Source organism: Aquabacterium sp. TM01 (assembly GCF_057808345.1).
Window position 1 is genome coordinate 1871803 of sequence record NZ_AP046529.1, and the last position, 56817, is coordinate 1928619.

General features: G+C 64.5%; 50 protein-coding genes (1 of these 50 only partly in view). 30 read left to right on the forward strand and 20 right to left on the reverse strand.

The features are described 5' to 3' along the window. The first annotated feature begins 198 nt into the window (after positions 1-198). The 7 genes from AC3WW4_RS08585 (at position 199) to AC3WW4_RS08615 (ending at position 8286) form a co-directional block, all read left to right on the forward strand. On the forward strand, positions 199-417 hold the full coding sequence (locus AC3WW4_RS08585; RefSeq protein WP_488827985.1) for a hypothetical protein: 219 nt from the start codon (positions 199-201) through the stop codon (positions 415-417). Beyond that, positions 414-737 (forward strand): hypothetical protein, encoded by a 324-nt coding sequence (locus AC3WW4_RS08590; protein WP_488827986.1) that lies wholly within the window; start codon positions 414-416, stop codon positions 735-737. The genes AC3WW4_RS08585 and AC3WW4_RS08590 overlap by 4 nt, the downstream gene beginning before the upstream one ends. Further along, positions 734-1087, forward strand: coding sequence for a hypothetical protein (locus AC3WW4_RS08595; protein WP_488827987.1), 354 nt, complete (start codon positions 734-736; stop codon positions 1085-1087). Before AC3WW4_RS08590 ends, AC3WW4_RS08595 begins: the two co-directional genes overlap by 4 nt. A gap of 646 nt (positions 1088-1733) precedes the next feature. After that, entirely contained in the window at positions 1734-4238 is a 2505-nt protein-coding gene (locus tag AC3WW4_RS08600) for a tape measure protein (RefSeq protein WP_488827988.1), read from the forward strand. A gap of 26 nt (positions 4239-4264) precedes the next feature. Further along, complete coding sequence (locus AC3WW4_RS08605; RefSeq protein WP_488827989.1) at positions 4265-4648, forward strand: RNA methyltransferase; 384 nt, start codon at positions 4265-4267, stop codon at positions 4646-4648. A gap of 23 nt (positions 4649-4671) precedes the next feature. Further along, positions 4672-7500 carry a DUF927 domain-containing protein gene (locus AC3WW4_RS08610; protein WP_488829714.1) on the forward strand — a complete coding sequence of 943 codons (2829 nt, stop codon included), beginning with the start codon at positions 4672-4674 and terminating at the stop codon, positions 7498-7500. A 222-nt stretch (positions 7501-7722) separates the two neighbouring features. After that, the gene (locus AC3WW4_RS08615) at positions 7723-8286 is read left to right on the forward strand and encodes a hypothetical protein (protein ID WP_488827990.1); all 564 of its coding nucleotides are present in this window, start codon (positions 7723-7725) and stop codon (positions 8284-8286) included. A gap of 1044 nt (positions 8287-9330) precedes the next feature. Here AC3WW4_RS08615 and ureG read toward each other — a convergent pair. The 8 genes from ureG to ureA all read right to left on the reverse strand — a co-directional run bounded on the left by ureG (position 9331) and on the right by ureA (position 15986). Further along, entirely contained in the window at positions 9331-9975 is a 645-nt protein-coding gene (gene ureG / locus AC3WW4_RS08620; protein WP_488827991.1) for an urease accessory protein UreG, read from the reverse strand. After that, complete coding sequence (locus AC3WW4_RS08625; protein WP_488827992.1) at positions 9972-10730, reverse strand: urease accessory protein UreF; 759 nt, start codon at positions 10728-10730, stop codon at positions 9972-9974. Before AC3WW4_RS08625 ends, ureG begins: the two co-directional genes overlap by 4 nt. A 109-nt stretch (positions 10731-10839) precedes the next feature. Next, the gene (gene ureE, locus AC3WW4_RS08630; RefSeq protein WP_488827993.1) at positions 10840-11535 is read right to left on the reverse strand and encodes an urease accessory protein UreE; all 696 of its coding nucleotides are present in this window, start codon (positions 11533-11535) and stop codon (positions 10840-10842) included. A gap of 57 nt (positions 11536-11592) precedes the next feature. Further along, complete coding sequence (locus tag AC3WW4_RS08635; protein ID WP_488827994.1) at positions 11593-13161, reverse strand: methyl-accepting chemotaxis protein; 1569 nt, start codon at positions 13159-13161, stop codon at positions 11593-11595. A 229-nt stretch (positions 13162-13390) separates the two neighbouring features. After that, positions 13391-15118, reverse strand: a complete 1728-nt coding sequence (ureC, locus tag AC3WW4_RS08640) for an urease subunit alpha (RefSeq protein ID WP_488827995.1) — start codon at positions 15116-15118, stop codon at positions 13391-13393. A gap of 52 nt (positions 15119-15170) precedes the next feature. Then, entirely contained in the window at positions 15171-15491 is a 321-nt protein-coding gene (locus AC3WW4_RS08645) for an urease subunit beta (RefSeq protein ID WP_488827996.1), read from the reverse strand. Further along, complete coding sequence (locus AC3WW4_RS08650; protein WP_339582868.1) at positions 15488-15664, reverse strand: hypothetical protein; 177 nt, start codon at positions 15662-15664, stop codon at positions 15488-15490. The genes AC3WW4_RS08645 and AC3WW4_RS08650 overlap by 4 nt, the downstream gene beginning before the upstream one ends. A gap of 19 nt (positions 15665-15683) precedes the next feature. Beyond that, the gene (ureA, locus tag AC3WW4_RS08655; RefSeq protein WP_320362474.1) at positions 15684-15986 is read right to left on the reverse strand and encodes an urease subunit gamma; all 303 of its coding nucleotides are present in this window, start codon (positions 15984-15986) and stop codon (positions 15684-15686) included. Positions 15987-16082: 96 nt separating this feature from the next. Here ureA and AC3WW4_RS08660 point away from each other — a divergent pair, with 96 nt between their 5' ends. Next, positions 16083-19703 (forward strand): hybrid sensor histidine kinase/response regulator, encoded by a 3621-nt coding sequence (locus tag AC3WW4_RS08660; protein WP_488827998.1) that lies wholly within the window; start codon positions 16083-16085, stop codon positions 19701-19703. A 20-nt stretch (positions 19704-19723) separates the two neighbouring features. Further along, positions 19724-20683 (forward strand): response regulator, encoded by a 960-nt coding sequence (locus tag AC3WW4_RS08665; protein ID WP_488827999.1) that lies wholly within the window; start codon positions 19724-19726, stop codon positions 20681-20683. On the opposite strand, the gene AC3WW4_RS08670 is transcribed toward AC3WW4_RS08665, so the two are convergent. Continuing rightward, entirely contained in the window at positions 20670-21416 is a 747-nt protein-coding gene (locus AC3WW4_RS08670) for a fused MFS/spermidine synthase (RefSeq protein ID WP_488828000.1), read from the reverse strand. The genes AC3WW4_RS08665 and AC3WW4_RS08670 overlap by 14 nt on opposite strands. A 97-nt stretch (positions 21417-21513) precedes the next feature. Here AC3WW4_RS08670 and AC3WW4_RS08675 point away from each other — a divergent pair, with 97 nt between their 5' ends. From AC3WW4_RS08675 to AC3WW4_RS08720, 10 genes are all read left to right on the forward strand, one after another. Next, on the forward strand, positions 21514-22248 hold the full coding sequence (locus AC3WW4_RS08675; RefSeq protein ID WP_488828001.1) for a FadR/GntR family transcriptional regulator: 735 nt from the start codon (positions 21514-21516) through the stop codon (positions 22246-22248). Further along, a complete protein-coding gene (locus tag AC3WW4_RS08680; protein WP_488828002.1) occupies positions 22245-22961 on the forward strand; it encodes a sterol desaturase family protein in 717 nt (238 codons plus the stop codon). Before AC3WW4_RS08675 ends, AC3WW4_RS08680 begins: the two co-directional genes overlap by 4 nt. Positions 22962-23106: 145 nt before the next feature. After that, a complete protein-coding gene (urtA, locus tag AC3WW4_RS08685) occupies positions 23107-24384 on the forward strand; it encodes an urea ABC transporter substrate-binding protein (protein ID WP_488828003.1) in 1278 nt (425 codons plus the stop codon). Between the two features lie 128 nt (positions 24385-24512). Continuing rightward, positions 24513-26117 carry an urea ABC transporter permease subunit UrtB gene (gene urtB, locus AC3WW4_RS08690; protein WP_488828004.1) on the forward strand — a complete coding sequence of 535 codons (1605 nt, stop codon included), beginning with the start codon at positions 24513-24515 and terminating at the stop codon, positions 26115-26117. A gap of 43 nt (positions 26118-26160) precedes the next feature. Then, the gene (gene urtC / locus AC3WW4_RS08695) at positions 26161-27282 is read left to right on the forward strand and encodes an urea ABC transporter permease subunit UrtC (protein WP_488828005.1); all 1122 of its coding nucleotides are present in this window, start codon (positions 26161-26163) and stop codon (positions 27280-27282) included. Continuing rightward, positions 27279-28175, forward strand: coding sequence for an urea ABC transporter ATP-binding protein UrtD (gene urtD, locus AC3WW4_RS08700; RefSeq protein ID WP_488828007.1), 897 nt, complete (start codon positions 27279-27281; stop codon positions 28173-28175). Before urtC ends, urtD begins: the two co-directional genes overlap by 4 nt. Positions 28176-28217: 42 nt before the next feature. Beyond that, entirely contained in the window at positions 28218-28922 is a 705-nt protein-coding gene (gene urtE, locus AC3WW4_RS08705; RefSeq protein ID WP_488828008.1) for an urea ABC transporter ATP-binding subunit UrtE, read from the forward strand. A gap of 91 nt (positions 28923-29013) precedes the next feature. Then, positions 29014-29367, forward strand: coding sequence for an FKBP-type peptidyl-prolyl cis-trans isomerase (locus AC3WW4_RS08710; RefSeq protein ID WP_488828009.1), 354 nt, complete (start codon positions 29014-29016; stop codon positions 29365-29367). Positions 29368-29373: 6 nt separating this feature from the next. Further along, the gene (locus tag AC3WW4_RS08715) at positions 29374-29805 is read left to right on the forward strand and encodes a DUF1841 family protein (RefSeq protein ID WP_488828010.1); all 432 of its coding nucleotides are present in this window, start codon (positions 29374-29376) and stop codon (positions 29803-29805) included. Between the two features lie 155 nt (positions 29806-29960). Further along, the gene (locus tag AC3WW4_RS08720; RefSeq protein WP_488828011.1) at positions 29961-32087 is read left to right on the forward strand and encodes a type I secretion C-terminal target domain-containing protein; all 2127 of its coding nucleotides are present in this window, start codon (positions 29961-29963) and stop codon (positions 32085-32087) included. Between the two features lie 102 nt (positions 32088-32189). Here AC3WW4_RS08720 and AC3WW4_RS08725 read toward each other — a convergent pair whose 3' ends face one another. Beyond that, a complete protein-coding gene (locus AC3WW4_RS08725; RefSeq protein ID WP_488828012.1) occupies positions 32190-32864 on the reverse strand; it encodes a c-type cytochrome in 675 nt (224 codons plus the stop codon). 104 nt (positions 32865-32968) lie between these two features. Here AC3WW4_RS08725 and AC3WW4_RS08730 point away from each other — a divergent pair, with 104 nt between their 5' ends. Beyond that, a complete protein-coding gene (locus AC3WW4_RS08730) occupies positions 32969-33811 on the forward strand; it encodes an AAA family ATPase (RefSeq protein WP_300158229.1) in 843 nt (280 codons plus the stop codon). A 3-nt stretch (positions 33812-33814) separates the two neighbouring features. Here the strand turns inward: AC3WW4_RS08730 and AC3WW4_RS08735 are convergent, their stop codons facing one another. After that, positions 33815-35017 (reverse strand): GGDEF domain-containing protein, encoded by a 1203-nt coding sequence (locus AC3WW4_RS08735; RefSeq protein ID WP_488828013.1) that lies wholly within the window; start codon positions 35015-35017, stop codon positions 33815-33817. A gap of 96 nt (positions 35018-35113) precedes the next feature. On the opposite strand from AC3WW4_RS08735, the gene AC3WW4_RS08740 reads away from it, so the two are divergent. Genes AC3WW4_RS08740 through AC3WW4_RS08750 form a run of 3 tightly spaced genes read left to right on the forward strand, consistent with a single transcriptional unit; the run spans position 35114 to position 42611 of the window. Then, positions 35114-36286, forward strand: coding sequence for a vWA domain-containing protein (locus tag AC3WW4_RS08740; protein ID WP_488828015.1), 1173 nt, complete (start codon positions 35114-35116; stop codon positions 36284-36286). Continuing rightward, complete coding sequence (locus AC3WW4_RS08745) at positions 36283-38253, forward strand: autotransporter assembly complex protein TamA (protein ID WP_488828016.1); 1971 nt, start codon at positions 36283-36285, stop codon at positions 38251-38253. Before AC3WW4_RS08740 ends, AC3WW4_RS08745 begins: the two co-directional genes overlap by 4 nt. After that, complete coding sequence (locus AC3WW4_RS08750; protein ID WP_488828017.1) at positions 38250-42611, forward strand: translocation/assembly module TamB domain-containing protein; 4362 nt, start codon at positions 38250-38252, stop codon at positions 42609-42611. The genes AC3WW4_RS08745 and AC3WW4_RS08750 overlap by 4 nt, the downstream gene beginning before the upstream one ends. A gap of 6 nt (positions 42612-42617) precedes the next feature. Here the strand turns inward: AC3WW4_RS08750 and AC3WW4_RS08755 are convergent, their stop codons facing one another. From AC3WW4_RS08755 to AC3WW4_RS08765, 3 genes are all read right to left on the reverse strand, one after another. After that, positions 42618-43982 (reverse strand): DUF3422 family protein, encoded by a 1365-nt coding sequence (locus AC3WW4_RS08755; RefSeq protein WP_488828018.1) that lies wholly within the window; start codon positions 43980-43982, stop codon positions 42618-42620. A gap of 143 nt (positions 43983-44125) precedes the next feature. Then, positions 44126-46219: a TonB-dependent copper receptor gene (locus tag AC3WW4_RS08760; RefSeq protein WP_488828019.1), complete on the reverse strand. Its 2094-nt coding sequence runs from the start codon at positions 46217-46219 to the stop codon at positions 44126-44128. An 82-nt stretch (positions 46220-46301) separates the two neighbouring features. Next, on the reverse strand, positions 46302-46697 hold the full coding sequence (locus AC3WW4_RS08765) for a DUF2946 family protein (protein WP_488828020.1): 396 nt from the start codon (positions 46695-46697) through the stop codon (positions 46302-46304). 78 nt (positions 46698-46775) lie between these two features. Between AC3WW4_RS08765 and AC3WW4_RS08770 the strand changes: the two genes are divergently transcribed. Next, positions 46776-47414: an SAM-dependent methyltransferase gene (locus AC3WW4_RS08770; RefSeq protein WP_488828021.1), complete on the forward strand. Its 639-nt coding sequence runs from the start codon at positions 46776-46778 to the stop codon at positions 47412-47414. A 7-nt stretch (positions 47415-47421) separates the two neighbouring features. Here the strand turns inward: AC3WW4_RS08770 and AC3WW4_RS08775 are convergent, their stop codons facing one another. Both AC3WW4_RS08775 and AC3WW4_RS08780 read right to left on the reverse strand, forming a co-directional pair. After that, complete coding sequence (locus AC3WW4_RS08775) at positions 47422-47868, reverse strand: OsmC family protein (RefSeq protein ID WP_488828022.1); 447 nt, start codon at positions 47866-47868, stop codon at positions 47422-47424. Between the two features lie 24 nt (positions 47869-47892). After that, complete coding sequence (locus tag AC3WW4_RS08780; protein ID WP_488829715.1) at positions 47893-48753, reverse strand: MBL fold metallo-hydrolase; 861 nt, start codon at positions 48751-48753, stop codon at positions 47893-47895. An 81-nt stretch (positions 48754-48834) separates the two neighbouring features. Between AC3WW4_RS08780 and AC3WW4_RS08785 the strand changes: the two genes are divergently transcribed. From AC3WW4_RS08785 to AC3WW4_RS08810, 6 genes are all read left to right on the forward strand, one after another. Then, complete coding sequence (locus tag AC3WW4_RS08785) at positions 48835-49206, forward strand: metalloregulator ArsR/SmtB family transcription factor (RefSeq protein WP_488828023.1); 372 nt, start codon at positions 48835-48837, stop codon at positions 49204-49206. A gap of 52 nt (positions 49207-49258) precedes the next feature. After that, positions 49259-49621 (forward strand): protein tyrosine phosphatase family protein, encoded by a 363-nt coding sequence (locus tag AC3WW4_RS08790; protein ID WP_488828024.1) that lies wholly within the window; start codon positions 49259-49261, stop codon positions 49619-49621. Continuing rightward, positions 49618-51417: a SulP family inorganic anion transporter gene (locus tag AC3WW4_RS08795; RefSeq protein WP_488828025.1), complete on the forward strand. Its 1800-nt coding sequence runs from the start codon at positions 49618-49620 to the stop codon at positions 51415-51417. Before AC3WW4_RS08790 ends, AC3WW4_RS08795 begins: the two co-directional genes overlap by 4 nt. Positions 51418-51440: 23 nt before the next feature. Next, entirely contained in the window at positions 51441-51632 is a 192-nt protein-coding gene (locus tag AC3WW4_RS08800) for a YgaP family membrane protein (RefSeq protein WP_488828026.1), read from the forward strand. Between the two features lie 317 nt (positions 51633-51949). Next, positions 51950-54127 (forward strand): catalase/peroxidase HPI, encoded by a 2178-nt coding sequence (gene katG, locus AC3WW4_RS08805; protein WP_488828027.1) that lies wholly within the window; start codon positions 51950-51952, stop codon positions 54125-54127. A gap of 113 nt (positions 54128-54240) precedes the next feature. Continuing rightward, complete coding sequence (locus AC3WW4_RS08810) at positions 54241-54732, forward strand: Dps family protein (protein ID WP_488828028.1); 492 nt, start codon at positions 54241-54243, stop codon at positions 54730-54732. 12 nt (positions 54733-54744) lie between these two features. Here the strand turns inward: AC3WW4_RS08810 and AC3WW4_RS08815 are convergent, their stop codons facing one another. The 4 genes from AC3WW4_RS08815 to AC3WW4_RS08830 all read right to left on the reverse strand — a co-directional run. Continuing rightward, positions 54745-56019 carry an NAD(P)/FAD-dependent oxidoreductase gene (locus AC3WW4_RS08815; protein WP_488828030.1) on the reverse strand — a complete coding sequence of 425 codons (1275 nt, stop codon included), beginning with the start codon at positions 56017-56019 and terminating at the stop codon, positions 54745-54747. A 102-nt stretch (positions 56020-56121) separates the two neighbouring features. Beyond that, the gene (locus AC3WW4_RS08820) at positions 56122-56412 is read right to left on the reverse strand and encodes a metal-sensing transcriptional repressor (protein WP_488828032.1); all 291 of its coding nucleotides are present in this window, start codon (positions 56410-56412) and stop codon (positions 56122-56124) included. 93 nt (positions 56413-56505) lie between these two features. After that, complete coding sequence (locus tag AC3WW4_RS08825) at positions 56506-56721, reverse strand: YgaP family membrane protein (RefSeq protein WP_488828033.1); 216 nt, start codon at positions 56719-56721, stop codon at positions 56506-56508. A gap of 34 nt (positions 56722-56755) precedes the next feature. After that, positions 56756-56817: the 3' end of an efflux RND transporter permease subunit gene (locus tag AC3WW4_RS08830; RefSeq protein ID WP_488828034.1), read on the reverse strand. The gene runs 3247 nt beyond the window's last position; the window shows 62 of its 3309 coding nt (coding positions 3248-3309); its start codon lies off the right edge, out of view — the gene reads right to left on this strand; its stop codon occupies positions 56756-56758.

The following is a 56817-nucleotide window of genomic DNA, read 5'->3' on the forward strand; positions in this document are numbered from 1 at the left end:
GCAGCCTCCCCGACAGTGAGGCTTTGTCACGTCCGAACAATTCCGGTGCGCTGCAATGGCGTGCTGTTGGTTGCGGGTGGGATGGGGCTACCCGTAAGGGCGTCCGCACGCCTTGTCGCGTGTTTTGAACATCCCGCCCACCCTCTGCGCTTCAAAACGCGGCGGGTGGCTTCAAGTCTCGACAAGGAGCCTGAAACCATGTCCATGGTCATGACCTTGGCCAGCTCACACGCTGCGCCTCTCACCCCTCTCTCTGAGCTGGAAATCTCCCAGCTTCACGCCCAAGCCGAAAACGCCCTGAGCGTCGCCCTGTACCACCTGCGCCAGCCTGCGGCTAATGTGCCCGGCGCTGCCCGCAAGGCCGTGCAAGCCCTGTCCGCCCTTAATGCGCTGCGTGCGCTGGAGGTGGCAGCGTGAGCAAACAACGTGTCAGCAACCAGCCGGGCAGCGATTCCCCCACCACTGACTTGACGCCTTGCGCGGTGGGCAACTGGCTGCAAGGCGGGGCTGTTGTCTTGTTGAGCCCTGCGGCGACACTTCACCAGAAGGTGGCCCTTGCCTGGGGCATGGCCAAGGAGGCGGAAACCATGGCGGCGGCTGCGGTCAGCGTTGGGGACTCTGACCAGGCCAAGGACTTGTCTGCCCTGGTGTTGGAGCGTTTGGGGGTGCTGACCCGGTTGCTTGGCGACCTGGGCAAGCAGACGGCAGGCTTGAAAGAGCAGGAGAACGAAGTATGAACGGGCAAGTTAACGCGGGCGCAGGGCAGATTCAAACCCTTTGCACGACCATCGAAGCCATGGACCGCCTGGCGCAAGTTGGGCTGAATGAGATTGAAGCCATTGCACGGCTGGCCCTGCTGAGCCTGGAGACACCTGACGGGCAGCGCAACATTGAGAACGTGGCCCTTGCGCTCCATGCCATCGTGCAGAAGGCGGACTTCACCTGTGATGCCATCACCTATGAGGCGGACGAGGTGGGGCGGGGCTATAGGGACGACTCACGCATGCGCCGAGTGGCTGCACGCAGTGCTGTGCTTGCTGAGCTGGACCAGGGCCGGGCTGGAGCGGGGCAAGGGGTGTCCGCATGAGCAAGCCCAAGCGTGCCCCTGGCAACGTGGCCCCGCCAAAGCGGCAGGCGATGCCCCCCGAGGTGCCCGAAGTGCTCCCGCCTGATGGGTGGGTGAAACGGTCCCCGTTTGGCTTCCTGGGCTATGCCGATGTTGACCTGGCACGGCTGGGTGATGTTCTGCTGTGGATGGATCACGTCAAAGGGTGGTCCCGTGCAAGGTCCGTCTCTGAGCTGGTGAAAGCCATGCCCGAGGACGTGATGGGGTGCCTGTACTGCATCCGCCGAAATGATGAGTTCCAAGGGGACGACGACGATGCAGACCTGATGCCGCCTGACTCTGAGTTCAGCACGGTCAGCCCCGGCTCATGGCCCTGTCCTACCTGGCGTACAGAGGACGAGCATCGACAGTGGCTGGCATTGCATAGACGGCCTCAGACTGATCCACCCCGAGCGACGGGCCGTGCTGCATTGGTTGAGCGCCTTCCGAAGTGGGCAAGGGCACGAGTCACAGGGCCTGATCAGCCCGACCCCGTGAACGACACAAGAAGCCGTTTCTCAATGCTGGCCGTGCCCATGGCCATGGCTTGCCATTGGTGGGGGTATGGGCAGAAGGCAGCGCCAGCTTGTGCAGATACCGATACGGGCGGCAAGCTGGATGTGAGCACATGGGCGGGGTTGGTTTCCTACAGAGTGCGGAACCCTGGTTCGCGCTGGGACCATGCCATGCGCATGACGCTGAAACCCGGACCAACACCAACGTGGAGCAGACGGCGGACCTGTTCACGCGCCTTGCCCGTGCTGGCCGTGAGATTGGCCTGGGCAATGAGGCGGCGCTGGCGCTGACTGAAACCATCAACCAGGCCGTGCAGGTGAGCGGCGGCAGTGCTGAGTCGTCCTCTGCGGCCATCACTCAGCTGATTCAGGGCCTGCAATCTGGTGTTCTCCGGGGCGAAGAGTTCAACTCGGTCATGGAACAGGCACCCCGCCTGGCTCAGGCCCTGGCGGACGGCTTGGGCATGACCACGGGCAAGCTGCGTGAGCAGGCACAGGCGGGAGCCCTGACAAGTCAGGTTGTCATCGAGGCGCTGCAAGGTCAGTCCCGCGTGGTGCAAGAAGAGTTCTCCCAGATGCCCGCCACGGTGGGCCGGGCCATTCAGAACCTGTCAACGGAGTGGACCCGCTACGTGGGCGAGGTGGACCAGGCCAACGGCATCAGCCAGAAGGCGGCGGAGGCCATCGGCTACCTGGCGGAGCACCTGGACGACCTGGCCGGGATGCTGTTCAGCGTGGGCAAGGCTGCGCTGGCTTACAAGGCAATTCAGCTGGCACAGGAGTTCCTGGCGGTGCGCAGTGCGGCGACTGCGGCGGCTGCGGGCGTGGTGGCATTGGATACGGCACAGCGTGCGGCGGCTGTATCTGGCGCAGGGGCGGCGGCTGGCGCTGGCCGTCTCGTTGCCATGCTGGGATCAATCAAGCTGATGGCGCTGGTTGCAGTCGTTGCCAACCTGAAGGAAATCGGCACCTGGATTGGCGAGAGCGCAGCCAAGATGATGGGCTGGGGCAAGGTCATGGAAGACGCCGAGCGCCAGTTGAAGGCTCAGGAGGACGCAGCACGGGCAGCAGCTCAGGCGCATGCTGAGGTGGCGCAAAAGGCGAAGCTGGCTCAAGAGGCGTCTGTCGGGCTCAATGATGTTTCGCGCAAGCTCGTTGCCGACTTCCAGGACCTGACCAAGAAGGGCGGGGAGACCTCCGCAGCCATCGACAAGCTCGCAAAGTCGCTGAACCTGGAAGACCTGAAGGGAATCGACAACGCGGGCGCGGCGCTCGACCAGTTGCGCATCAAGGGGGAGCTGACGGCAACCCAGGTGCGGGAGGTGTGGGCAAAGGCGCTGAGCGGTCAGAACCTGACCGACTTTGCAGACCGTGCCCGGCAGATTTTCGAGACGTTCGACGGCAGCGCCCAAGGGGCCAACCGGCTCAAGGTGGCGCTTGATGCGGTGGCTGATGAGTCGTTGCGGCGTGTTGGCACCAGCCTTGGCGAGGTCAAGACCGGCTTCAATGACACCATCAAGAACGCCCTGAGCGATGTGGACCAGCTGGGCAAGACGCTGGAGGGCATGGGGGTCAAGGGTGAGCAGGCAAGCAAGCTGCTTGGCGACAGCCTGAACAAGGCGCTGGACGCGGCCAAAACTGAGCAGGCAATCACGGCAGTCATCGAGCGCATGGAGCAGCTGGGCAAAAGCGGCATGCTGACCGGCGACCAGTTGGCCACGGGCTTGCAGAAGGCCCGCAGCAAGCTGGACGACCTCAAGCCCGGCATCAACTCCCTGGAAGAGGCGATGCGCAAGCTGGGCATCACGTCTGATGCGTCCCTGAAAAAGACCGCAGGCGAGGCCAAGGAGGCTTACGACACCATCAAGACGGCAGGCACTGCCAGTGCGCGGGAGGTGGGCGAAGCATTCAAGAAAGCAGCGGACGCAGCGATTGCGGCCAATGGTGGCGTGGCCCCTTCCTGGGTGCAGTCTGCTGCGGCGGTCAACGGCTACCGGGTGGAGGTGGACGCAGCAGGTAAGGCCACCCTGAGGCTGGCTGATGCGCTGAAGGAGACGAAGGACGGGCACAACAACGCAGCCAACGCAGCGAACACGCACAAGACCGCGCTTGAGGCCCTGAACGATGCCAAGGAGCGGGAGATTGCAGCCCTGGAGCGGGCCAACGCCCTCAAGGAGCGCGAGGCCGAGCTAGAGCGCAAGCGGCTGGGCATTGACAAGGACGGCTTCTCTGTCAACTCCAAGGGCGAGCGCATCACCCTGGAGTCTGAAACCCGTGAATCCCTGTTTCAGAAGGCGATGGATGCGGGCCTGACAGCCAAACAGGCAGACCGCGTGTCAAAGCAATTCATCGACGAGCGGGGGCAGGCGTCTGGATACGCCAGCTATGCGCAGCAGGCCGGTGAATCCTGGTCTGTGATCGTGCAGCGCGAAATCATGAAGCTCGCAAATGCCAACCAACTGCAAGCAGCTGATGCCGGTACTGCGACCAGCCGAGCCGTCAACGTCAACGTGAACTTGGGCGGCTTCAAGTCAACGATTGCCACGGCTTCCCAGTCCGATGCCGACGCCCTCACCAACATGCTGAAGCGGCTTGAGTCCGACATGGCCCGCAGCTGATCGCCAGAACACAGGAAAGACACACCATGCAAAACACCCCAGAAAACACCCTTCAGCATGCGGCGAAGCAGCAGCGAGACAACGCCTTTGATGCCTGGCAGAAGGCAGACCAGCACCTGTTTCAGTGCCTTGTCGCTGCGCTGTCCGTGACAGGCCGTCTCTGCACAGATGACTGGACAGCCGCCACCAAAGACCTGGACCTTGCGCCGGAGACGCTGGTTGAAGGACTGAACGCTATCCCCATGCCTGACAGCTTGAACGTCAGTATTGCCGCAGCTCATGTGATGCTGGTCAATGCCCTGAACGTGTACGTCGAGTCAATGGCGGCTTCTGCCGACTACCTGGCCGCTGAGGACGCTTTGGCGGAGCACCTCAATGGTGTGAACCAAGCCGGGGGGGTGTCGCATTGAGCACCAACATCACACCAGACCTGGTGCGGGCTGCGCTGGGTTTCATTTCGCCCATACTGCCCCGCGAGGAATGGATACACATGGGCATGGCCATCAATAGCGAGTATCCCGACAGCACCGGCTTTGCTCTATTCGACGACTGGAGCCGAGGGGCGGGGGATGGGTACAACGCAAGGGATGCGCGGGATGTGTGGAAGGGCTTTAGCCCCGGTGGTGGTATCCGCATATGGACGCTCATAAAGGAGGCGCAGCGCAACGGCTTCGAGCTGCCCAAGGGGGACCGGCAAGCCAATCGCCCGGACCCGGCAGCGGCGGCACGCCTGGAAGCTGAGAAGCGCCAAAGAGCGGCCCAAGAAAAGGCCCGCCTGGCTGAAGCCCATGAGCAGGCAGCGGAGCACGCGGCCAGCCTGTGGTCACAGGGCAGCGAGACGGGATCAAGCCCTTACCTGACCCGCAAGGGGGTGCAGCCCTACGGCGTGCGCTTCTGTTCGGATGGCTCTGTCCTGGTGCCACTGCGTGACGCTGAGGGGCAGCTGTGGAATGTGCAGCGCATTGCGCCAGAGCGGCCCACGGATGCACCTGAAAAGCGGTTCATCAAGGGCGGGCGCAAGTCGGGGCTGTGGCACATGCTGGGCAACCTGGCCAACGCCCCCACCATCTTGCTTGCGGAGGGCTACGCGACCGCAGCCAGTTTGCAAGAGGCCACCGGGCGACCCGTGGCGGCTGCGTTTGACGCTGGCAACTTGCCGAACGTGGCAAAGGCCCTGCGGGCTCAGTACCCTGAGGCGCTGCTGGTGATATGTGGTGATGATGACCACGACACAGAGGCTCGCACCGGACAGAATCCGGGCAAGGCCAAAGCCACGGCGGCGGCAAAGTCCGTGCATGGGGTGGCGGTGTTCCCGTCAGACCTCCAAGAGGGTGAAAGCGACTTCAACGACATGCACCAGGCGCAAGGCTTGGTGGCGGTGCGTGTGTGCGTGGAAGAGGGGTTGAAGGCGTGGCAGGCTGCTGCCAGCAAGCCCGGACGCACCAAGGCCACCCCGCCAGCAGAAGACGCGGGCGGGCCTTCGTGGGATCGCTTCCTTGTGACGGATGAAGGCGTGTTCTTCCTGGAGTCTGACCAGGACGGGCGGCAGAAGGCCCCGCAGTGGGTGTGCAGTCGCCTGGACGTGACGGCACGCACCAGGGACGAGGACGGGCAGGGCTGGGGCTTCCTGCTGGAGTTTGCTGACCCGGTGGGCAAGGTCCGCACATGGGCCATGCCTGCCCGCATGTTGGCCGGTGACGGTGCGGAGTACCGGGCGGCGCTGCTGAATATGGGGCTGCGGATTGCCAGCGGTGCCAATGCCCGAAACCGTCTTGGGCAGTACCTGCAAAGCCGCCAGCCTGATGAGGTGGCCCGGTGTGCTGATCGTGTGGGCTGGCATGGCAAGTCTTACGTGCTGCCCCGTGAGACGCTGGGCGACGATGGCGAGCGCATCGTTTACCAAGTGGACGGCATCACAGACAACCCATACAAGCAACGCGGCACGCTGGACGCTTGGCGGGCCGGTGTGGCGGCGCTGTGCGCTGGCAATGACCGGCTGTTGTTTACGGTGTCTTGTGCCTTTGCTGGTGCCCTGGTGAGGCCTTCCGGGGTGGACAGCGGCGGCTTCCACATCAGGGGGGATACAAGTAGCGGGAAATCTACGGCACTGCGGGTGTCTGCATCGGTGTGGGGTGGTGCCTCTTACGTGCAACGCTGGCGGACGACTGACAACGCTTTGGAAGCAATTGCGGCGCAGCACTGCGATGGCCTGTTGATCCTGGACGAGTTGGCACAGGTGGAGCCCAAAGCTGTGGGCGAATGCGCATACATGTTGGCCAACGAATCCGGTAAGGGCCGCAGTACCAGGACGGGCCAAGTGCGTGCCCGCCTGCAATGGCGGCTGTTGTTTCTGTCTGCTGGTGAAATCAGCCTGAGTCAGCACATGGCGGAGGGTGGCAAGCGTACCAAGGCCGGGCAGGATCTGCGGATGGCTGACATCCCTGCTGATGCTGGTGTCGGGTTCAACCTGTTCAATGAAGTGCACGGTCACGCCGGTGGGGCGGCCTTGTCTGCGTACTTGATGAATGCATGTGAGGAAAACCATGGCACAGCTGGGCGGGCCTGGCTGAATTGGCTGGTTGACCAAGTGGGGACATTGAGGGAGCGCACCCGTTCTGGCATTGAGCAGCTTGTCAGCGACTGGGTGCCTGAGGCAGCGAGTGGACAGGTTCACCGTGTAGGTAGGCGGTTCGCGCTGGTGGCTGTGGCGGGTGAGTTGGCCTCTGAGGCTGGGATAACGGGGTGGCCCAAGGGAGAGGCTACCCGTGGCGTGCGGGCTTGCTTTGAAGCCTGGGTGTCTTCCCGTGGAGGCATTGGCAATGCAGAAGAGGCGAACATGCTGCGACAGGTGCAGCGCCTGCTTGCTGAACGCGGGGCGGGCAACTTTGCTTGGTGGCATCGGGCAGCGGATGACCGGGCACCGAACCCCACCGAGCGGTGGGGCTTCCGTCGCCTGGTGGATGAGCAGGGCAAGCCAATCAAGAGCGACAGCGACCACATGAAGGAATACGGGGAGCGCATGACACCGGCTGATGGTGAGGGCACCTCGGTTGAATACTTCGTGTTCGATGAAGTGTTCCGGGGGCGACTGAGTGAAGGCTTCGACCCGAACGCCATGGCCCGGCTGTTGCTCAAGCGTGGCCACCTGGTGCCAGAGTCAGGGCGGCAAATGACCCGCAAGGAGCGCCTGCCCGGTGTTGGCCCGGCCCGTGTTTACAAGATCAAGGCCAGCATCCTTGCGGATGACCTGGCTGAGGCATGAGGACCGGGCGGCGCGGTGGGCCGCGTGGGGAGGTAACCCTTCGCGCTGCATTCCAAGGGGGTAGGACCCCCCCTATAGGTACTCCTGGCATATCAACCCATGCGGGTAATTCGAGCCCCGTCTAATGGGTAGGTAGTGCATGGGGAAGTAGGTTAATCGGGTGGTGAAGTGGCCCGGTATTGGTTGATTTTTGGCGATTGGTTAACCGGAAAGGACGACCTGATGAAACAGAATGAATTAGCGGGCCTGCTGGGCATCAGCACGGCGATGGTGTCCAAGTTGGTAGCGCGTGGGATGCCCACGGACACCCTGGAGCGGGCCACCCGGTGGCGCAAGCGGCATCTTGAGCCTGGACGAGTGAAGGGGAGCAAGTACGGCACCGAGGCGAAGCCAGAGGCACCCGCAGCGCGTCCGCGACCTGGTGCTGCGGTCCCGCTGCTGTTGGAGGCGGTGGCGGCGCTGGACGTGGCATTGACCGCAGACCATGCGGACCCGCTGCTTGGGGGGTTGGTGATGGATGTGCGGGAGCAGTTACGGGCGCTGCCTGATGCCATGGTCCCGGCCTTGCCCCTGCGTGTGTGGCTGTGCCTTGTGGATTGGGTGTTGGCCGATGATGCGCCTGCCCACATGGAAGCAGACCAGGGGCGAGCGTTGAAGCCCTTGGAGTTTGCGGCGCTTGTGAACCCTGCCCACCCCTGGTGTCTTCCCTGGCTGTGGTTGGACGAGGCGCGGGACGTGCGGGGCTGGTCAATCACTGGATTGCCTGCCCCAGACACCGACGACTGACAGCGGCAGCGTTCGACCAAGGCCCGCCCCACGGCGGGCTTTTTCACGCCCGGCCCGTGCGTTCGGCCTGCCTGGCGTGATTGAGCGACCCGACCAGGCCATGAGGTGAGCGGCGGCACCCTGCGCTTGCGGGGCTGGTGGTGCTGGGTGACGGCCCCGAGGGCAGCGACCCCAGCAGGTGGGAGCCAGCACGGGCTTGGGCAACCCGCACCCGGCCTGCGCCTGGCGCTGCTGCTGGTCCTGCCTGCCTGCCTGCCTGCCTGGCCGGTGGGCTCGGATGTGCTGACCAGGCCGTGAGGTGCGCGACGGCACCCTGCGCTTGCTGGGCTGCTGGTGCTGGGTGACGGCCCGAGGCCAGCGACCCCACCAGGGAAGCCAGCACGGCCTTGGGTAAACCGCACCCGGCCTGCGGGCCGGTGCGTGTCGTACTGTGCTGAGGTGGTCCGGTGGACTTGGACGGCCTGAGCGGGACGACAAAGACCAGGCTTGCACCCTGCACGCGTGGGGAGTTTTTCCCTACTGTCCCTACGAGATTTAGGTTGTCCCTACAGAGATGTAGGGGCAGCTAACTTATTGATTTGTAAAGGGTATTCTGTGTTTTTTAAGTTTGTCCCTACTGTCCCTACAAAAAAAAGTGTGAAACCCGAGCGCGTGCGGCGATTTTGTCCGGCTCACCCCCCCTTATAGGTACTCCTGGCAGATCAACCCATGCGGGTAATTCGAGCCCCGGCGTCGGACTGTTGCGAGGTGCCCCCTAAGGGGGTTAAGTGCAGATCATCCGGGGTGGGCCTGCTGTGGTGCTGGTCCTGCCTGCCTGTCCGGTGGGCTCGGATGTGCTGACCAGGCCGTGAGGTGAGCGACGGCACCCTGCGCTTGCTGGGCTTCTGGTGCTGCTGCTGGTCCGGCCTGCCCATGCGGGCAATTAGAGCCCCCGTTTCAGACTCAAATGGGGGCAGCATCAACCCGCTGGGGGCAACTTTGGGGGCAACTTTCGCAAAATGGCCTGATTTGCCTAGAGGGTTAGCTTCCAGGCTGGGGACCACCTTAAGCCTTGAGCATGCCCTTGGTTTCGATGAAGCCAATCACCTCGCTCAAACCCGCCTGGGTCTTCAGGTTGGTCATCACGAAGGGCCGCGTCGGACGCATGCGCTTCGTGTCCGCGGCCATGATGTCCAGATTGGCCCCCACATAGGGCGCCAGGTCCGTTTTGTTGATCACGAACAGGTCGCTCTTGGTGATGCCGGGGCCGCCTTTGCGCGGGATCTTTTCGCCCGCTGCCACGTCGATCACGTAAATCGTCAGGTCGCTGAGTTCGGGGCTGAAGGTTGCCGCCAGGTTGTCGCCGCCCGACTCGATGAAGACGATGTCGGCGTTGGGATATTTGGCCAGCATGCGGTCCACGGCCTCCAGGTTGATGGAAGCGTCTTCACGGATGGCGGTGTGCGGGCAGCCGCCCGTTTCCACGCCCATGATGCGGTCGGGGTCAAGCGCGCCAGCCACGGTCAGCAGGCGCTGGTCTTCCTTGGTGTAGATGTCGTTGGTGATGACGACGAGGTCGTATTGCTCGCGCATGGTCTTGCACAGCATTTCGAGCAGGGTGGTTTTGCCGGAGCCGACAGGCCCACCCACACCCACGCGCAGAGGGGGCAGTTTCTTGGTGCGGCCAGGGATGTGATGCAAGTTGCTCATGATCTGAAGAGGCGTGAGTACTGGTGTTCGTGCTGGGCGCTGAGGATGGCCAGCATGGGGGTGAAGGCCTGGCGTTGGCTGTCAGGCAGGCCAAGGGCGTGGTCGATGGCTTCGGGGATGGCATCGATGAGGATTTGCAGGATGCGCTGGCCGGCGCTTTGGCCCAGCGGCACTGCCTTGATGGCGGCTTGCACCATGTTCTCTGCCCAACCGAAGGCAAAGCTGAGCAGGGCTTCGTGTTGGGCCGCGAGCAACGTGTCTGCGCTGGTCTGGGCGGGCAGGCACTGGGCCACGGCCAGGGCAAAGGTGATGGGCCAGTTGGGGGCGGGGCTCAGCGCCGCACATTGGGCCAGACGCTGGTCAGCTGGGTGAGACAGCGCATCGCCCGAACGGTTGCGCAGCCATTCCACCAGAGAGCGGCCCATTTGCTCGGTTTGTTGGCGCAGCTCACTGGTTTCGCGGGTGAGCGTGACCCATTGGTTCAGCTCGGTGATGCGGTCCAGATCGTGGCGCTGCCAAGCGGCCACGGCCCGTGCCACGGCGGCCAGGTCGGCGCGGGCCAGGCTGAGGTGCAGTTGGTGCAGCAGCCAGTCAGCGGCCTGGGCTTCGTTGGTGACGCGGCCGGTGTCGATGGCCGACTCCAGCCCTTCGGAATAGCTGAAGCCACCGACAGGGAGGGCGGGCGATGCCAGCCACATCAATTGCAGGCGGGCGGCAGGGGGCAGCGGGGCGGGGCGAGCGAGAACGCGGGGCATGGGGCGGTGTGTTGGGCTTGCTGAGGTCAAGCAAGCACCATGCCCGGGCGCTTCGTTTTGGTGCATCCGTGAGGCGGATGCCGGGCGAACCGGAGGGGTTCGCGTTCGGTCAGTGGTCGTGTCCGCAGCCGGGGCCGTGCACATGGGGCACCGGTGCGGCCTTGATGGCGATGCCGATGGGCTTGCCGCGCGAGGTGGGCGCGGCGGGTGTGGCGGCCGCCGGGGTGCCATGGTCATGTCCGCAGCCAGGGCCGTGAACGTGGCCGGCTTCGCCGTGCTCATGGGCGTGAGCGTGTTCATGCCCATGGTCGTGGCCGTGGTGCGCGTGGTCATGGCTGTGACCATGCCCACCCGCAGCATAGGCGCCGCCCTCGGGTTCAAACGCAACCAGGGCGTCGCGCACCGTCAGGTGCATGGCGCGCAGCATGTCGGCCAGCACATGATCGGGCTCGATCTTCAGGTGCTCGGGCTGCAGCTCGATTTGCACGTGGCGGTTGCCCAGGTGGTAGGCGGCACGCATCAGGTCAAAGGGGGAGCCATGCTCGCTGCACGGAGTGATGACGAGCACGTTCTGGGGCGCCGCTTCCACGCGGATCATGCTGCCGTCTTCGGCAACCAGCACATCGCCTCCACGTACCACCGTCCCACGGGCCAGGAACACCCCCAGGCTGCGGCCTTGGCTGTCCACCGCATCGAAACGGCTTTTCTGGCGCACGTCCCAGTCCAGTTGCACGGTGGCGGCGCGCTTGAGCAGCACGGGGGCCAGGCCTTGGCCCTGGGGGAGGAGCTTGTTGACGGTCAGCATGGGGGCTCGCTTTGCACTTCAGGTGAATCCGCAAAGTGTAGCGACCCCGTGCTGACCTCAGGTGCCGGAGGGGCTCAGTTGGAAGAAGGACACGGAGGCCAGCAGGCGATCGGCCTGAGACTTCAAGCCTTCTGCGGCTTCCGTGCTTTGCGCCATCAGCACCATGTTCTGCTGAGTGGCCTCGTCCAGGCGGTGCACCGTCTCACGCACCGAGCCAATGCCTTGGGCATGCTCCTGGCTGGTGTGCGTCAGGTGCGTGATGAGCTGGGCCACCTCGTCGATGGTGTTTTGCAAGGTGTGGATGGTGTTGCCGGTCTGCTCCACCAGTTCGGCCCCTTCTGTGACCCGGTTGGCGCTGTCCACAATGAGCTGTTTGATTTCGCGGGCAGCGTTGGCCGAGCGTTGCGCCAGTGAGCGTACTTCAGAGGCCACCACCGCAAAGCCGCGGCCTTGCTCGCCCGCCCGCGCCGCTTCCACGGCGGCGTTCAAGGCCAGGATGTTCGTCTGGAAGGCAATGCCGTCGATGACGCCGATGATGTCACTCATGCGCTTGCTGGACGTGTGGATGCCACGCATGGTGTCGATCACGCGGGTCATGGAGCTGCGTCCCTCCTGGGCCACTTGGCGCGCGGTGGAGGCCAGTTGGCTGGCCTGGTGGGTGCGCGACAGGTTGTCGGAGATGTCAACCTCGATCTGTTGCAGGGCCTGGCGCGATTGGGCCAGCTCGCTGGCATGCTCTTGCGAGCTGCGTGACAGGTGGCTGGCGTCGGTGGCGACCTGATGGGAGGTGACAGCCAGTTGTTCAGACTGGTCTCGCACCTCGCCGGTGAGTTGCAGCAGGTTGGTGCGCATGCGGCGCATGGAGGTCAGCATGCGGCCCAGTTCATCCTGACCGGCTTCGACGTTCACCGAGTGCGACAGGCGGCCTTCGGCAATCGCTTCGCTGACCTGCATGGCGGCCAGGGCTGGGCGGCTCACTGAGCGGGCGATGAACCAGGCCCATGCGGTGCCCAGCACCAATGTGATCACGGTCAGGGTGCCGATCAGCCACTGCGCGGTGGCCGTGGTGTTGGCAAAATTCGCTTGAGCGTTGCTGGTGTGCTGCTCGACACTTTGCAGGAGCTTGTCGCTTTGGCTCTTCACCGCGGCAGCCGCGGGCAGCAGCGCCAGGTTTTCCTTTTCGGTGGCCTGCATGGTTTGCCCGGTTTCCACCAGATCCAGCACCTCGTTACGGGTGCCGAGGTAGCGCTGATGCTGGGCGTGCAGCGCTTCGGCTGAGGTCTGCACGGCCGCCACGGGGTTGTCTGCCAGCTTTTTGAGCACTTGTGCAATGGTCTGGTCAGTGGCCAACAACTCGGGTTTGAAGCGTTCAACGACTTCAGGCATGCCGGCGGAGCGGATGATGGCCTGCGTTTTGACCAGGTCTTGCTGAAGCAGGGTGTTGACCTGGTTGCCTTGTTGTCGCACGACCAAGGCTTCTTCAAAGACGTGGTGGAGTGAGCGACTGCGCTCGATGCCGAGCATGCCCAGCAGCGCGACGACGCACAACAGGGTGAGGATCAGGCCAAAGCCGAAAGCCAGGCGGGTGCCGACCTTCCAGTCACGGAGTCGAACGAAGAAATGCACGGGAATCCTGTTGCGGGGGGCGGCATGAGCCCGTCATGTGGGCGCCTCCCATCCCGTTCATGACGATGGCCCACCTGCGCTCCAGCGCAGCACGGCCGTCGCCATCTTCCTTGTCCATCACGAAAGGAATGTGTCAGCTTCGGCGCTTCGTGAACGATCCCCGAACAAGATGTGGTTCATGGATGCGTCACGAAGTTGTCATTGGATTGACACGATTGACCGGGCTGGATCAGAACAGGAAGTAACGCTGCGCCAATGGCAGGCTGACGGCTGGCTCGCAGGTCAGCAACTTGCCATCGGCACGCACCTGGTAGGTTTGGGCGTCGATCTCCATGGTGGGCAGGTAGCTGTTGTGCACCATATCCGTTTTCTTGACGCTGCGGCAACCCTTCACGGCCACGATCTGCTTGGACAGCCCGTATTGCTGCGGCATGCCGGCGGCGATGGCGGCCTGGCTCATGAAGGTGAGCGAGGTACGCGCCACGGCTCCGCCAAAGGCGCCGAACATCGGGCGGTAATGCACCGGCTGCGGCGTGGGGATGGAGGCGTTCGGGTCGCCCATGGCCGCAGCTGCGATGAAGCCACCCTTCATGATGATGCTGGGCTTGACGCCGAAGAATGCGGGGCGCCAGATCACCAAATCGGCCCATTTGCCTTCCTCGATGCTGCCCACCTCGTGCGCCACGCCGTGGGCCAGCGCCGGGTTGATGGTGTACTTGGCCACGTAGCGCTTGATGCGGGCGTTGTCGTGGCGGTCGCTGTCGCCGGGCAGCTTGCCGCGTTGCGCCTTCATCTTGTGGGCGGTCTGCCAAGTGCGCAAGATGACCTCGCCGACGCGGCCCATGGCCTGCGAGTCGGACGAGAACATGCTGATGGCGCCGAGGTCGTGCAGGATGTCTTCGGCAGCGATGGTCTCGCGGCGGATGCGGCTTTCGGCAAAGGCCAGGTCTTCGGCAATCGACGCGTCCAGGTGGTGGCACACCATGAGCATGTCGAGGTGCTCGTCGATGGTGTTGACCGTGAAGGGCCGCGTCGGATTGGTCGAAGACGGCAACACATTGAGCTCGCCCACCACCTTCATGATGTCGGGCGCATGGCCGCCGCCCGCGCCTTCGGTGTGGAAGCTGTGGATGGTGCGGCCCTTGAAGGCGGCCACGGTGTCTTCCACAAAGCCCGATTCGTTGAGCGTGTCGGAGTGGATGGCGACCTGGATGTCCGTCTCTTCGGCCACGCTCAGGCAGGTGTCGATGGCGGCCGGCGTCGTGCCCCAGTCCTCGTGCAACTTCAGGCCGATCACCCCGGCGTTCACCTGTTGGCGCAGCGCCTCGGGCTGGCTGGCGTTGCCCTTGCCCAAAAAGCCCAGGTTCATCGGGAAGGCTTCAGCGGCCTTGAGCATCATCGCGATGTTGTCCGGGCCGGGCGTGCAGGTGGTGGCGAAAGTGCCCGTGGCCGGGCCGGTGCCGCCCCCGATCATGGTGGTCACGCCGCTGCTCAGGGCTTCTTCGATCTGCTGCGGGCAGATGAAGTGGATGTGGGTGTCGATGCCACCGGCGGTGACGATCATGCCCTCGGCCGCGACGATTTCGGTACCGGGGCCGATGACGATGTCCACGCCCGGTTGCACGTCAGGGTTGCCGGCCTTGCCGATCTTGACGATGCGGCCGGCCTTGATGCCGATATCGGCCTTGACGATGCCCCAGTGATCCAGGATGAGGGCGTTGGTCAGCACGCAGTCGGCGGCTTCCATGGCGCCGGGGCCGTTGCAGACCTGGCTTTGGCCCATGCCGTCGCGGATGGTTTTGCCGCCCCCGAACTTCACTTCTTCGCCGTAGCCGCCGGCCCGCAGGGCGTAGTCCTGCTCGACTTCGAGGATCAGATTGGTGTCGGCCAGGCGAAGGCGGTCGCCCACGGTGGGGCCGAACATTTCCGCGTAGGCGCGGCGCTGGATGCTTGCCATCTTGGCGTGTCCTTCTTGAGATTCCGGTGATGCGAGAGGGGCGGGCTGGGCGTCAGAGCGGGCCTTGGGTCAGGCCTCGAAAGCCGTAGACCATGCGCGCGCCGGCGTAGTCCACCAACTCGACCGTGCGTTGCTGGCCGGGCTCAAAGCGCACGGCCGTGCCGGAGGCGATGTTCAGGCGCATGCCCTGAGCCGCAGGGCGGTCAAAACGCAGCGCGCCGTTGGTCTCCGCAAAGTGATAGTGCGAGCCCACCTGGATGGGGCGGTCGCCCGCGTTCTCCACCACCAGCGTCAGGGTGCGGCGGCCGGGGTTGATGGGCAGGTCGGGACCGTCGATCAGCAACTCGCCTGGCGTGACGCGGTCCGACATCATTTGCGGCCCTTGAACCAGATCACGCCGGCCACCAGGGCGGCCACGGCGATGAAGCCCAGCACGTCGGTGCTGTGCCAGTGGGAGATGCCGGGCAGGCCGTGGCCTTCGTGGGCGTGGGCGGCGCCGGTGCTCAGCAGGGCGGCCAGGGTGGTGATCAGCGTGTTGTGCTTCATGTTGGTGCCTTGAATGGGGTTACGCAATGGGTTGGTGCACGGTCACCAATTTGGTGCCGTCCGGAAAGGTGGCTTCGATCTGGATGTCGGGGATCATGTCGGCCACGCCGTCCATCACATCGTCGCGGCTCAGCACTGTTTTGCCTTCGCTCATGAGGGCGGCGACGCTCTTGCCGTCGCGGGCGCCTTCCATGATGGCCGCCGAGATCAGGGCCACTGCCTCGGGGTAGTTCAGCTTGAGGCCGCGGGCCTTGCGCCGCTCGGCCAGCAGGGCGGCGGTGAAGATCAGCAGCTTGTCTTTTTCGCGTGGCGTCAGTTCCATGGTGTCGTGTCAGGGCCAAGGCTCAAGGCCGGTCAAGGGGGCCGCGTACCGGCGGCATCGAAATTGCGGTGTCAGGGTACGGATTGAACCCTCACCATGCAAGACCCAGACCTGCCCCACACCATCGACCCCGCCAGCGAGGCTTTGCAACGCGTGGTGAAGGTGCGTCGGGACTACAACAGCTGGGTGGCGTCCGAAACCCTGGAGGATTACGCGCTGCGCTTCACGCCGCGTTCTGCACGCCGCTGGAGCGAGGCGAGGGTGGCCAACACGGCCTTTGGTGTGGCGTCCTTCCTGGTGCTGGAGGCGGTGGGCGCCACGCTGTTGGTGGACCACGGTTTCATCAACGCGTTCTGGGCCATTTTGGCCACCGGCCTCATCATCTTGCTGGTGGGCTGGCCCATCAGCGTGTACGCCGCGCGGCATGGGCTGGACATGGACCTGCTCACGCGTGGGGCAGGCTTTGGCTACATCGGCTCCACCATCACCTCGCTGATCTACGCGTCCTTCACCTTCATCTTCTTTGCGCTGGAGGCGGCCGTGATGGCCTACGCCCTGGAGTTGGCGTTCGACATCCCGCCGGCCTGGGGCTATCTGATCTGCGCGCTGGTGGTGGTGCCCTTGGTGACCCACGGGGTGACGATCATCAGCCGCCTGCAGTTGATCACCCAGCCGATCTGGCTGGTGATGCTGGTGCTGCCCTTCATCGTGGTGTTCCGCGAGCACCCGACCATCTTGCAGGATCTGGCCGCCTACCCCGGGGCGACGGGCGCCTATGGAGAGTTCAATGTGCTGGCCTTTGGCTCGGCGCTGACGGTGGGCATTGCCCTGATCACGCAGATGGGCGAACAGGCCGATTACCTGCGCTTCATGCCTGAAAAGCGCCCCGAGCGCGCGGGCCGCTGGTGGGCGGCGGTGTTCGTGGGCGGGCCGGGCTGGGTCATCCTGGGCGTGTTGAAGATGCTGGGTGGGGCGCTGCTGGCGTGGTTGGCCATGAGCTACGCCATCCCGGTGGCGCGCGCGGTGGACCCGAACCAGATGTACCTGGTGGCGTGGGAGAAGATCTTCTCCTCGCCCTCGTGGGCGATCGGCGCCGTGGCCGTGTTCGTGGTGATCTCGCAGATCAAGATCAACGTCACCAACGCGTACGCTGGCTCACTGGCGTGGTCCAACTTCTTTGCGCGGCTCACGCACAGCCATCCCGGGCGGGTGGTGTGGGTGGTCTTCAATGCGCTGATCGCTCTGCTGTTGATGGAGTTGAACCTGTTTCAGGCCTTGGGCAAGGTGCTGGGGCTCTATTCCAACATTGCCATCGCCTGGATGATGGCCGTGGTGGCCGACCTGGTGGTGAACAAGCCGATGGGCTGGTCGCCCAAGGGCATCGAGTTCAAGCGCGCCTATCTGTATGACATCAATCCGGTGGGCGTGGGGGCGATGGGCCTGGCCTCGCTGGTGTCGGTGATGGCCTATGTGGGATGGCTGGGGGAGCTGGCCCAGGCCTTCTCTGCCGTGCTGGCCATGGTGGTGGCGTTCACGACCTCGCCGCTCATCGCCTGGGCCACGCAGGGGCGCTATTACCTGGCGCGTCAGCCGGAGGCGGCGACGGCCCCTGAGGGGGCAGTTTCCTGCGCGACGAGTTGCGGCGTGTCGTCATGTTCGGTTCAGCAGGCTGACACCGAGGCTGGCCAGCCCTTGAGCCGCGCCATCCGCCTCAAGGCCTTGCACCGCTGTACCGTGTGCGAACGCGAGTACGAGGCCGACGACGTGGCCCATTGCCCTGCCTACCAGGGCTTCATCTGCTCGCTGTGCTGCTCGCTGGACGCGCGTTGTCAGGACCTGTGCAAGCCCGCCTCGGCCCGCTGGGCTGAGCAGTGGCGCAACATCGGCCGGGCCGTGGTACCGGCCTTCGTGTGGCGCAGGGTGGACACCGAACTGGGCCAGTTCCTCTTGATCATGCTGGTGCTCACCCCGCTGCTGGCGGGCGTCTTTGGCCTGGTCTACCAGCAACAGGTCCGCGACATGGTGGTGCTGGACCTGGGCTCGACGGTGGCCACCGCAGCCATGCTCGAGTCGGCCTTCGTCAAGGTCTTTGCAGCCTTGCTGCTGATCATCGGGGTGGTGGGCTGGTGGTTGGTGCTCACGCACAAGAGCCGACAGGTGGCGCAAGAGGAGTCGAACCGTCAGACCCATCTGCTGGTGCGTGAGATTGAGCTGCACCGCATCACCGACGACAAGCTGCAGCAGGCCAAGCAGACGGCCGATCAGGCCAACCAGGCCAAGAGCCGCTACATCTCCACCATCAGCCACGAACTGCGCACACCGCTCAACGGCATCCTGGGCTACGCCCAGTTGCTCGACGAAGACCACCACCTGCCCGAACACGTGAAGCACGCCGTCGGCGTCATCAAGCGGGGAGGGGATCACCTCTTGTCGCTCATCGAGGGCACGCTGGACATTGCCCGCATCGAAAGCGGCAAGCTCTCGCTGGACGTCAAGCCCGTGCGACTGGACGAATTGCTGCAGCAGATCACCGGCCTGATCGAGCACGAGGCCCGCGCCAAGCACCTGCGCTTCGTGGCCGACATCGAGCGCAATCTGCCCGATGCCGTGCGCGCCGACGAGCGCCGCGTGCGCCAGATCCTGCTCAATGTGCTGGGCAACGCCGTCAAGTTCACCACCGTGGGGCAGGTGACCTTCAAGGTGCGCTACGCCCGCGAGATCGCGCTGATCGAGATCACCGACACAGGTCCCGGCATCGCGCAAAGTGAGCTGGACAAGGTGTTCGAACCGTTTGCGCGCGGCTCGTCGGCGGCTGGTAACGCGGCCAGTGGGACCGGCCTGGGCCTGACCATCAGCAAGATGTTGACCGACCTGATGGGCGGCGAGATGCGGGTCAGCAGCCAGGAGGGCGTGGGCACCACCTTCCGCATCCGCCTGTTCCTGCCCCAGGTGCGTGCCTCGGACGTGGCGCAACGCGTGATGCAGGGACAGCGCACCGGCTATGCCGGCGAGCGCCGCCGCATCTGGGTGGTCGACAACGAAGAGGCCGACCGTGGCCTGCTGGTGCGCATCCTGAGCCCCTTGGGCTTTGAGGTAACGCCGCTGGCTTCCGGACTGGATTGCCTGGCGCACCTGCGACAAACGCCGCTTTCACTGCAGCCCCACGCGTTGTTCATGGACCTGGCCATGCCCGGCCTGGACGGCTGGGGCACCTTGCGCGCCATCCGCACCGAAGGCCTCAGCACTGCGCCGGCTGCCATCGTGTCGGCCAACGCCTTTGACAAGGCCCTGGACAACGACGTCGGTATCACCCCCGATGACTTCATCGTCAAGCCCGTGCGCGTGGCCGAACTGCTGGATTGGCTGGGGCGGCAGTTGCAACTGGACTGGATCGTCGCCGAGCGCCCCGCCGAAGTCACCAGCTTGTCGGCGCCTGCCGGTGCGGCCACCGCCTACCCGTCTGAGGCCGCCTTGCACCGACTGGAAGATCAGATCCATGCCGGTTACGTCAGGGGTGTCCACAAGGCGCTGGACCAGATTGCCGCGGACGAGCCGCACTGTGAGCCCTTCGTGCAACGCATGCGCACCCTGGCCCGGCAGTTTCACCTGGATGCCATGGCCAAGTTGATCGAAGAGGCGCTGGCCCAAGCTCAGCCCCCGAGCCAGTCTCCACCTACCTCAGACAGCCCGGCCCCAACGGCCGTGCCCGCTCTTTGAAAACGATGAACGACCATCCCATGTTCGACCGACTTGACCGCAGCCGCACCGACGTCGTGCTCATCGTGGACGATGTGCCGGACAACCTGTCCCTGCTGCACGACGCCCTGGATGATGGGGGCTATACCGTGCTGGTGGCCACCCACGGCGAAGCGGCCCTGCAGCGCGCCAGCCAGGCGGTGCCCGACATCATCCTGCTGGACGCTGTCATGCCGGGCATGGACGGCTTCGAGGTGGCGCGACGCCTCAAGGCGCAGCCCGACACCAGTCACATCCCCATCGTGTTCATGACGGGGCTGACCGAAACCGAACATGTGGTGGCGGCTTTTTCGGCCGGTGGGGTGGACTACGTGGTCAAGCCCATCCGCCCGCGCGAGGTGCTGGCCCGCATCGAGTCGCACATGCATGCGGCAAGGCAGTCGAGCCAGGCGCGCAATGCGCTCGATGCTTTTGGCCACGCCTCGCTCACCGTGCACCTGCGCGAAGGCAAGGTGCTGTGGCAAACCCCTTTGGCGCGCAAGCTGTTGCAGCGCTACTTTGACACCCCAGAGGCCGTGGCCCCGCCCGAGTTGCTGGACTGGTTGCGGCTCGCCGTGTCGCGCCAGCAGGCGCAGGCCGGACAGGGCGATGCGCCTGCCCAAGCGCCCAGTTGGACGGTGAACCAGGGGCACAGCTGTCTGCGCTTCACCCTGCACCAACCCACGGGCGACGACGAATGGTTGCTGGTCATGCAGGAAAGCTCAGACCAGGCTGCCATGGAGGCCCTGAGTCAGACCTTCAAGCTCACTGCCCGCGAAGGTGAGGTGCTGTACTGGGTCGTCAAGGGCAAGACCAACCGCGACATTGGCGACATCCTGGGCAGCAGCCCGGCCACCGTCAAAAAACAGCTCGAGAGTGTGTTCGCCAAGATGGGGGTTGAGACCCGCACGGCGGCGGCGGGGCTGGCCTTGAGTCGGGTAGGGCAGCTCAAGGCGAGGTGAGAGGGCGAAGACCTTTGACCAGCGCCCGCTGAAGGCGGGTGGAGGTCGCGGCCAGCGTCGTCTGGTGCACCTCAGGCAGAGCCTGCCAGCGTGTCTCAAACTCCTGAGCGGCCTGCGTGAAGGCCTCGCCTTGCCCTGCCAGGACGATGTCATTGCCCCCCTCGTCCGACTCGAACGACAGCATCGCCCCCTCAAACACCCTGCCCACACGCTTGTGAATTTCGAGGGTCTGCGCCGTGTCGGCCTGCACATTGGCCACCATCACCCCCTGGTGAGCCAGGGCCGCCTTCACGCGTCGGTAAAAGCCGGGTGAACACAGCGCGTCCGGGATGCCCTCGCCCGTGAAGCCGTCGACGAGGATGACGTCGAACTGATGCGTGGGCTTGGCCAGAAACGCGGCCCCATCGGCACACACGATGCGTGAGCGTTCGTCATCTGGCGGGATGCAGAAGTCCTGTCGCAGCTCAATGACGCGGGGGTTGATCTCCACCGTGGTCAGGTCGGTTTCGGGCAGGTGTTTGTGGATGTACTTGTGCAGCGCACCGCCTCCCAATCCGATCATCAGCACCGACCGTGGCGCGGGGCTCAACAAGAGAAAACCCATCATCGCGCGGGTGTAGTCCAGCACCAGCTCATCGGGGTTCGCCAGGCTCATGCAGCTCTGGATCAGGGTGGTGGAGAGCGTCAGCGATCTGGTCTGACGGTTGGTGTGGATGTGAACGTCTTCGGTCATGGTGCGCGGTGTGGTGCCAGTCTAACTGCTTCGGTACTCTGGTCTGCCGTGCGGCATCGCCCAATCCGGCTTTCTGTCAAACTGGTATGATAAGCATATGAGTAAGCCGGATCTGTTTGACCCCATCCATCGCCAATCGCTGTCTGAAGCGCTGTACACGCAGCTCAAAGACCGGATCATCTTTGGCGTCTATCAGACGGGGGATCGCTTGCCTTCGGAGCGCGTGCTCAGCGAGGAGACAGGCATCAATCGCGGTGCGGTGCGTGAAGCCGTCAAGCGCCTTCAACAAGCAGGCCTCCTGGCCGTGCGCCAGGGCGGTAACCACGAGGTACTCGACTTTCTGCAAGAGGCGGGGCCCGAGTTGTTGCCGTCTCTGCTGGTGGATCAGCAAGGCGGGTTCAATCCCAAGGCGGTGCTAGACCTGATGGTCATGCGCACGGTATTGGCTCCCGAAATGGCGTTTGCGGCCGCTGATCGGATCACGCCCGATGGCGTCGTTGCGCTCGAGGCGCTGTGTGCGGACATGCGCGAGCGTCAAAGCGACCTGCCTGGCTTGCAGCATCTGGCGCTGGCGTATTGGCAAAGCGTGGTGGTGATCTGCGACAACGTGGCGTTTCGGCTGTCGTTCAACGCCTTGCGCAAGAGCTACATCAAGGCCTGGCATGCACTCACGTTCGTGCTCGCAGAAGAATTTCAGGACCTTGCCGGGTTTGAAGCCATCACCCATGCGATGCGTTCCCGTGACCCCAAGGCGGCACGGGAGGCGGCTGGACGCCACATCCGCCTCGGGCAGCGTGCGGTCGAAAAGCTATTCCATCAGGAGACACGATGAACCCTTCACACACGACCGATTCGGACATGCCGACGGCCCAAGCCACGGTTCGCGACAACCCGATGCGGCCACCGGCCGACTCCCCCGCGACCTGGTCGCAGGCCTGGCGGGTGTTCCTGACGCATCACAGCCCCCAGTGGTTGATCGCACTGGCGGTGCTTGCGGCGGTTTTACGCGGCACGGCGGGAGGCTGGAGTTGGCTCGATGTGGTGATCGTGGTGGCTGTGTGGGCCATCTTTCCCTTCATTGAGTGGTGCATCCACGTGTTTGTGCTGCACTTCCGTCCGCTGCGCGTGGGCCGATTCACTATCGACTTCTACCTGCCTCAGACGCATCGCCGCCACCACGCAGAGCCTTGGAACCTGTATTGGACCTTTGTGCCGAAACATGTCTTCGCCTGGGCGCTGGGCCCCATGGCTCTGGGGCTGTGGCTGGCCGAGGGCTGGCGTGCGCCTTTGCTAACCTGCTATTTGAGCTTTCTGGTTCAGGCTTTGCATTACGAGTGGGTGCATTACCTGGCCCACATAAGCTGGCGTCCCCGGTTGGCCTATTACGAGCAGCGCGTGCTGGCGCACCGCCATCACCACTTCCGCAACGAGCGCCTGTGGTGGGGCGTCTCACGCGGTCTTGCTGACCGTGTGCTGGGTACCGCGCCCGATGCGAAAAGCGTGGCTCGCAGTGACACACGGGCCGATCTGGGGATCAAACGCTGACAGCGTGAGGGGCGGGCGCGCTCGGGTGGGCGGTTGGTGCCTCCCGATACGCCATGTGGCGTATTTCTCGGAATGCGGGGGCTGGGCACACTGAATTCATCGATTCAGTCAACCCCAACCCAACGCTTCTTAGGAGTGCTCACCCATGAAACTCACCCGTCGCAGTGCCGTTCAGTCCCTGTCTGCCGTCGCCTTGGGCGTCGCAGGTCTGGCCCTCAGTTCCATGGCTCAGGCCGCTGACACCATCAAGGTTGGCGTGCTGCACTCGCTGTCGGGCACCATGGCCATCTCGGAAACCGTGCTGAAGGACACCGTCCTGATGGCGATCGACGAGATCAACGCCAAGGGCGGCCTGCTGGGCAAGAAGCTCGAACCCGTGGTGGTGGACCCCGCTTCCAACTGGCCGCTGTTTGCCGAAAAGGCCAAGCAGCTGCTGACGCAAGACAAGGTGGCTGTGACCTTCGGCTGCTGGACCTCGGTGTCGCGCAAGTCGGTGTTGCCGGTCTACAAGGAGAACAACGGCCTGCTGTTCTACCCCGTGCAGTACGAGGGTGAAGAGCTGGAGAAGAACGTGTTCTACACCGGTGCCGCGCCCAACCAGCAGGCCATCCCTGCGGTGGAGTACCTGATGAGCAAGGACGGCGGCTCGGCCAAGCGCTTTGTGCTGCTGGGCACCGACTACGTGTATCCGCGCACTACCAACAAGATCCTGCGCGCCTTTCTGAAGTCCAAGGGCGTGGCCGACGCCGACATCCTGGAGGAGTACACCCCCTTCGGTCACGCCGACTACCAGACCATCATTGCCAAGATCAAGAAGTTCTCGTCCGAAGGCAAGAAGACGGCCGTGGTCTCCACCATCAACGGTGACTCCAACGTGCCGTTCTACAAGGAGCTGGGCAACCAAGGCCTGAAGGCCAAGGACGTGCCGGTGGTCGCCTTCTCGGTGGGTGAAGAAGAGCTGCGTGGCGTGGACACCAAGCCTCTGGTCGGCCACCTGGCTGCCTGGAACTACTTCATGTCCATCAAGAACCCGACCAATGCCGAGTTCATCAAGAAGTGGTCGGCTTACGCCAAGGCCAAGAACATCGCCGGTCACAAGGACAAGCCCCTGACCAACGACCCGATGGAAGCCACCTACATCGGCATCAACATGTGGGCACAGGCCGTCAAGAAGGCCGGCAGCACCGACACCGACAAGGTCATCAAGGCCATGGCCGGCCAGACCTTCCCGGCACCGGGCGGCTTCATGTCCAAGATGGATGAGAAGAACCACCACCTGCACAAGCCGGTGTTCATCGGCGAAGTGAAAGCCGACGGCCAGTTCAAGGTCGTGTGGAAGACCCCGGGCCCGGTCAAGGCTCAACCTTGGAGCCCCTACATCCCGGGCAACGACAAGAAGAAGGACGAGCCGGAAGCCAAGTAAAGCCCCGGTTTGATCCACGGGCGCCCACCCTCGTCATGGCGGGCTGACTTTGGAGCAGAGCGGTTGGCCCCGTTCGGGTAGCCCGACGGGGCCATTTTTTTACCGCACACACACGAAACGAGCAGGACATGCCTGTGAACACAAGATCCTGGCTGACAGCCTTGGGCCTGGCGCTGAGCCTGAGCCTCGGCGCCTGGGCACCCGCCGCTCACGCCCTGACCCCGCAAGACGCCCACGCGCTGGCCGCGGGCGACAACGATGCGCGCATCGACACGCTCAAGAAGCTGTCCGCCACCCATGACCCGGCGTTGACGCCCTTCCTCAAGGCGATGCTGGACGATGCGGTCAAGGTGACCGCCGAGCGCGCTTACATCATCCAGGACGACGGTCAGACGGTGGACGCCGTCACCGGCCAGGCTGCGACTTTGCCTGATGACGCCGAGGACGTGGTCAACAGCAACCGCATGAGCAGCGAGATCGAAGCCGTGCTGGCCGCGGCCAACCTGGCTTCCCCTGACCCCGACCTGCGCGCCGAAGCCATCAAAGCGCTGGCCAATGCCGCCGACGAATCTCGGCTGCCCCTCATCGACCAGGCCCTGGCCGCTGAAGCCGACAAGACGCTGCGTAAACAACTCCAGATGGCCCGTACCAAGGCCTTGCTCGCTGCCAGCACCCCGGCACGTCGCCTGGAAGCCGCCGAAGCCTTGGCTGCCGACGCAAGCCCCGAGTCCCGCGGCCTGCTCATGGAACGCCTCAACAGCGGCGAAGAAACCGACCCACAGGTGCAAGCCGCTTTGCAGGCCGCGCTGAGCAAGGTCACCAGCAAGCTGGAGTGGGGCGAGCACGCCGGCGTGGTTTTCACCGGCATCAGCCTGGGCTCCATCCTGCTGCTGGCTGCGTTGGGCCTGGCCATCACCTATGGCCTGATGGGCGTCATCAACATGGCCCACGGCGAGCTGATGATGATCGGCGCCTACGCCACCTTCGTCATCCAGAACCTGTTTCGCCAATACCTGCCTGAGCTGTTTGACTGGTACCTGCTGCTGGCCGTGCCCGCGTCATTCCTGGCCGCCGCCCTGATGGGCGCCATCCTGGAGCGCAGCGTGTTCCGCTTCCTCTACGGCCGCCCGCTGGAGACCCTGCTGGCCTCCTGGGGCATCAGCCTGGTGTTGATGCAACTGGTGCGCACCGTGTTCGGCGCCCAGAACGTGCAGGTTGAGAACCCCAACTGGATGTCGGGCGGCTTCGACGTGCTCAGCAACCTGACCTTGCCCTACAACCGCTTGGCCATCATCGTGTTCGCCGCGCTGGTGCTCGTGGGCATGACCCTGCTGATCGCCAAGACCCGCATGGGCCTGTTTGTGCGCAGCGTCACCCAGAACCGCCCGATGGCCTCGTGCATGGGCGTGAACACCGCGCGGGTGGACACCCTGGCGTTCTCGCTGGGCGCCGGCATTGCAGGCCTGGCCGGCTGTGCGCTCTCGCAGATCGGCAACGTGGGGCCGGACCTGGGCCAAAGCTACATCGTTGACTCCTTCATGGTCGTGGTGCTGGGTGGCGTCGGGCAGATTGCCGGCACCGTGTACGCCGCGCTTGGCCTGGGCATGGTCAACAAGTTCCTCGAAGGATGGACGGGCGCCGTGCTCGCCAAGATCCTGGTGCTGGTCATCGTGGTGATCTTCATCCAGAAGCGTCCCCAAGGCCTGTTCGCCATCAAGGGCCGAGAGGCTTGAGCCACCCCCGACACGTTTTCACGACGTACGAACGATGACATCTATGACCAGTTCTGCTTTCTTCCAACCCAAAGGCGGGTTGATGCTGGGCACCAAGGGGTGGGCGGCCGTCATGGCGGCCGTGCTCGCGGTGTTGATCCTGGCGCCTGTGCTCAACCTGCTGGTCCCGGCCGACTCGGCCTTCCACCTGTCCGACTACGCCTTGTCCCTCGTCGGCAAGATCATGTGCTACGCCATCTGCGCGCTGGCCATGGACCTGATCTGGGGCTACACCGGCATCCTGTCGCTGGGGCATGGCCTGTTCTTCGCGCTGGGCGGCTATGCCATGGGGATGTACCTGATGCGCCAGATCGGCCGTGACGGCAGCTATGGCGCCGACATCCCCGACTTCATGGTCTTCCTCGACTGGAAAGAAGTGCCCTGGCACTGGACCCTCAGCGACTCCTTCATCGGTCAGATGGCTCTGGTCGTCCTGGTGCCCGGCCTGATCGCCTTCATCTTTGGTTACTTCGCCTTCCGCTCGCGCATCAAGGGGGTGTACTTTTCCATCATCACCCAGGCGATGACCTATGCGGCCATGCTGCTCTTCTTCCGCAACGAAACGGGCTTTGGCGGCAATAACGGCTTCACCGACTTCAAGCGCATCCTGAACATCCCCATCGCCCAGCCGTCCACCCGCATGGTGCTGTTCGTGCTCACCGGCCTCACGCTCATCGGCTTCTTCCTGATGGCGCGCTGGTTGGTTCACACCAAGTTCGGCCGCGTGCTGCAAGCCATCCGTGATGCCGAGAACCGCGTCATGTTCTGTGGCTACAACCCGCTGGCCTACAAGCTCGGCATCTGGACCCTGTCGGCCGTGATGTGCGGCATCGCCGGTGCCCTCTACGTGCCCCAGGTCGGCATCATCAACCCCAGCGAAATGTCGGCCGCCGCCGGCATCGAGATGGCGATCTGGACGGCCGTGGGCGGTCGCGCCACCCTGATCGGCCCGATCATCGGCGCCTTCTTCGTCAACGGTGCCAAGAGCTGGTTCACCGTGGCCTTCCCCGAGTTCTGGCTGTATTTCCTCGGCGCCCTGTTCATCGCCGTGACCCTGTTCCTGCCCGACGGCATCGTCGGTGGCGTCAAGAAGTTGCTCAACAAGAAGTCCGAGGTGAAGGCATGACACCCGACCTGATGGAAGAGGGCACCCAAGCCCTGGCCCGCGCCCAAGCGCGTCCCGCAACCGGTGGCGAGTCTGGCGGCCGAGAAGCCGCTTACGGCCGCGTCGTCCAGCCCGGCCAGCTCGACCTCACCCACGGTTCCATCCTCTACCTGGACGACATCGAAGTCAGCTTCGATGGCTTCAAGGCCCTTAACAAGCTGTGCCTGGACATCTCGGTGGGCGAGATGCGCTGCATCATCGGCCCCAACGGCGCCGGCAAGACCACGATGATGGACGTCATCACCGGCAAGACCCGACCCGACAGCGGCACCGCCTTTTTCGGCTCCACCATCGACCTGCTGAGCCTGCGCGAAAGTGAAATCGCCCAGCGCGGCATCGGCCGCAAGTTTCAAAAGCCCACGGTGTTCGAATACCTCACCGTGTTCGAGAACCTGGAGCTGGCCCTCAAGGCCGACCGTCGCGCACGTGCCTCGGTGTTCTTCAAGCTCAGCGGCCCCCAGCTGGACCGCATCGGCGCCATGCTGGAGCTCATCCACCTCAAGGACCACGCCCAGCGCACCGCGGGTCTGCTGTCCCACGGCCAAAAGCAATGGCTGGAGATCGGCATGCTGCTGATGCAGGACCCCAAGCTGCTCTTGCTGGACGAGCCCGTGGCCGGCATGACCGACGAAGAAACCGAGCGCACCGCCGAGCTCTTCCTGTCGCTCGAAGGCGCGCATTCTCTGGTGGTGGTCGAGCACGACATGAAGTTCATCCACGAGCTCACCACTCAGGGCGCCAACGCGGCCAAGAAGAAGGTCACCGTGTTGCACGAAGGCTCGGTGCTGGCCGAAGGCACGCTGGCCGAAGTGCAGGCCAACGACAAGGTCGTCGAAGTCTATCTGGGGCGCTGAACACGGCATCCGTGCAGCGACCCACGCGAAGGAACAGTCAGCATGTTGAAGGTTGAAAGCGTCAATCAGTACTACGGGGGCTCGCACATCCTGCGTGGCCTGGATTTCGAGGCCAAGCTCGGCGAGGTCACCGTGGTGCTCGGCCGCAATGGCGTGGGCAAGACCACGCTGCTCAAGAGCCTGATGGGCCTGGTGCCCATCAAGTCGGGTGACATCCGCCTGGATGGTCAGTCCATCAACGGCACCAAGCCCTACGAGCGCGTGCGCCTGGGCGTGGGCTACGTGCCCCAAGGACGGGAGATTTTCGGGCGCCTCACCGTGGCCGAAAACCTGCAAATGGGCCTGGCCAGCAAGCCGGGCGGCACGCCACTGCCCGAGCAGCTGTTCGAGCTCTTTCCGGTGCTCAAGCAGATGCTGCACCGCCGGGGCGGCGATCTCTCCGGTGGGCAACAGCAGCAGCTCGCCATTGCCCGCGCCCTGGCCGCCGGCCCCAAGCTGTTGATCCTGGACGAGCCCACCGAGGGCATCCAGCCCAGCATCATCAAGGACATCGGCCGCGCCATCCGCAAGCTGGCCGACGAAGGGCTCAATGGCCAGAAGATGGCCGTCGTGCTGGTCGAGCAGTTCTACGATTTCGCCGAAGAGCTGGCCGACCAGTACCTTGTCATGGAGCGCGGCGAGATCATCCAGCAAGGCCGTGGCGAGAACATGGCCGCCGATGGCGTGCGCCAGCTCATGTCGATTTGAGCGCGCGCAAATCTGACCCCCGGCAAGGGCATGAGGCCAGAGGTTAGACTCTGGCCTCTTTTTCATTCGCCTCACTCAGAAAGGACACGCCATGGCTGTCGTCACCACCACCTCCGGTCTGCAATACGAAGACGTTACCGTCGGTAGCGGCGCTGAAGCCAAGGCCGGCGCCTACGTGTCCGTGCACTACACCGGCTGGCTGTACCAGAACGGCGTCAAGGGTGCCAAGTTCGACTCCAGCAAGGACCGCAACGACCCCTTCGCTTTCCCCCTGGGAGCCGGTCACGTGATCCGCGGCTGGGACGAAGGCGTGCAAGGCATGAAGGTCGGCGGCACCCGCATCCTGGTGATCCCGGCTGAGCTGGGCTACGGTGCCCGCGGCGCTGGCGGCGTCATCCCCGGCAACGCCACCCTGATGTTTGAAGTCGAACTGCTGGGCGTCTGATCCACCATGTTTGCCCCCAGCCAGGAACAGGTTCGTCGTTTCTTCTGTGAGGCCTGGGCCAAGCACCTGGCTGGCCAGCCGCTCACCCCGTTGGAGGCGCAAGCCACCGACTGGATGATCGAGCACCCTGAATACCATCAGGACCTGTCTGACGTAGACGCGGCCATCGCCGCCGTCTACACCGTGGAGGAGGGGCGCACCAACCCCTTCCTGCACCTGTCCATGCACCTGTCGATCACCGAACAGGTCAGCATCGACCAGCCGCGCGGCGTCAAGGCCGCCATCGAGCGCCTGGCGCATCGGCTCAACTCCCTGCACGAAGCCCACCACGTCGCCATGGAAGCCCTGGGCGAAATGGTCTGGGAAGCGCAGCGCTCGGGCCGCCCGTTTGACGGCCAAGGCTACATCGATCGCCTGTTGATGCGCGCCACCCGCTGAGTCGGGTTATTGCTAGGATCGACTTCCGGGAACATCGGAAAAGCGAGACCATTCACACGGCTCGACCCTGCGGTCAGGGGGGGCGGTTTGCACCCGTTTGGCGTGAACTCACCCTAAAGTGACAAGTGTTGAACACTCTTGTTACGAGTCGCCCTATGTCGATCCTCGCCGTGTCTGCTGGTATCGTCACCGCCGTTCGGGGTGAAGCCTTCGTCCGATCTCCGCAAGGCGATCTGGTTGCTGTGAAAGTGGGTGACAGCCTCCCGGCTGGGCAGGCCATCCTGGGCCCCAACGGCGAGGTGCTGGAGACCACACCGGCGCCTGCGGCGCGCGCCGCAGCGGTGGCTGCAGAGGTCGATCAGGCCATTGCCAATCTGAACGCCCCGGCAACGGAAGAGGATGCGCCTGCAGCCGGTTTGACCGGTGGCGGAAGCACCTCACTGGGTGAAGGTTTGCGCGTAGACCGCGTCAACGAAGCCGTTGTGCCGCAGGCTTTTGCCTCAGGGGCCAACACCCAGGAAGACCCGAGCGCCCCCCGCCCCGAGACCTTCACCGACCAGCGCGCGCTCACCACCGCTGCGCCCGATGCTCCATTGCCGCCGCAGCAGCCTGTGCCACCGGCCAGTCTGCCTTTTCTGGCGGTGTTTGGCACGGATGCGGTCGAAGGCCAGCCGGTGGAGTTCACCGTCAGCCTCACCCAGGCGCCGACCAGTCCTGTGACCGTCCGGCTGGACCTGTTGCCCGGGACCGACCCCGTGGACGCCGCACAACCGGGCGTTGACACCGCCACGGCCCTTGAATACTTCAACACGGCGACCCAGCAGTGGGCCGCCGTCACCGGTGATTTGACCTTTGCCACAGGGCAAACTGCGATCCGGGTTCGCGTTGCCACCGTGGACGACAGCGAAGTCGAAGGCGTGGAGTTCATCCAGTTGCGTGCCACCGTCACCGGCGGTGAAACCGTCAACAGTGTGAACTGGAGCGACACGGCCATCACCGACAACGACAAGCCTTACCTGATCGTGTACGGTGAGAACACCACCGAGGGTCAACACGCCGGTTTCACCGTCAACCTGACCCAGCCTTCACCCGATCCCGTCACTGTGCGCCTTGCCTTGTTGAACGGCTCTGACCCGGTGGACGCAGCCCAGGTCGACGTCGACACCACCGGCCCGCTCCAATACTTCAACACGGCGACCCAACAGTGGACCGACGTCACCGGCGACCTGACGCTGGCCGCAGGCCAGACCCAAATCCAGGTGCGTGTGGCCACGGTGGACGACAGCGAAATCGAGGGCACTGAATACATTCAGTTGCACGCCACGGTCATCAGTGGCGCCACCGTCAACACTGAGTCCCACAACGACACGGCCATCACCGACAACGACAAGCCGTACATGGTGGTCTACAGCACCGACGCCATCGAAGGTCAGGCGGCTCACTTCACGGTGAACCTGACGGCCGCCGCTGCAGACGTGGTGTCGGTCTCGCTGGACCTGCAGGCCGGCGGCACACCCGCAGACGCAGCTCAGCCGGGTGTGGACGCCTCGAACCACCTCGAGTTTTTCAACGGCGCGACCCAGCAGTGGGAAGCCGTGACCGGCCCGCTCAGCTTCCAGCCCGGGGACACCCGAATCGAAGTGCGCGTCGCCACAGTGGATGACGCCACGGTCGAACCCGTGGAGTACCTCCGCCTGCATGCCACCGTGGTGGCGGGGGATGTGATCAACCCCGTCAACTGGAACGACGTCGCCATCACGGACAACGAAGGCCGCGTGGTCACCGGCACGGTCGATGCCGATGAGGTGCTCGGTCAGGCCGGTTCCGATATGCTGTTCGGGCTGGCGGGGGACGATCTGCTGATCGGTGGGCAAGGCGATGACCTCCTGGTTGGGGGTGACGGTGCCGACGTATTCGCCTGGCGCTTGAGCGACGTGGTGTCCGGCAAGGTCACGGCAGACCGCATCCAAGACTTCGATTTGCAGCCTCACGCCGCCGGTGGCGATGTGCTGGACCTGCGTGACCTGCTGCAAGGCGAGCACACGGACGGTGGCACCAGCAACCTTTCGCAGTACCTGCATTTCGAAACCACTGGCGCCGACACCCTCATCCAGATCAGCGTGAACGGCGATCTGGTCAATGGCCACGGCACCATCAACCAGGAAATCCTGCTGCAAGGCGTCAATCTGCGAACAGACTATGGTCTGGCTGCGGGTGTGAGCGATGGCGCGGTCATTGCCAAGATGCTGGCCGATCAGAAGCTCTGGGTGGATGCCGCCTGAGTGAGGCGGTGCCGTTCAGGCGCTTGACCGGTCAGCGGTTCGGCGCAGACACAAAAGCCCGCTTGAGAGCGGGCTTTTGCTTTCCGACTCCTATTGAAGGGCTCAGCGCAGGCGCGACTGTGGCACCGTCTTGAGCTCACCGGGCAGGGTGGCGATGTGTTGCGCCAGCTGCTTCAACTCCAGGGGGGTGAAGGGCTGCACCTGGGCCGCCATGATGGGGTTGGCTCGCCCGATGTTCGGGTTGTTGACCGTGTGATACGCCTTGAGCGCCACGTACAGATAGTCGGCGTGCTGGCCACCAAGCTTGGGGTAACTCGGGTCAATCGGCTTGCTCAGGTTCTCGCCGTGACATGCCACGCAGTTGCCCTTGGTCAGCAGGGCCTGCACGGGCGGGCTGGCTTCGACCGCCTTGCCGGGGCTGGGGGGCAGATCCTGACCATTCGAAGCGTAGTACGCCGCGAGGTCGGCAATGTCCTGATCGGTCAGCGAAGCGGCCACGGCCTTCATGCTGGGGTGCTTGCGGTCGCCCTTGCGGTAGGCCGTCAGGGCCGAGGCCAGGTAGGCGGCGTTCTGCCCCGAAATCTTGGGCACCTTGTGCACCTCTGGGAAGCTCGACTGATAGCCCGGTATGCCGTGGCAGCCGATGCACATCGCGACCTTGCTGCGTGCCGCATGGGCATCACCTGCTTTGACATCCTGGGCGCAGGCGCCGGACGCCAGCAAGGCAGCAGAGGTCAAGACGCCAAAAGAACGGAGCAAGAGAGGCAGTGTTTTCATGGGCGGGCAGTGGAAAATGGCTGCTGAGTGAAACACGGTCGAGCAACCCATTATTGAGGCTCCGCCTATACTCGAACACAGTAGCAACCCTGTTGAGTCAGCGCATGAAATTCCAAGGTACCGATCAATACGTCGCCACCGATGACTTGAAACTGGCGGTCAACGCCGCCCTCAAGTTGCAGCGCCCCTTGCTGGTCAAGGGCGAGCCCGGCACCGGCAAAACGATGTTGGCCGAGCAGGTGTCTGAAGCGCTGGGCATGCCTTTGCTGCAATGGCACATCAAGTCGACCACCAAGGCGCAGCAGGGCCTGTATGAGTACGACGCCGTCAGCCGCTTGCGTGACAGCCAGTTGGGTGACGAGAAGGTCCGCGATATCCACAACTACATCGTCAAAGGCACCTTGTGGCAGGCGTTCGATGCCGATCAGCAGGTCGCCTTGCTCATCGACGAAATCGACAAGGCCGACATCGAGTTCCCCAACGACCTGTTGCGCGAACTCGACCGCATGGAGTTCTACTGCTACGAGACGCGTCAGCTGATCCAGGCCAAGCACCGCCCCCTGGTCATCATCACGTCGAACAACGAGAAAGACCTGCCGGACGCCTTCTTGCGCCGCTGCTTCTTCCACTACATCCGCTTCCCCGACGCGTCGACGATGAAGGAGATCGTGGAGGTTCACTTCCCCCACATCAAGCAGGATCTGTTGCAGGCCGCTATGCGCCACTTCTATGAAGTGCGCAATCTGCCGGGCCTCAAGAAGAAGCCCAGCACCTCAGAGTTGATCGACTGGCTCAAGCTGCTGGTGGCCGAAGACATTCCGCTGGAAGTGCTGCAGAGCAAGGACGACAAGGTCAGCGTGCCGCCGCTGGTGGGCGCCTTGCTCAAGAACGAGCAGGACCTCAGCCTGTTCGAGAAGCTGGTCCACATGGCCCGCCACAACCGCTGAGGCTCAAGCCTGCGGGGCCCCCGGCGTGAGGGTCTCGTCCTTCGTGGGGGCCAACACCACCATGTTGCGCCCGCCGTCCTTGGCCTGATACAGGGCGGCGTCTGCGCGCCGCAACAGCGACTGCAGCGACTCCTGCGGGTCGTTGGCGCAGACCAGGCCCATGCTGATGGTGACCGTCACCGCGGCATTGCCCCAGTTGATGGGGCGTTCGCACACGCTTTCACGCAGGCGCTCGGCAGCCAGCAGGGCGCCTTCGTGCTCGGTGTGGGGCAAGAGCATGCAGAACTCCTCGCCGCCATAGCGCGCCACATGGTCGACCTCGCGGGCCTCGGCTTGCAGGCGTCGCGCCACCTCGATCAGCACCTGATCGCCAGCTGGGTGGCCGAGGCGGTCGTTGACGCGCTTGAAGTGATCGATGTCGATCAGCAGGATGGCGAAAGGCTGGTTGAAGCGCTCCAGGCGCTGCGCTTCGCGCTCGAGCAGGGTCTCGATGGCGCGCCGGTTGAGCAAACCGGTGAGCCCGTCGTGCAGCGACAGGTGTTCGAGCCGTGCCACCAGGCGCATGACCACGATGTAGCCCAGCACGAAACTGGTCAGGATGGACAGCGTCACGCTGACGAAGGTCAGCACAAACTGGCGGGTGTCGAGGGGGCTTTGCAGCCAGGGCCACGGCCCGTGAGGCAGCAACTGGCTCAGGCCCGTTGCTGCGGCGCACAGGGCCACGGCGCCGAACATCAGTGCGGCGGCCCAGGCCGTGCCGCGCTTGAACTCCTGGCGCAGCGGGTGGAAGATTTCGCGCGCGCTCCACAGCATGGTGGTCGCGACCACGCCCGCGCTGACGGCCACCCCGGCCGCCTGCCAGCCCAAGGGGACGCAGACCAGGATGTTGAACACCATCAGCGTCATGCTCAAGGCCAGCTGGCGGGTCTCGGCGCGGGGCAGTTTGAGGAAGACCTGCAGGCCCTGCCGCAGCCAGATCGCGCCCAGCGCCGCCAGCGAGCAGGCGGTGAGCACCCGGAGCTGGGCGGGGCCGCTGCCTGGCACCAGCATCAGACACAGGCCCACGCCATTGCCCAGCGTGGCAATCAGCCAGTAGCGCGCCGCGCGGCTGGACAGCCCCATCCAGGTCCCGGCCGTCCACCACAGGCCGGTGGTGAGCGTGTGGGTCAGCAGGACAAAGGCCAGCAGCAAATGGCGAGTTTCCATGGGGGGGACGTTCAGATTCTGGGCTTGCAAGAGGCCCCAGGCTTTCGTTTGGGTTAATCCGAGGTGAAAATAGCGCAGCGACTTTCTGGAAAGCCCATGCTCATTGATTTCTTCTTCGCCTTGCGCAACGCCAAGCTGCCGGTCACGATCCCGGAGTACCTGAGCTTGCTCGAGGCGATCAAGGGTGAGGTCATTGGCCCCTCGGTGGATGAGTTTTACCACCTGGCGCGCATGACCCTGGTGAAGAACGAGACGCATTTTGACAAATTTGATCGCACCTTCGCCACGTACTTTCAGGGGGCCACGCAGGCCATTGACCTGACCCGTGAGTTGCCGCTGGAGTGGCTGCGCAAGAAGTTCGAGCGCGAACTGAGCCCGGAAGACCGCGCCAAGATCGAAGCCATGGGCTGGGACAAGCTCATGGACCGCCTCAAGGAGTTGCTGGAAGAGCAGAAAGAGCGCCACGAGGGCGGCAACAAGTGGATCGGCACGGGTGGCACCTCGCCGTTTGGAGCGTATGGCTACAACCCGGAAGGCATCCGGGTCGGGCAGGACCGCTCACGCCACCGCAGTGCGGTCAAGGTGTGGGACAAGCGCGAGTTCAAGGACTACGACGACTCGATCGAGCTGGACACGCGCAACATCAAGGTGGCTTTGCGCCGCCTGCGCAAGTTTGCCCGCCAGGGTGCGGCCGAAGAGCTGGACCTGGATCACACCATCCATGCCACGGCGGCCAACGCCGGCATGCTGGACATCAAGATGGTGCCCGAGCGCCACAACACGGTGAAGGTGCTGTTGTTGATGGACGTGGGGGGGTCGATGGACGACCACATTCACCGGGTGGAAGAGCTGTTCTCGGCCGCCAAGTCGGAGTTCAAGCACCTGGAGTTCTATTACTTCCACAACTGTGTCTATGACTTCATGTGGAAGAACAACCACCGCCGCTACACCGAGAAGATCCCCACGTGGGACATCTTGCGCAAGTACAACAAGGACTACAAACTCATTTTCGTGGGCGATGCCACGATGAGTCCGTACGAGATCCTGCAGGCCGGCGGCAGTGTCGAGTACAACAACGAAGAGCCGGGCGCGGAATGGATCGGGCGGCTGACGAATGCCTTTCCGAACCATGTCTGGATCAATCCGGAACCGCCGGGGGTGTGGAACTACCGCCAGAGCGTTTCCATCATGCATCAGCTGATGGGCGGGCGCATGTTCCCCATGAGCCTGCAAGGGCTCGAAAGTGCCATGCGTTTGCTGAGCAAATGAGCCAATTGGGGTCCGTGAAGCCGGGGCTGTGGCCTGCGATCGCCTTGTGGCTGAGCGCGGTGCCCCTGTGTGCCACGGCGCAAGGCGCGACGCCCCCTGTGCCGATCTCGCCGTTCACCCCTTCGGCGCCCACCACACCTGTTGCCCCCGCGCCGGCCGTGTCTGTGCCGGAGGTGGAGGACGCCGAGGCGGCGCCCGCCACGGTGGTGACGCCCCGCCGGCGTCTGCCGCCCTTGGTGTGGCAGCTCCAGGTTGATGCGCCGGACCCGCTCGATGCGCTGTTGACGCAGCACTTGGAGTTGGCGCGTTTTCAGCGCGAGTTGGCCGACAACGACAACCTGCGCATCAGCCGCAACGAGTTGCGGCGTCTGGTCATCTCCGCACCCGACGAGGCCCGCAGCCTGCTGGAGGCCGAGGGCTATTTCGGGGCTCAGATCACCACCCGCGTCGACGACGAGGTGAGTGACAAGCCAGTGGTGGTGACGCTCAAGGTCGTCCCCGGTGAGCGCACCCGCATCAGCAAGGTGCAGATGATTTACGAAGGCGCGCTGGATGTGGCGCTGTCCGAGGGGGATGCGCGCGCGCAATCGCTGGTGGACCGACTGGCGAGCGCCTGGGGCTTGCCGGTGGGCGAGGTGTTCCGCCAGAGCGTGTGGTCGTCTGCCAAAAACGGTGCGTTGGCCCAGTTGCGGGCCCAGGGCTACCCCACGGCGTCATGGAGCGGGACGTCGGTGACGGTGGACGCGACCGCGCGCACCGCCAAGCTGTTCCTGGTGGCTGACTCGGGGCCGGGCTTCGTGTTCGGGGACATCCGCGTTGAAGGCTTGCACCGTCAACCGGCGTCGGCCGTGTTGAATCTGGCGCCGTTCAAGAAGGGCGAGCCGTACGAGGAAAAACTGGTGCTCGACTGGCAGGAGCGTATCCAGAAGCTCAATCTGTTCGAGAACGTTTTTGTGACCACTGGCTTTGATCCGACCCAGGCGGATGCGACGCCGGTGGTGGTGCAGTTGCGCGAAATGCCCATGCAGGCGGCCACCGTGGGGGTTGGCGCGAGCAGTGACACCGGGCCGCGGGTCTCGGGTGAGCATCTGCACCGCAATCTGTGGGGCCAGGGCTGGCAGGCGAAGACCGCGTTGCAGATCGGCAAGCGCGAGTCGCGTGGGCAGGTGGACCTGACTTCGCACCCCTGGCCAGGGCGCGTGCGGGGCCTGGTGTCGGGACAGGCCTCGCGCCTGCTGGACAGCGACGATGCCGTGACGTCCAGCCAGCGCATCCGCGTCGGTCTCCTGGAAGAAGGCGAGGTGCACGAGCGCACCCACTATGTCGCGTACCAGCACGCCCGCGTGACCTCGCGCGACAAGGTGGTGGTGGCGAACGCTTCGGCCGTGAGTGGCACCACGCAATGGATCTGGCGCCATGTGGACAACCAGATCCTGCCCACGAAGGGGTTCACCACCTTGGCGGACCTGACCTTGGGGCAGACCTACTCGGCCCTCAATGAGACGGGGTCGTTCGTGCGAGCCTATGGGCGGGTGACGGCGTACCAGCCCTTGCCGGCCAATTGGCACTTGACCGCCCGCGCCGAAGCCGGGCAGGTGACGGCGGGCGATGCCGTGAGCGTGCCCGATACCTTGCTGTTCCGCGCGGGGGGGGATGACTCCGTGCGTGGCTATGCCTACCGCTCCTTGGGTGTGACGCGTGATGGCGTCATCACCGGCGGGCGAGCCTTGGCCACCGGCAGCGTCGAGCTGGCGCATCCGATCATCCAGCGCATGCCCAGCTTGCTGGGCGCGGTGTTTGTGGACGTGGGCGACGCGGCCGATCGCATGGGGGATCTGCGCCCGAAGGTGGGTTACGGCGTGGGCGTGCGTTGGCGCAGCCCGGTGGGCATGCTGCGTCTGGATCTGGCCCGTGGAACCGAGACGGGGCAGTTTCGCGTGCACTTCAGTGTGGGGATCAGTCTGTGAGCGAGCGGCCTGAATCGGCCCCGCCGACGCCGGCTTCGCCCGAGGGCGCCGCTGTGGCGATGACCGTGCGCCGCCGCTCCGTGTGGCGCTGGCTTTGGGTGCCGCTGTGGGCCGTGGTGGGGGTGTTGGCCTTGTTGGTGGCCGTGTGGGGCCTGGCACACAACGAGTGGGCGACGCAGCGCGTGCTGTCGTCGTTGGCGGGCGTGGGCGTGCGGGTGACTGCGCCTCAGGGGGCCTTGCTGGGCCATTTCCAGGCAGAACGTGTGGAAGTGGACTTGCCGCGAGGGGGCTTTGTGCACCTGGAGGCGCCCGCGTGGCAGGGCTTGACGCTGGTGCCCGACCCGGAGGTGGCCTGGTTCACCGGTGTGCGGGCCCAGGGCCTGCAGGTGCGTCGGGTGCGGTTGCACTGGGTGGCCGGGCCGCCTTCGCAAACGCCGTTGCAGGCGCCGCGCAACCTGAGCTTGCCCGTGTCGGTGCACCTGGGGCGCGTGCAGGTGGGTGAATTCACCAGCAACCTGGTGGGCGAGGTGCCTTTCAAGGGCCTGGATGCGGGGCTGGCTTTGCACGATGGCTTGTTGCCCACGCGTCACCGGATCCGTTTGCAGCACCTGAGCTGGGGCGATTGGCAGGTGCAGGGCCAGGCCGATGTGAACGTGCGCGGTCGCATGATGGTGGATGCGGCCCTGCAGGGCTCGGGGGTGGTGTCGACCGATTTGAAGGCCCGCGCCGATGTGCGCTTGAAGGGGGCCTTGACCGACCTGGGTGTGACGGCGCAGGCCCAGTTGCAGCGTGGAGATCAGACGGCGCAGGCGGTGGATGTGGCTGCGCAAGTGCAGGCGTTTGCGCCGTGGCCGGTGTCACGCCTGAAGGCCCAGTTGGATGGCCTGAATCTGGCCGATCTGCACGCTGGCTTGCCACGCACTGCGTTGAAGGGCAAGCTGGACATCGAACCTCAAGGCCAGGGCACTGACCGGGCCAAAGGCAAGGACGCGGCCCACACCGATTTGCAGTGGCGCGTGGCCCTGCACAACAGCCTGAGCGGCGCTTGGGACCAGCAGCGCTTGCCGGTGCGAGACTGGCAAGGCGTGCTGCAGATGGCAAAGGCCACCGAGGCTCGCTCGATCGACGACGTGCTGGCCGCCGTGGTGGTGGATTGGCAGCTGGCCATGCCTCGGGTGCGAGGGGGCGAGTCGGCGCAGGTGAAACTGAGTGGCGGTTGGGGCCAGGGCCGCAGTCTGAAGGTGACCGTGTCCCAACTGGAGCCCCAGGCGTTGCACACGCAGGCACCGGCCTTGCAATTGCAAGGTGAGGTGACCTTGGCCCCCGAGCGCTCGCCTACGGATGCCACCCCTTCGTGGCGTGACACCGCGGCCACCCTGGCCGCCCGCCTGAAGGGCACGTACGGGCCCGAACATGCCGTGCCGGAGCGCGCGAAAGCCATGCCGTCGGGCGTGCGTCCGGTCGAGGCGACGGTGGCGGCCCGTTATGCACCGGGCGTGGTGAGCGTCGCCCGTCTGGCCTTGGTGTCGGGCGAGGCGAGTGCGGTGCTCAGCGATGCGCAATGGCGTTGGGCCCCGGCGAAGCCTGCCGGGGCGGCGGTGCCAGGTGCTTCAACCGCGTCGGCCGCCTTGCCCGCATGGCAGGCGAAAGGGGCTTTGAGTGTCCGCGCCTTTGATCCGCAGTTGTGGCTGCCCTGGCCTGAGGGGGCCGGCGGGCGCCATCAGCTGTCGGCCCAGGCGCAATTCGAGCTGGACGCCAGCTGGCGGGGCAGCGTGGACGCGCAACTGGCGCCCAGCTGGTTGGCGGGCGTGCCGCTCAAGGGGGCGGTGCAATGGCAGTCGCCCCGCAACCGTCAGGTCATGACGTTGAACATGGACCTGGATGCCGCAGGCAACCAGGCCAAGGCGCAGTTGCAACTGCCCTGGCGACTGGACCCGCAAGGGCGCCCGGCTTTGGCGCCGTCCGCGCAGTGGCAGGCGCAAATCCATGCGGCAAGCTTGCAGACCTTGCAGCCTCTGGCCGCCTTGGCGGGGGCGCGTCAGATCAGTGGGGCGGTGAACCTGACGACCCAAGGGCAGGGCTTGTGGCCCCGGGTGAGCAGCGACGGGCAGGCGCGCGTGGGTGGGTTCCGCTGGTTGCCCAAGGAAGGTGAGGGCGTCTCGGTGGCCTCGGTGCAAGCGGACTGGGGCCTGGACATGCGCACACCGGGTTCGCCTGTGAAGGTGCATGTGGATGTGCAGCAGGTGCGGGCCGCCAGTGTGGAGGTGGTGGAGGCAAGCCTGCGCGTGAATGGCTCGGTGCAAGCGCACCAGGGGCAGCTGCGTGCCATTTTGACCCGTCCATCGCCCGTGCCTGCGGGGGCCGACGAGGGGGAAGACCGTGCCCCGCCTGAGCGACTGACCACGGACCTGGCGCTGCAAGGGGGCATGAGCTGGACCGACACCGCCCATGCGTGGCAAGGGCGGATTCAGGACCTGGCGGTGCGCCTGGGTGAGGCGCCGGGCCGCGAGGTGTTGCGCCTGCAGCCGATGCCGGTGCAATGGCGCCAGGACGGTCGCAGTGAGAGCGTGACCCTGGGCGTCACGCGCTTGAATCTGATGGGTGCCATGCTGCACCTGCGCGAAGCGGCCTGGACGTGGCCCGACCGGCAGCGTGATCCGGTGGGCGTGGCCGAACTGGACATGGAGTTGGAGGCGTTCAACCTGCCGGAGCTGCTGGCGCAATGGCAGCCCAAAGCGGGCTGGGGCGGTGACCTGATCTTGCAAGGCGGCGTGAAGGTGAGGCACAACCGCCAGGAGCCTTGGACGGTGGACGCCACTGTGCAGCGCAAGTCGGGCGACCTCAGCCTGTCGGAGCCCACCATCGAGGGCAACAGCGCTCAGCGCCTGGGCATTCGCGAGGCGATGGTGAGTCTGCAGGCCCGGCAGGGTGTCTGGACCTTGACGGAGCTGTTTGAAGGTCGTGTCCTGGGCAAGCTGGTGGGCCGGCAGGTGGTGCAGGCGCAGAACCCGACTGCGGGTCCGCAGGGCAGTGATCCTCTGCGTGGCGAACTGGACCTGACCATTGGCAATCTGCGCCCTTGGGGCACCTGGATTCCAGCGGGCTGGCGCGTCAGTGGGCAGGTGCAGGCCAAGGCGGAGCTGGCCGGCACCCTGGGCGCGCCTCGCTACAGCGGTCAGGTCGTGGGTGAGAACCTGGGGGGCGGACAGGCCTTGCTGGGTGTCAACCTGAGTGACGGCAAGCTGCTGATGTCGCTGCGGGGCGACCTGATCGTGCTGCAGCATTTCGAGGCCCGCGGCGGCCCGGCCGGTGGCTTGATCACCGCTCAGGGGCAGGGCACCTTCGGTGAGATCCCGCAGGCGCGCTTGAGCCTGACTGCCGACCACTTCCCGCTGCTGCAGCGGGTAGACCGGCGCGTGGTGGTCAGCGCGAACATCAATGCCGCCCTGGGTACGGAGACGATCGAGGTCGAGGGACATGCACGGGTGGACGAGGGCCTGATCGACATCAGCCAGTCATCGGCACCCACGGTGGGGGACGATGTGACCGTCGTCAATCGGCCGGCGAATGCGCGCCCGGTGGGTGACGCGAATGGCACCACCGCCAACGGCGCCCGCAAGCGCGAACCCCAGCGCAAGCTGGTGGCGCAGCTGGACGTGGACCTGGGTAAAAAGCTGCGCATCAAGGGCATGGGCCTGGATGCCTTCCTGACCGGTGGGCTCAAGGTCACGACGCCGTCGAACCGGCCCACGCTCAACGGCACCATTCGCGTCGAGAACGGCACCTATGCGGCCTACGGCCAGAAACTGGTGGTGGAACGGGGCACGCTGGCCTTCACCGGCCCGATCGAGAACCCGCGGCTGGACATTCTGGCCATGCGGGCACAGTCGCCCATGGCCAGCAACAGCGATGTGAAGGTGGGCGTGGCGATCACCGGCACGGCGCAGGACCCGCGCATCCGCCTGTATTCCGAGCCGGCCATGTCCGAGACGGAAAAGCTGTCGTGGCTGGTGCTGGGGCGTGCGCCCACGGGTCTGGGGGGCGCCGACATCGGGCTGCTGCAAACGGCGGCAGTGGCGCTGCTGTCCGGCGAGGGCTCATCCCCGTCCGACAACCTGATCGGCATGCTGGGTCTGGACCAATTTTCGGTGCGGCAAACCGATGGGGCGGTGCGTGACACCGTGGTCAACGTGGGCAAGCAGGTGTCGCGCTACTGGTATGTGGGCTATGAGCGCAGCCTCAATGCCACCGGCGGCAACTGGCAGCTGATCTACACGCTGGCACGCCGCTTCACGCTGCGTTTGCAAGCCGGGGTGGACAACGCCGCCGACCTGATCTGGTCCTGGCGCTGGGACTGAGCGGGCTCAGTGTCCGTTGTTGAATGTCAGCTTCTTGTGGATTTGGCGGGTGCCCCACCACACGCCCGCCAGCACCAGCGGAATCAGCGCACCGGCCAGCATCTCGGGGTTGACCGGCAGCCCGGCGGCTTTGCCCGCCTTGCCCACGTAGAGGATCAGGCTGACCACGTAGTAGGCGATGGCCGCGATCGACAGGCCTTCCACGGTGGATTGCAGGCGCAGTTGCAGGTCCTGGCCCTTGGTGAGCTTTTCCAGCAGCATCTGGTTCTGCGTTTCGGTGGCGATGTCCACCCGTGTGCGCAGCAAGGCGCTGGCGCGCTCCACACGTTGTGACAGCGAGCTGAGCCGCTGCGAGGTGGCCTGCACCGTGGCAATGGCCGGTGACAGGCGGCGCAGCATGAACTCGCCCACGGTCTGCGTGCCGGGGATGGGCGTTTCACGCAGTTGCTCGATGCGCTGCTCGACCAGGCTGTGGTACGCCATGGTGGCCGAGAAGCGGTACATGTGCGTGGCCGTGGCGCGCTCGATGCGCGCCGCCAAGCCGATCAGGGTGTTGAGCAAGTCCTGGTCTGACGTCTCGGCGTTCTCCATGCGCGCCATGATCTCGGCCAACTGGGCCTCGGACTGGGTGAGCATGGGGCCGAGGTCCTTGGCCACGGGCAGGCCGCGCAGGGCCATCAGACGATAGGTCTCCAGCTCCAGCAGGCGTTGCGAGATGCGGCCCACGCGCAGCTCGGACGTGTCCGGTGGCGAGATGACCAGCAGGCGCTCGAAGCCACTGGGGCGCAGGCGGAAGTCGGTCATCACGCAGGAGCGCCGGATGCCCAGCAGCGAGGCCATGGTCTCGCGACCTTCAATCCACGGTTCTCCCGTGGTCTTCATGCCCTTCAGGTCGTCCACATCGCCGTGGACCATGGCCATCATGATCGCGGCCACGGTGCGACCGGGGATGGCCGCCAGCCAGGCCGGATCGACGACCAGGGCGCGGATCAGCTCGTCATCGTCGCCGTGGACGAGGGCGCCTTCGGGCAGGGCCTGCACGATGGAGTAACGGGTGAACTCGGTGTGGCGCTCCCACTTGAGCGTGTGGTTGGCAAAGCGCAGGCGCTGAAAGTTGCCCGACAGGTGTTCGAGCGTGAGGTCTTCCTGGCCTGGGAGTTGGCGCAGGTGCTGCCACTCCATCTCGCGGGTGATGCCTTCGTTGAGCACGGCCACGTACACGACCAGGGCCGGCAAGCGAATGCGAGCCGGCGGGCGGGCATGGACCTCGTTGTGCAGCATGCGCCGCTGCACGTCATCTGGGGGCAGCACCCGCAGTGGTGGCGTGGCGAGGTCAGCAGGGGACACAGCGGTGGGCGCAACAGAGGACATGAGCGGCGTGTAAAGGTCTGCAAAGCGGCAGATCTCGATTGTCTGCGAATCCGCAGTGCAGTTCGGCCCGCCGCCCCCTGAAGTTGCAGGGCGACGGGCCGATGCGAGTCAACAAGGTGTCGGCTCGTGTGGGGGCGGTGGCGTCAGTCCAGCGCCACCTGCACCTTCAGCCACCCTGTGCGGCCGGGCTCATTGACACGGTAGGTGGTGTCATAGCCGCTGATACCGGAGCCCCCCCGGCTGATCGCCTCCGCATAGGTCTTGTCAAACAGGTTGTCGATGCCCACGCTGAGCTTGACGGCCTTGCTCCAGGCATAGCCAGCGTGCAAGGAGGCCACGGCAAAACCACCCGAGCGGCCCAGGTCTTGCCCCACGATATTGCCTTCGTTGACGGCATAGCGGTGTTGTGAGGCCACCAGGCGCAGCAGGCTGCCGGCGGACCAGGCGCCCCGCTGCCAGTTCAGGCCCAGGCGGGTTTCCAGCGGAGGGATCTGGCCCAGCGCGCGGTCATTGCTGCGGTTCTGGCCGTTGACGTAGGCCAGGCTGCCGAGGGCAGTCCACTGAGGGGTGACCTTGTAATGCGCACCGACTTCGGCTCCCCAGGTACGGGCGTCGACATTGCGCGCGACGGTGGTCGTGCGCATGCCCTTGACCACGTTCGACTGGATCAGGATGTAGTCCTGCACCTGGCTGACGTAGGCCGAGGCGAAGGTGTCCCAGGGGCCTTGCCGGTGCGTGACACCGACGTCGAGCTGGGTGGTCTTCTCAGGCTTCACCTTGTCGAAGGCGCTGATGCTGTTCAGGGCTTCCTTGCTGAACAGCTCCCAGTAGTCGGGCGCGCGCTCGGTGTAGCCCAGGCCGATGTAGCTTTGGGTATGCTCGCCCAGGTCGTGCTCGTAGCGCAGGAAACCGCTGGGCAGTGACTCGTCGCGACTCAGGCCGGCGGTGGGGTTGGCGCCCAGGCTCATCATGCCGCTGCTCATCGTGGTGCGGCGGTCCTTGGCCTCCCACTGATCGCGTCGCAGGCCGGCCACCACCCGCTGCTCGTCATTGAGCAAATGGGTGACCTCGCCAAACAGGCCCAGGTTGTGAAAGCGGGCGTCTTCCATGCGCTGCTGGGTGGCGTACGACGTGACCAGATCGCCTCCCATGCCACTCTTGCGCAGCGTGTGGATGTTGGTCTGCTGATCCACGCCCAGCACGATCTTGTGCACGTCGTCCGGGCGCAGGGTCACGGCCACGCGACCGCCGGTGGTTTCGCGGTCCGGATTGGACGACATGGGGTTGGACATCATCATCGAGGAGACAAATTGCCTCAACGTGTAGTTGTCCATCACGTGGTCCACATAGTTGTTGTAGACCTGGGCCTCGACCGCGTTGAGCAGGCCGTGCATGTGGGTCTTCTCGAACTTCAGGCTCACGTTGCTGCGGTCGAACTTGCTGCCGTCCATGGTCCGGTCGGCATAGGCGGCTTTGGCCCGGCTTTCAATGGCCGACAACTCCAGGCGGGTGTATTCGTCTGGTGTCCAGCCCACGGCCGCGCTGACGCTGCGGCGACGGTAGGCCGAGTTGACTTGGGTGCCATTTCCGTCTTCGTAATCGCCCGAGGCCGCTTCGGTGGCCTGGGCCTGCACATAGCCCAAAGGCGTGCCGGCCTTGGCGTCGACATAGGTGTCGTAGCGCTTGAAGCTGGCGCCAGTCAGGGCGGCTTTGAATTCAGCGCCCGGTTTGCGGAAGTAGGTGGGCTTGCGCTCGAACAGCACGGTGCCGGCCGAGGCGCCTGGGCCGTGTTCGACCGATTGCGGGCCCTTGATCAGGCTGACCTTGTCGAAGGTGTCGGGAAAGACATAGGCGGTGGGGGGGTCCATGCGCATGCCGCAGCCACCCAGGATGTGCTCGCCGTCGATCAGGATGTTCAGGCGCGAGGCCGCCATGCCACGGAACACGGGGTCGCCATCGGTGCCGCCTTTGCGGATCACGCTCATGCCCGGGATGGTCTTGAGCAGGCTGGCACCGTCGTTGGCGGGCAGGGGCTGTTGCGGGTCGCGCGGGTTGAACTGCGTCACCAGCGGGGTCTGCATGGTCGGGGCTGTGATGACCACGGGGGGCAGCACGTCGAGGACACCGGGGACCTCACGGAACGGGGTGGCTGACGTGTCAGCCTGAGCGAGGGTGTGCAGGGGGAAAGCCACGGCGAGAGACAAAGCCAGGGCGGTCGGACGGAATGAGGTCGACATGAAAGGTCTTTCTTCGGATGCAAAGCCGTCCGCGCGAACCAGCTTCAGGCCGGCTCGCGCGGGTAACAAAGTCAAAGGCAGTTCAAGCGAAGAAAGGGGGCGCGCGGGTGCGGGCGTGCCGCAGGTCGGGCGCGCGTGGCAGGACGCCAGCCGACGAGGGCAGGGGACGCGAGCCCTGAGAGATCAGGGTCGCAACAGAAACCGTGGGAGACGACACCAGCGGCGGGCCGCTGGCCGCCAGGCAGAAGGGGCAGTGTTGCGACGCAGAGCCTGTGCCGTTGCTGGCGGGGTCTTGACCACTGCGAGAGACGCCGCCAGTGGAAGAGCAGATGTCGAGCAGGCTGGGTGCGCCAGCCAGTCGCTGCACCATGTGCCAGTTGCTGACGCCCCCTGCCAACAACTGCGCGCACAACGCGAGCAGACCCAACCAGGCGGTCAGGCGCGTGCGGTGGCGCAGCGTGTGAATCAGGGACGACATGGCCGCATTCTAGTCAGCGCGAGCAGGCCGCAGCCGTGATGCACGTCAAAAGAGGCATGTGTAAGATCAGGCGAGTCCATGCCCATTTCTGTCTCAACCACCATGCGTGAATTCTGGAATCAAAAGTTTGCCGATACGACCTACAAGTACGGCCAGCGGCCCAATGTGTTCCTGACCGAGCAGCTTGGCTTGATCCCGGCAGGGGCTCAGGTGTTGGTGCCGGGGGACGGCGAGGGACGCAATGGCGTGTGGTTGGCCCAGCAAGGCTTTGCGGTCACCTCGGTGGACTGTTCGGATGTGGGACAGGACAAGACGCGTGCACTGGCAGCTGAACGCGGCGTGCAATTGCGCACCGTGCTGGCCGACCTCTCGGACTGGTCGCCCGAACCGAATTCAGTGGATGCGGTGGCGGTGGTGTACCTGCACCTGCCGTCCAGCCTGCGGCCCAAGGTGATGGCCGACTTGGCCAAAGCCCTGCGCCCCGGTGGCGTGCTGATCCTGGAAGCCTTTCACCCGAACCAGCTGGGCTTGACCAGCGGTGGGCCGAAGGACGTGGACATGCTCTACACGCTGGAAGGCTTGCGCTCTGATCTGGTCAACGCGGGCCTGAAGGGTGACGAGTTGGTCGCCTGGGAAGGCCCCGTCACGCTCGACGAAGGGCCCTTCCACCAGGGGCCGGCGCAGGTCACACGCTGGGTGTGGCGCCGGCAGGCCTGAAGCTGTTTTACTTGAGCTGGGCGCCCGTGGCGTCAAACACCTGCACGGTGATCGGGATGCCTTGACCCACGCTCTGTGTGACGGTGCAGAAAGCTTCGAACTGGCTCAGGACGCGATCCAGGTGTTCCAGCTGCGCCGCAGGCACGCCCAGGTGCAAGGCGGCGGTCATGTTGAGCACGCGCAGGCGCCCATCGGCATTGCGGCCCACTTCTGCTGCCACTTCTGTACGGATGGGGTCGGGTGACTGCTTGAACTTGCGCAGGGCAAACAGCAGCGAGTCCGACAGGCAGTTGCCCACCGATGCCGACAGCATCTGCACGGGCGAGGGGCCGGTGCCGCCGCCCAGTGGTGCGGGTTCGTCGCAGAGGAGGGCGGGCATGTTGCCCTCGAACGCGACGCGGAACTGGTAGTCCTGCTGCTGGGTCAGGGTGACGTGGGTGATGTCTTGTGCCATGGTGGGCCTTGTTCGAAAAATATGTCAGAAGACGTTGACCGGAAGCTTCAGGTAGTGCTGCCCGTCTGACTCGGCAGGGGGCAGGTGTCCGGCGCGGATGTTCACCTGCACCGAGGGCAGGATCAGGTTGGGCATGGCCAAGGTGGCATCGCGGGCCTGGCGCATGGTCACGAACTCCGCTTCGGTGATGCCGTCGCGCACATGGATGTTGCCCTGGCGCTGGTCGGCCACGGTGCACATGGCTTGCGACGCGCGCGTGTCAGGCGGATAGTCGTGGCACAGGAACAGACGGGTCTGCGGGGACAGGGTCAGGATGCGGCGCACCGATTGGTACAACTGGTGCGCATCCCCGCCAGGAAAGTCGCAGCGGGCTGAACCCACATCGGGCATGAAGAGGGTGTCGCCCACGAAGACGGCATCGCCCACCACAAAGGCCATGTCCGCCGGGGTGTGGCCGGGCACGTGCCAGGCGGTGGCCGTCAGGTCGCCGATCTGGAAGGTGTCGCCATCGGCAAACAGGTGGTCGAACTGCGAGCCGTCGGTGGCGAACTCGGGCTCCAGATGGAACAGGGTTTTAAACACGCTTTGCACGCGCTGGATGGCGTGCCCAATGGCCAGCTTGCCACCGACCTGGGCTTTGACGTAGGGCGCGGCCGACAGGTGATCGGCGTGGGCATGGGTCTCCAGCACCCAGTCGACCGTCAGGTTCTGCGAGCGCACAAAGGCGATGACCTCGTCGGCGTGGGTGTGGGCGGTGCGACCGCTGCGCGCATCAAAGTCCAGCACCGGGTCCACGATGGCAGCGTGTCCGCCAGCATGGTCGTACACCACGTGGGTGTAGGTGCAGGTGGCCGGGTCCAGAAACGATTGAACTTGAGGAGGCAGGGCGGTCATGGCACCAGATTTTGTCAAAGCAGATGCCTCACTTTATTGACAAACAATATATCTGTCAACATAATGAAAATCATGAAAGTGACCTTGCCTGAATCACCCGTGGCGGCCGCCGTCAGCCTGCCGCCGCCTGACCTCGTCGCGCTGCAGGCGTCGGCCGAGAAGGCGTGTGCCTTGCTCAAGGTGATGGCGCACACCGACCGCCTGGTGCTCCTGTGCCGTTTGGCGCAGGGGGAGTTTTGCGTGAGCGCCTTGGAGTCCGACCTGGGCATTCGCCAGCCGACGCTGTCGCAGCAGTTGGGCGTGCTGCGTCAGGAGGGCCTGGTGGACACGCGCCGCGAGGGCAAACACATTTACTACCGCCTGGTCAGTGCCGATGCGGCCGCTGTCATGCAGGTGCTCCACAGTCGTGTCTGTGGTGCGGCCTTGCCGGGCGGAACATGCTGACAAGCGCTTGCACCCCTTTTGCTGAACTGATTGAACTTAGCCGGAGAAGACCATGACCTTGAGCGTTCAAACGAACCAACTGTGCCCCGAGTTCACCGTGTGTGGGCAGATTTCGGTGGCCGATGTGGCGGTGTTCGCCCGTCAGGGCTATCGCAGCATCATCAACAACCGACCTGACGGTGAAGGCGGCCCGAGCCAGCCCTCCAGTGCCCAGATCGAAGCCGCAGCCAAGGAGGCCGGCATGGCCTATGTGCACTTCCCGGTGGCGTCGATGATGATCACGCCGGAGCAGGTCACCCGCTACCAGGCGCTGTGTGCCGATCTGCCGCATCCCATCGTGGGCTTCTGCGCAGCCGGTGGGCGCGCCAATGCGCTGTTCCAGGCGGTGGGCTGCCGTGTGGGTCGCCCTGCATGAGCCTGACGGCACCAGCCTCTGACCGACAGGCCACCTTGCTGAGCAGCGCGGTGCCTTGGTCCATGCCGCCCCCTTGGGTGCGTGCGTGGCGTCGTGCGTGGCTGGGCCACGATCTGACGGCAGGCTTGGTGGTTGCCGTGATGCTGGTGCCACAAAGCCTGGCTTATGCCATGCTGGCCGGGCTGCCACCGCATGTGGGCCTGATGGCCAGCCTGCTGCCCTTGCTGGGCTATGCCGTGTTCGGCAGCAGCACGAGCATGTCGGTGGGGCCGGCAGCCATCACCGCCTTGATGATGGTGCAGGCACTCTCGCCTTTGGCAGTGCCCGGCTCCGATGTGTACGTGGCCCTGGCAGCGGCTTTGGGTTTGGGTTCAGGCCTGTTGATGTTGCTGATGGGGCGCCTGCGCATGGGCTTTCTGTCGCAGTTGCTCGGGCGTCCGGTGGTGCAGGGCTTCACGGTGGCGTCGGCCTTGTTGATCATGGCCGGGCAGGCGGCGCCCATGCTCGGGTGGTCTTCCCTGGGGCAGACGGTGCCAGACCTGGTGGAGGGCGTGCGCAAGCACGTGCTGGACGCGAGCGGTGCCTGGCACTGGGACGTTCAGACCGGCAGCCTGCTGATCGGCTTGGGGGCCATGGCCCTGCTGTGGCTGGGGCCGCGCCTGATGACGGGCTTGGCGCGCACGGTGGGCCTGCCAGATTCCGCCGCGCAGGTGGTGTCCCGCTTGTGGCCTTTGGTGGTCTTGGTGGCTGCCAGCGTGGCAGCGGCGTGGGTGAATCGCCATACCGACTGGCATGTGTCGCAGGTTGGGGCTGTGAACGTCGAGTTGGGCGGTGCGGTTCGTGCGCTGTCATCTTTGACCGAGGTGCCGGTGAGGTCGTTGGCCAATCTGATCATGCCCATCTTGCTGATCAGTCTGGTGAGTTTCGTCAGCAGCATGTCGGTGGCGCAAACCTTTGCGCTCAAACACACCGAGCGCATTGACGCCGACCGGGAGTTGCTGGGCCTGGGCCTCGCGAACGTGGGCAGCGGTCTGGTGGGCGGCATGGCCGTGGCCGGCGGCTTGTCGCGCTCGGTGGTCAACGAGGCGGCCGGGGCGCGCAGCCCTTTGGCTGGGGTCTTCACGGCACTGTTGCTCGGTGTCTTGATGTTGCTGCTCTTACCCTGGCTGGCGTGGTTGCCCAAGGCGGCGCTGGCGGCCGTCATCATCATGGCGGTCTCGGGACTGGTGCAATGGCAAGGCCTGCGCGATGCCTGGCGCTACGACCGGGTCGAGGCCTGGGCCTTTCTGAGCACGGCCGCGGGCGTGATGCTGCTGGGCTTCGAGTCCGGCATCCTGCTGGGCATTGCCTGGTCCTTGGGCGCGATGATCTGGCGCCACAGCCAACCGCACATGGCCGAGGTGGGTCGTCTGCCCGGCACCGAGCACTTCCGCAACGTGCAGCGCTATGAAGTGGAGCGCCTGCCTGGGGTGTTGATGGTGCGCGTGGACGAAAGCCTGGACTTCACCAACATCCAGCATGTGGAGATGGGACTGAGTGACCTGGTCGCCAGTCATGCGCCGGTACAGCATCTGGTGCTGTTGTTGTCGGCGGTGAACCGAATCGATCACTCGGCTCTCCAGGCCTTGATCGAGTTCGACGATGCGCAGAGGGCGCAAGGGCGCACCTTGTACTTTGCCGAGGTCAAGGGCCCGGTGATGGACAGACTCAGGCGCGTGTCGCTTGACAAGCGGTTTGCGGGGCGTATCTTCTTGAGTGCGCAGCACGCCTGGGATGCACTGCAGACCGGACAGTGAGTTTTTAACCCAGGAGAATGAGCATGAATGCAAACGTTGGTGGTATCGACCGTGTGGCCCGCATCGTGGCCGGTGTGGTGTTGATCGGTCTGGCCGCAACCGGCACGGTCGGTGTGTGGGGCTGGATTGGCGTGGTGCCGCTGGCCACAGGCCTGAGCGGCTGGTGCCCGGCTTACCTGCCTTTTGGCCTGTCGACCTGCAAGATGAAGAAGTGAAGCGGGGCCTGAGGCCATGCATCACAACGAACGGGCCGCTTGCGGCCCGTTTGCGTTTCAGTGCGCCGGATGAGGATGATCAAGCCAGGCGGCGCGAGGCCGGTGCTGGCGTCTCATGCATGGGCAAGGCAAGGACATTCCGCCAGCAGAAAAATGGCTATGCCGGCCATGAGGATTCCCGATCGTGAAATAGGTGGCAAAAGGAGCCATTCGCGCTACATTGAATCGTGCTGGAGCCCGTGGCAGCCACGCAGTCAAGAGCTTGCGACATCAGGCTTGCACCGCCTCTTTCAATGACCCTAACAAAGGAGATCGACATGGATCAACAGAACTCTGGCTCGGCCGGCAAGTGCCCCGTCATGCACGGCGGCGCCACCTCGGCCAGCAGCACGAACATGGACTGGTGGCCCAAGGCCCTCAACCTCGACATCCTGCACCAGCACGATAGCAAGACCAACCCCCTGGGCCCGAACTTCAACTACCGTGAAGAGGTCAAGAAGCTCGACGTGGAGGCCTTGAAGAAAGACCTCAAGGCCCTGATGACCGACAGCCAGGACTGGTGGCCTGCAGACTGGGGTCACTACGGCGGCCTGATGATCCGCATGGCCTGGCACTCGGCAGGCACCTACCGCATCGCCGACGGCCGTGGCGGTGGCGGCACAGGCAATCAGCGCTTTGCGCCACTCAACTCCTGGCCCGACAACGCCAACCTGGACAAGGCGCGCCGCCTGTTGTGGCCGATCAAGAAAAAGTACGGCAACAAGCTCAGCTGGGCTGACCTCATGATTTTGGCCGGCAACATGGCCTACGAGTCGATGGGCCTCAAGACCTTCGGCTTCGGTTTCGGTCGTGAAGACATCTGGCACCCCGAAAAAGACACCTACTGGGGTTCCGAAAGGCAATGGCTGGCCCCCACAGGCAGCCAGGGCAGCCGTTACTCCGGCGAGCGCGACCTGGAGAACCCGCTGGCGGCCGTGATGATGGGTCTGATCTACGTGAACCCCGAAGGCGTGGACGGCCAACCCGACCCGCTCAAGACCGCCAAGGACATGCGCGTGACCTTCGCACGCATGGCCATGAACGACGAGGAAACCGTGGCCCTGACCGCCGGCGGCCACACCGTGGGCAAGACCCACGGCAATGGCAGCGCCGCCAACCTGGGCCCGGCCCCAGAGGGTGCCGAGGTCGAAGAGCAAGGCCTGGGCTGGAACAACCACACCACCCGTGGCGTGGGTCGCAACACCGTCACCAGTGGCATCGAAGGCGCTTGGACCACCCACCCTACTCAATGGGACAACGGCTACTTCCGCCTGCTCCTGGGCTATGACTGGTGGATGCAGAAATCGCCGGCCGGTGCTCACCAGTGGGAGCCCATCAACATCAAGGAAGAGGACATGCCGGTGGACGTGGAGGATCCGACGATCCGCTGCAAGCCGATCATGACCGACGCCGACATGGCTTTGAAGTTCGACCCCGAGTACCGCAAGATCTCCGAGCGCTTCGCCAAGGATCAAGCCTACTTCTCGGAAGTCTTCGCCCGCGCCTGGTTCAAGCTGACCCACCGTGACATGGGCCCGAAGGCGCGCTACATCGGCCCGGACGTGCCTGCCGAAGATCTGATCTGGCAAGACCCCGTGCCCGCAGGCCGCAAGGACTACGACGTGGCTGCGGTGAGGGCCAAGATTGCTGCCGCCGGCCTGTCCATCAGCGACATGGTCAGCACCGCCTGGGACAGCGCCCGCACCTACCGTGGCTCTGACAAGCGCGGCGGCGCCAACGGTGCCCGCATTCGCCTGGCTCCGCAGAAGGACTGGGAAGGCAATGAGCCGGCCCGCCTGGCCAAGGTGCTGGCCGTGTACGAAAAGATTGCTTCTGAAGCCGGTGTCAGCGTGGCCGATGTGATCGTGCTGGCCGGCAACCTGGGGGTTGAGCGCGCGGCCAAGGCGGCCGGTGTGGACGTGAGCGTGCCTTTCGCGCCGGGTCGTGGCGACGCCACCCAGGCGATGACCGATGTCGAGTCTTTCGACGTGCTGGAGCCCCTGGCAGACGGTTTCCGCAACTGGCTGAAGAAGGACTACGTCGTCAGCGCCGAGGAGTTGCTGCTCGACCGTGCCCAGTTGTTGCGCCTGACCGCGTGCGAGATGACCGCCCTGGTCGGTGGTATGCGCGTGATCGGCACCAACCATGGTGGCACCCAGCACGGCGTCTTCACCGACCGCGTCGGCGCGTTGACGAACGACTTCTTCGTCAACCTGACCGACATGGCCTACACCTGGAAGCCGACCGGTCGCAACAGCTATGCCATCGTCGATCGCAAGTCTGGCGCCACCAAGTGGACGGCTACCCGCGTGGACCTGGTGTTCGGCTCGAACTCGGTGCTGCGCGCCTATGCCGAGGTGTACGCCCAGGACGACAACCAGGCCAGGTTCGTGCAGGACTTCGTGGCCGCCTGGACCAAGGTCATGAACGCAGACCGTTTCGACCTGGTCTCCTGAGTTTGCGCCTGCGCAACAGTTGCGCAGGCGCAGATCAGGGCTGCTGGTCTTTGATATCGTCAGGGGATGGCACACGCGCAGCGGTGCCCCCTTTTCATTTACGGAGCATGAATATGGCAAGCAAATCCAAGAAGCTGTCGATGGACATCGGCATCAGTGAAGCCGATCGCAAGAAGATCGCCGAAGGTCTGTCGGCCCTGCTGGCTGACAGCTATACCCTGTACCTGATGACCCACAACTTCCACTGGAACGTGACCGGTCCGCAGTTCAACAGCCTGCACACCATGTTCATGAACCAGTACACCGAACAGTGGACGGCGCTGGACCTGATCGCCGAGCGCATCCGTTCGCTGGGCTTTCCCGCGCCGGGCACCTACAAGGAGTTCGTCAAGCTGGCCTCCATCAAGGAAGTGGAAGGCGTGCCCAAGGCCAACGACATGATCCGTCACCTGGTGGCTGCTCAAGAGGCCACGGCCCGCACAGCCCGCAAGCTTTTCCCTGTGGTCGACGAAGCCAACGACCAGCCGACCGCCGACGTGCTGACCCAGCGCATCGACATCCACGAGAAGACCGCGTGGATGCTGCGCAGCCTGCTGGAAGACTGAGCCGCGTCGCGCTCAGTGATCCTTCATCTTCATGATGCCCATGGCCTGCATGACGATTTTTTCGTAAATCGGCTCTGAGGTGCCTTTCTTCATCTTGCGGATGAAGTACTTTTCAAAGGCAATCTTGGCCAGGTGCACCCAGTACCCCTCGCCAAACCAGTTCACATTGCGCGGCGGGATCTGGGGCAGGGCAATGAAGGCGGCCCCGCGGTCGCCAAAGTCGGCCAGGCACACGGCATTCCAGGTGGCCTTCTCGGTGGGGTTGAACCCATCGAGCAAGGCTCGGATGTTGTGAGCCGTGGCCGTCACCATCGACTCGATCATGAAGCCCGTTTTGGGCACGCCCGTGGGCACCGGTGTCGGTTCCGTGGGGGCAATGGCCACGCACACGCCGACTGCAAACACATTCGGGTAGCGCGGATTGCGCTGGTGCTCGTCGATCAGCACAAAGCCTCTGGGGTTGACCAGCCCCTCGATGCCGAAGACGGCGTCGATGCCCTTGAACGCGGGCAGCATCATCGAGTACTTGAAGGGCAGCACATGGTCCTTCTTGGGCTTGCCGTCCTCGTCATGCTCGGTGATGTACATCTGCCCTTGCTCCACCTTGGTCACCTTGGCATTGCAGATCCAGCGGATCGCCTTGTCACGGAAGATGGATTCCATCAAGCTCTTGCTGTCACCCACGCCGTTGAGGCCGAGGTGGCCGATGTAGGGCTCTGAGGTCACATAGGTCATGGGCACCTGGTCGCGGATCTTGCGCCGGCGCAGGTCGGTCTCCATGATCATCGTGTACTCATAGGCCGGGCCAAAGCACGAGGCTCCCTGCACCGCGCCCACGACAATGGGGCCAGGGTCGGCCACAAACTTCATCCACGCGTCCTGGGCGTGCTCGGCGTGGTCCACGTGGCATACGGACTGCGTGAAGCCTTCCGGGCCTAGCCCCTCGATTTCGTCAAACGCGAGTTTGGGACCGGTGGCGATGACCAGATAGTCGTAGGGGATCTCCTGCCCGTCGTCCAGCAGCACGCTGTTGTGCTCGGGCTGAACGCGTTTGGCACCCACGGGAATGAAGGCGACGCCTTTCTTTGCCAGGACCGGGGCGATGGGCACCTCGATCTCATCGCGATCACGCCAGTCCACCGCAACCCACGGGTTGGAGGGGACGAAATGGAAGTTCGGTGCGTTGGAGATGACGGTGATGGTGTCCGTCTCCCGAGCCTGCTCCTTCATCTCGAAGGCCATCGGCAAGCCACCTAAGCCTGCACCCAAGATCACGATGTGTGCCATGCCCGCTCTCCCTGTTTCATACCTTTGGAGGTATGGGGGAGATGCTGAACCTCAGTGGGTTGGTGGGTTACCGGGTTTACCCTTGTCTTGGCGCTGATCAGCTCAGCGGATCTTGCCCAAGAGCTTTTCGATTTCGCCGAACATGTCTTGCATGTCGGCAGCCATCTCGGGCGACGCACCGAGCTTCTCTTGCAGGTGCTGCTCCATGAAGCACACCGTCATGCGCACATAGGTGCTGTCCAGGGCCTTGCGCACGGCGGCCATCTGCGTGGAGATCGGCAGACAGGATTCGCCCTCTTCAATCATGCGCTGGATGCCGCGCAACTGCCCCTCGGCACGCTTGAGGCGGTTGAGGATGTCGGTGCGACTCTTGTCGTTGTTCAGGGCTGCCATGGTGCAGTCGTTCGTCGGGGCGATCGGAGTAGGTCGAGCCGTCATTGTGCAACGCCTTTCAGGTGAGCCGCGAGGGAACTGCGTTGACGCCAATCAGCAGCAGGCTGCATCCTTGAAGCCAAGCTTGCGCAGGATGATGGCGAGGGGGCAGACGTTCGTGAAGCCGAACTGGAACAGGTTGGCACCCACGAAGGCGGTGAAAGCCAGGGCCCATTTCGAGACAAACAAGGGGCTGCCCTCTACGCCCAGGGCGAGCGAGAGCATGATGAAAAGCCCGGCAATGATGCGGATCATGCGTTCAACGGTCATGTGAAACTCCTTGAAAAGATGTCAAAAGTCGGCTTCAGGCCGCTTCCAGCTGGCGACGGTAGGCCGCGTAGTACAGCACCGGGATCACCACCAGGG

What these genes read in the sequence shown, in the direction of transcription:
- AC3WW4_RS08585 (WP_488827985.1), top strand. Translation starts at nt 199, where the DNA reads ATGTCCATGGTCATGACCTTGGCCAGCTCACACGCTGCGCCTCTCACC.
- AC3WW4_RS08595 (WP_488827987.1), top strand. Translation starts at nt 734, where the DNA reads ATGAACGGGCAAGTTAACGCGGGCGCAGGGCAGATTCAAACCCTTTGC.
- AC3WW4_RS08600 (WP_488827988.1), top strand. Translation starts at nt 1,734, where the DNA reads ATGGGCGGGGTTGGTTTCCTACAGAGTGCGGAACCCTGGTTCGCGCTG.
- AC3WW4_RS08605 (WP_488827989.1), top strand. Translation starts at nt 4,265, where the DNA reads ATGCAAAACACCCCAGAAAACACCCTTCAGCATGCGGCGAAGCAGCAG.
- AC3WW4_RS08615 (WP_488827990.1), top strand. Translation starts at nt 7,723, where the DNA reads ATGAAACAGAATGAATTAGCGGGCCTGCTGGGCATCAGCACGGCGATG.
- ureG (WP_488827991.1), bottom strand. Translation starts at nt 9,975, where the DNA reads ATGAGCAACTTGCATCACATCCCTGGCCGCACCAAGAAACTGCCCCCT.
- AC3WW4_RS08625 (WP_488827992.1), bottom strand. Translation starts at nt 10,730, where the DNA reads ATGCCCCGCGTTCTCGCTCGCCCCGCCCCGCTGCCCCCTGCCGCCCGC.
- ureE (WP_488827993.1), bottom strand. Translation starts at nt 11,535, where the DNA reads ATGCTGACCGTCAACAAGCTCCTCCCCCAGGGCCAAGGCCTGGCCCCC.
- ureC (WP_488827995.1), bottom strand. Translation starts at nt 15,118, where the DNA reads ATGGCAAGCATCCAGCGCCGCGCCTACGCGGAAATGTTCGGCCCCACC.
- AC3WW4_RS08645 (WP_488827996.1), bottom strand. Translation starts at nt 15,491, where the DNA reads ATGATGTCGGACCGCGTCACGCCAGGCGAGTTGCTGATCGACGGTCCC.
- AC3WW4_RS08650 (WP_339582868.1), bottom strand. Translation starts at nt 15,664, where the DNA reads ATGAAGCACAACACGCTGATCACCACCCTGGCCGCCCTGCTGAGCACC.
- ureA (WP_320362474.1), bottom strand. Translation starts at nt 15,986, where the DNA reads ATGGAACTGACGCCACGCGAAAAAGACAAGCTGCTGATCTTCACCGCC.
- AC3WW4_RS08660 (WP_488827998.1), top strand. Translation starts at nt 16,083, where the DNA reads ATGCAAGACCCAGACCTGCCCCACACCATCGACCCCGCCAGCGAGGCT.
- AC3WW4_RS08665 (WP_488827999.1), top strand. Translation starts at nt 19,724, where the DNA reads ATGTTCGACCGACTTGACCGCAGCCGCACCGACGTCGTGCTCATCGTG.
- AC3WW4_RS08670 (WP_488828000.1), bottom strand. Translation starts at nt 21,416, where the DNA reads ATGACCGAAGACGTTCACATCCACACCAACCGTCAGACCAGATCGCTG.
- AC3WW4_RS08675 (WP_488828001.1), top strand. Translation starts at nt 21,514, where the DNA reads ATGAGTAAGCCGGATCTGTTTGACCCCATCCATCGCCAATCGCTGTCT.
- AC3WW4_RS08680 (WP_488828002.1), top strand. Translation starts at nt 22,245, where the DNA reads ATGAACCCTTCACACACGACCGATTCGGACATGCCGACGGCCCAAGCC.
- urtA (WP_488828003.1), top strand. Translation starts at nt 23,107, where the DNA reads ATGAAACTCACCCGTCGCAGTGCCGTTCAGTCCCTGTCTGCCGTCGCC.
- urtB (WP_488828004.1), top strand. Translation starts at nt 24,513, where the DNA reads ATGCCTGTGAACACAAGATCCTGGCTGACAGCCTTGGGCCTGGCGCTG.
- urtC (WP_488828005.1), top strand. Translation starts at nt 26,161, where the DNA reads ATGACCAGTTCTGCTTTCTTCCAACCCAAAGGCGGGTTGATGCTGGGC.
- urtD (WP_488828007.1), top strand. Translation starts at nt 27,279, where the DNA reads ATGACACCCGACCTGATGGAAGAGGGCACCCAAGCCCTGGCCCGCGCC.
- urtE (WP_488828008.1), top strand. Translation starts at nt 28,218, where the DNA reads ATGTTGAAGGTTGAAAGCGTCAATCAGTACTACGGGGGCTCGCACATC.
- AC3WW4_RS08710 (WP_488828009.1), top strand. Translation starts at nt 29,014, where the DNA reads ATGGCTGTCGTCACCACCACCTCCGGTCTGCAATACGAAGACGTTACC.
- AC3WW4_RS08715 (WP_488828010.1), top strand. Translation starts at nt 29,374, where the DNA reads ATGTTTGCCCCCAGCCAGGAACAGGTTCGTCGTTTCTTCTGTGAGGCC.
- AC3WW4_RS08720 (WP_488828011.1), top strand. Translation starts at nt 29,961, where the DNA reads ATGTCGATCCTCGCCGTGTCTGCTGGTATCGTCACCGCCGTTCGGGGT.
- AC3WW4_RS08725 (WP_488828012.1), bottom strand. Translation starts at nt 32,864, where the DNA reads ATGAAAACACTGCCTCTCTTGCTCCGTTCTTTTGGCGTCTTGACCTCT.
- AC3WW4_RS08730 (WP_300158229.1), top strand. Translation starts at nt 32,969, where the DNA reads ATGAAATTCCAAGGTACCGATCAATACGTCGCCACCGATGACTTGAAA.
- AC3WW4_RS08735 (WP_488828013.1), bottom strand. Translation starts at nt 35,017, where the DNA reads ATGGAAACTCGCCATTTGCTGCTGGCCTTTGTCCTGCTGACCCACACG.
- AC3WW4_RS08740 (WP_488828015.1), top strand. Translation starts at nt 35,114, where the DNA reads ATGCTCATTGATTTCTTCTTCGCCTTGCGCAACGCCAAGCTGCCGGTC.
- AC3WW4_RS08745 (WP_488828016.1), top strand. Translation starts at nt 36,283, where the DNA reads ATGAGCCAATTGGGGTCCGTGAAGCCGGGGCTGTGGCCTGCGATCGCC.
- AC3WW4_RS08755 (WP_488828018.1), bottom strand. Translation starts at nt 43,982, where the DNA reads ATGTCCTCTGTTGCGCCCACCGCTGTGTCCCCTGCTGACCTCGCCACG.
- AC3WW4_RS08760 (WP_488828019.1), bottom strand. Translation starts at nt 46,219, where the DNA reads ATGTCGACCTCATTCCGTCCGACCGCCCTGGCTTTGTCTCTCGCCGTG.
- AC3WW4_RS08765 (WP_488828020.1), bottom strand. Translation starts at nt 46,697, where the DNA reads ATGTCGTCCCTGATTCACACGCTGCGCCACCGCACGCGCCTGACCGCC.
- AC3WW4_RS08770 (WP_488828021.1), top strand. Translation starts at nt 46,776, where the DNA reads ATGCCCATTTCTGTCTCAACCACCATGCGTGAATTCTGGAATCAAAAG.
- AC3WW4_RS08775 (WP_488828022.1), bottom strand. Translation starts at nt 47,868, where the DNA reads ATGGCACAAGACATCACCCACGTCACCCTGACCCAGCAGCAGGACTAC.
- AC3WW4_RS08785 (WP_488828023.1), top strand. Translation starts at nt 48,835, where the DNA reads ATGAAAGTGACCTTGCCTGAATCACCCGTGGCGGCCGCCGTCAGCCTG.
- AC3WW4_RS08790 (WP_488828024.1), top strand. Translation starts at nt 49,259, where the DNA reads ATGACCTTGAGCGTTCAAACGAACCAACTGTGCCCCGAGTTCACCGTG.
- AC3WW4_RS08795 (WP_488828025.1), top strand. Translation starts at nt 49,618, where the DNA reads ATGAGCCTGACGGCACCAGCCTCTGACCGACAGGCCACCTTGCTGAGC.
- AC3WW4_RS08800 (WP_488828026.1), top strand. Translation starts at nt 51,441, where the DNA reads ATGAATGCAAACGTTGGTGGTATCGACCGTGTGGCCCGCATCGTGGCC.
- katG (WP_488828027.1), top strand. Translation starts at nt 51,950, where the DNA reads ATGGATCAACAGAACTCTGGCTCGGCCGGCAAGTGCCCCGTCATGCAC.
- AC3WW4_RS08810 (WP_488828028.1), top strand. Translation starts at nt 54,241, where the DNA reads ATGGCAAGCAAATCCAAGAAGCTGTCGATGGACATCGGCATCAGTGAA.
- AC3WW4_RS08815 (WP_488828030.1), bottom strand. Translation starts at nt 56,019, where the DNA reads ATGGCACACATCGTGATCTTGGGTGCAGGCTTAGGTGGCTTGCCGATG.
- AC3WW4_RS08820 (WP_488828032.1), bottom strand. Translation starts at nt 56,412, where the DNA reads ATGGCAGCCCTGAACAACGACAAGAGTCGCACCGACATCCTCAACCGC.
- AC3WW4_RS08825 (WP_488828033.1), bottom strand. Translation starts at nt 56,721, where the DNA reads ATGACCGTTGAACGCATGATCCGCATCATTGCCGGGCTTTTCATCATG.